The organism is Streptomyces sp. NPDC058637 (assembly GCF_042717325.1).
In the GTDB taxonomy this organism is placed as follows: domain Bacteria; phylum Actinomycetota; class Actinomycetes; order Streptomycetales; family Streptomycetaceae; genus Streptomyces.
In genome coordinates this window covers 1-40,838 of the sequence record NZ_JBHXRD010000010.1, presented here as the reverse complement: position 1 = coordinate 40,838, position 40,838 = coordinate 1, and the positions used below count along the sequence as shown (strand labels likewise).

General features: G+C 72.0%; 31 protein-coding genes, 2 tRNA genes, 4 pseudogenes and 1 riboswitch. Of the genes and pseudogenes, 17 read left to right on the top strand and 20 right to left on the bottom strand.

What is annotated here, in order from left to right; genetic code table 11:
• The 4 genes and pseudogenes from ACFWVP_RS12285 to ACFWVP_RS12270 all read left to right on the top strand — a co-directional run.
• A pseudogene (locus ACFWVP_RS12285) lies at nucleotides 1–244 on the top strand (RNA helicase); the annotation flags it as partial.
• Between the two features lie 261 nt (nucleotides 245–505).
• Nucleotides 506–2,098, top strand: coding sequence for an FG-GAP-like repeat-containing protein (locus ACFWVP_RS12280; RefSeq protein WP_384495931.1), 1,593 nt, complete (start codon nucleotides 506–508; stop codon nucleotides 2,096–2,098).
• A gap of 153 nt (nucleotides 2,099–2,251) precedes the next feature.
• Nucleotides 2,252–3,754 (top strand): amino acid permease, encoded by a 1,503-nt coding sequence (locus ACFWVP_RS12275; protein WP_384495930.1) that lies wholly within the window; start codon nucleotides 2,252–2,254, stop codon nucleotides 3,752–3,754.
• 91 nt (nucleotides 3,755–3,845) lie between these two features.
• Nucleotides 3,846–3,919, top strand: a tRNA-Lys gene (locus ACFWVP_RS12270).
• Between the two features lie 353 nt (nucleotides 3,920–4,272).
• Here the strand turns inward: ACFWVP_RS12270 and ACFWVP_RS12265 are convergent.
• The 4 genes and pseudogenes from ACFWVP_RS12265 to ACFWVP_RS12250 form a co-directional block, all read right to left on the bottom strand.
• Nucleotides 4,273–4,470: pseudogene (locus ACFWVP_RS12265) on the bottom strand (adenylyl cyclase); the annotation flags it as partial.
• 34 nt (nucleotides 4,471–4,504) lie between these two features.
• On the bottom strand, nucleotides 4,505–4,732 hold the full coding sequence (locus ACFWVP_RS12260; RefSeq protein ID WP_384495928.1) for a hypothetical protein: 228 nt from the start codon (nucleotides 4,730–4,732) through the stop codon (nucleotides 4,505–4,507).
• 665 nt (nucleotides 4,733–5,397) lie between these two features.
• The gene (locus tag ACFWVP_RS12255) at nucleotides 5,398–6,027 is read right to left on the bottom strand and encodes a response regulator (RefSeq protein WP_384495926.1); all 630 of its coding nucleotides are present in this window, start codon (nucleotides 6,025–6,027) and stop codon (nucleotides 5,398–5,400) included.
• Nucleotides 6,024–7,343 (bottom strand): histidine kinase, encoded by a 1,320-nt coding sequence (locus tag ACFWVP_RS12250; protein ID WP_384496201.1) that lies wholly within the window; start codon nucleotides 7,341–7,343, stop codon nucleotides 6,024–6,026. Before ACFWVP_RS12250 ends, ACFWVP_RS12255 begins: the two co-directional genes overlap by 4 nt.
• 316 nt (nucleotides 7,344–7,659) lie before the next feature.
• Between ACFWVP_RS12250 and ACFWVP_RS12245 the strand changes: the two genes are divergently transcribed.
• The 3 genes from ACFWVP_RS12245 to ACFWVP_RS12235 all read left to right on the top strand — a co-directional run bounded on the left by ACFWVP_RS12245 (nucleotide 7,660) and on the right by ACFWVP_RS12235 (nucleotide 9,978).
• Entirely contained in the window at nucleotides 7,660–8,211 is a 552-nt protein-coding gene (locus ACFWVP_RS12245) for a heme-binding protein (protein WP_384495924.1), read from the top strand.
• A 79-nt stretch (nucleotides 8,212–8,290) separates the two neighbouring features.
• Nucleotides 8,291–8,884 carry an ankyrin repeat domain-containing protein gene (locus tag ACFWVP_RS12240; RefSeq protein ID WP_384495922.1) on the top strand — a complete coding sequence of 198 codons (594 nt, stop codon included), beginning with the start codon at nucleotides 8,291–8,293 and terminating at the stop codon, nucleotides 8,882–8,884.
• Between the two features lie 35 nt (nucleotides 8,885–8,919).
• Nucleotides 8,920–9,978 carry a hypothetical protein gene (locus ACFWVP_RS12235; protein ID WP_384496199.1) on the top strand — a complete coding sequence of 353 codons (1,059 nt, stop codon included), beginning with the start codon at nucleotides 8,920–8,922 and terminating at the stop codon, nucleotides 9,976–9,978.
• A 58-nt stretch (nucleotides 9,979–10,036) separates the two neighbouring features.
• On the opposite strand, the gene ACFWVP_RS12230 is transcribed toward ACFWVP_RS12235, so the two are convergent.
• The 4 genes from ACFWVP_RS12230 to ACFWVP_RS12215 all read right to left on the bottom strand — a co-directional run bounded on the left by ACFWVP_RS12230 (nucleotide 10,037) and on the right by ACFWVP_RS12215 (nucleotide 12,753).
• A complete protein-coding gene (locus ACFWVP_RS12230; protein ID WP_384495920.1) occupies nucleotides 10,037–10,258 on the bottom strand; it encodes a hypothetical protein in 222 nt (73 codons plus the stop codon).
• A gap of 155 nt (nucleotides 10,259–10,413) precedes the next feature.
• Nucleotides 10,414–10,572 carry a hypothetical protein gene (locus ACFWVP_RS12225; RefSeq protein ID WP_384495918.1) on the bottom strand — a complete coding sequence of 53 codons (159 nt, stop codon included), beginning with the start codon at nucleotides 10,570–10,572 and terminating at the stop codon, nucleotides 10,414–10,416.
• A 205-nt stretch (nucleotides 10,573–10,777) separates the two neighbouring features.
• Nucleotides 10,778–12,163 (bottom strand): FAD-binding oxidoreductase, encoded by a 1,386-nt coding sequence (locus tag ACFWVP_RS12220; protein ID WP_384495916.1) that lies wholly within the window; start codon nucleotides 12,161–12,163, stop codon nucleotides 10,778–10,780.
• A 266-nt stretch (nucleotides 12,164–12,429) separates the two neighbouring features.
• A complete protein-coding gene (locus tag ACFWVP_RS12215; RefSeq protein WP_384495914.1) occupies nucleotides 12,430–12,753 on the bottom strand; it encodes a hypothetical protein in 324 nt (107 codons plus the stop codon).
• A 215-nt stretch (nucleotides 12,754–12,968) separates the two neighbouring features.
• Between ACFWVP_RS12215 and ACFWVP_RS12210 the strand changes: the two genes are divergently transcribed.
• The 5 genes from ACFWVP_RS12210 (at nucleotide 12,969) to ACFWVP_RS12190 (ending at nucleotide 17,788) form a co-directional block, all read left to right on the top strand.
• A tRNA-Met gene (locus ACFWVP_RS12210) sits at nucleotides 12,969–13,042 on the top strand.
• A 107-nt stretch (nucleotides 13,043–13,149) separates the two neighbouring features.
• Complete coding sequence (locus ACFWVP_RS12205) at nucleotides 13,150–13,896, top strand: MerR family transcriptional regulator (RefSeq protein WP_384495913.1); 747 nt, start codon at nucleotides 13,150–13,152, stop codon at nucleotides 13,894–13,896.
• A gap of 137 nt (nucleotides 13,897–14,033) precedes the next feature.
• A complete protein-coding gene (locus tag ACFWVP_RS12200; protein WP_384495911.1) occupies nucleotides 14,034–15,191 on the top strand; it encodes a PP2C family protein-serine/threonine phosphatase in 1,158 nt (385 codons plus the stop codon).
• A 231-nt stretch (nucleotides 15,192–15,422) separates the two neighbouring features.
• Nucleotides 15,423–15,575, top strand: a riboswitch (cyclic di-AMP (ydaO/yuaA leader).
• Nucleotides 15,576–15,586: 11 nt separating this feature from the next.
• Nucleotides 15,587–16,627, top strand: coding sequence for a M23 family metallopeptidase (locus ACFWVP_RS12195; protein WP_384495910.1), 1,041 nt, complete (start codon nucleotides 15,587–15,589; stop codon nucleotides 16,625–16,627).
• 216 nt (nucleotides 16,628–16,843) lie between these two features.
• A complete protein-coding gene (locus ACFWVP_RS12190) occupies nucleotides 16,844–17,788 on the top strand; it encodes an aldo/keto reductase (protein WP_384495908.1) in 945 nt (314 codons plus the stop codon).
• A 69-nt stretch (nucleotides 17,789–17,857) separates the two neighbouring features.
• On the opposite strand, the gene ACFWVP_RS12185 is transcribed toward ACFWVP_RS12190, so the two are convergent.
• The 5 genes and pseudogenes from ACFWVP_RS12185 to ACFWVP_RS12165 form a co-directional block, all read right to left on the bottom strand.
• Nucleotides 17,858–19,327, bottom strand: coding sequence for a PrsW family intramembrane metalloprotease (locus ACFWVP_RS12185; RefSeq protein ID WP_384495907.1), 1,470 nt, complete (start codon nucleotides 19,325–19,327; stop codon nucleotides 17,858–17,860).
• A gap of 124 nt (nucleotides 19,328–19,451) precedes the next feature.
• A pseudogene (locus tag ACFWVP_RS12180) lies at nucleotides 19,452–19,556 on the bottom strand (transposase); the annotation flags it as partial.
• A gap of 76 nt (nucleotides 19,557–19,632) precedes the next feature.
• Nucleotides 19,633–20,553: a phosphatase PAP2 family protein gene (locus ACFWVP_RS12175; protein WP_384495905.1), complete on the bottom strand. Its 921-nt coding sequence runs from the start codon at nucleotides 20,551–20,553 to the stop codon at nucleotides 19,633–19,635.
• A 95-nt stretch (nucleotides 20,554–20,648) separates the two neighbouring features.
• Nucleotides 20,649–21,605 carry a hypothetical protein gene (locus ACFWVP_RS12170; protein ID WP_384495903.1) on the bottom strand — a complete coding sequence of 319 codons (957 nt, stop codon included), beginning with the start codon at nucleotides 21,603–21,605 and terminating at the stop codon, nucleotides 20,649–20,651.
• Nucleotides 21,602–21,943 (bottom strand): PadR family transcriptional regulator, encoded by a 342-nt coding sequence (locus ACFWVP_RS12165; RefSeq protein ID WP_384495902.1) that lies wholly within the window; start codon nucleotides 21,941–21,943, stop codon nucleotides 21,602–21,604. The genes ACFWVP_RS12170 and ACFWVP_RS12165 overlap by 4 nt, the downstream gene beginning before the upstream one ends.
• Nucleotides 21,944–22,174: 231 nt before the next feature.
• Here ACFWVP_RS12165 and ACFWVP_RS12160 point away from each other — a divergent pair.
• A pseudogene (locus tag ACFWVP_RS12160) lies at nucleotides 22,175–22,714 on the top strand (IS630 family transposase); the annotation flags it as partial.
• Between the two features lie 109 nt (nucleotides 22,715–22,823).
• Here ACFWVP_RS12160 and ACFWVP_RS12155 read toward each other — a convergent pair.
• The 4 genes from ACFWVP_RS12155 to ACFWVP_RS12140 form a co-directional block, all read right to left on the bottom strand.
• The gene (locus ACFWVP_RS12155) at nucleotides 22,824–23,846 is read right to left on the bottom strand and encodes a hypothetical protein (protein ID WP_384495901.1); all 1,023 of its coding nucleotides are present in this window, start codon (nucleotides 23,844–23,846) and stop codon (nucleotides 22,824–22,826) included.
• 331 nt (nucleotides 23,847–24,177) lie between these two features.
• On the bottom strand, nucleotides 24,178–25,014 hold the full coding sequence (gene trmB, locus ACFWVP_RS12150) for a tRNA (guanosine(46)-N7)-methyltransferase TrmB (protein ID WP_384495899.1): 837 nt from the start codon (nucleotides 25,012–25,014) through the stop codon (nucleotides 24,178–24,180).
• Nucleotides 25,007–26,263, bottom strand: a complete 1,257-nt coding sequence (gene lhgO, locus ACFWVP_RS12145; RefSeq protein WP_384495897.1) for an L-2-hydroxyglutarate oxidase — start codon at nucleotides 26,261–26,263, stop codon at nucleotides 25,007–25,009. The genes trmB and lhgO overlap by 8 nt, the downstream gene beginning before the upstream one ends.
• 172 nt (nucleotides 26,264–26,435) lie before the next feature.
• On the bottom strand, nucleotides 26,436–27,950 hold the full coding sequence (locus ACFWVP_RS12140) for a sporulation protein (protein WP_384495896.1): 1,515 nt from the start codon (nucleotides 27,948–27,950) through the stop codon (nucleotides 26,436–26,438).
• Between the two features lie 1,091 nt (nucleotides 27,951–29,041).
• Here ACFWVP_RS12140 and ACFWVP_RS12135 point away from each other — a divergent pair.
• Nucleotides 29,042–31,153, top strand: coding sequence for an asparagine synthase-related protein (locus tag ACFWVP_RS12135; RefSeq protein WP_384495894.1), 2,112 nt, complete (start codon nucleotides 29,042–29,044; stop codon nucleotides 31,151–31,153).
• A gap of 194 nt (nucleotides 31,154–31,347) precedes the next feature.
• On the opposite strand, the gene ACFWVP_RS12130 is transcribed toward ACFWVP_RS12135, so the two are convergent.
• Entirely contained in the window at nucleotides 31,348–33,318 is a 1,971-nt protein-coding gene (locus ACFWVP_RS12130; protein ID WP_384495893.1) for a sigma-70 family RNA polymerase sigma factor, read from the bottom strand.
• A gap of 343 nt (nucleotides 33,319–33,661) precedes the next feature.
• Nucleotides 33,662–34,462 carry a TetR/AcrR family transcriptional regulator gene (locus tag ACFWVP_RS12125; protein ID WP_384495891.1) on the bottom strand — a complete coding sequence of 267 codons (801 nt, stop codon included), beginning with the start codon at nucleotides 34,460–34,462 and terminating at the stop codon, nucleotides 33,662–33,664.
• Nucleotides 34,463–34,801: 339 nt separating this feature from the next.
• On the opposite strand from ACFWVP_RS12125, the gene ACFWVP_RS12120 reads away from it, so the two are divergent.
• The gene (locus ACFWVP_RS12120; protein ID WP_384495889.1) at nucleotides 34,802–36,262 is read left to right on the top strand and encodes an NAD(P)/FAD-dependent oxidoreductase; all 1,461 of its coding nucleotides are present in this window, start codon (nucleotides 34,802–34,804) and stop codon (nucleotides 36,260–36,262) included.
• 425 nt (nucleotides 36,263–36,687) lie between these two features.
• Entirely contained in the window at nucleotides 36,688–38,358 is a 1,671-nt protein-coding gene (locus ACFWVP_RS12115) for a SpoIIE family protein phosphatase (protein WP_384495888.1), read from the top strand.
• 18 nt (nucleotides 38,359–38,376) lie between these two features.
• On the opposite strand, the gene ACFWVP_RS12110 is transcribed toward ACFWVP_RS12115, so the two are convergent.
• Nucleotides 38,377–39,699: an MFS transporter gene (locus ACFWVP_RS12110; RefSeq protein WP_384496198.1), complete on the bottom strand. Its 1,323-nt coding sequence runs from the start codon at nucleotides 39,697–39,699 to the stop codon at nucleotides 38,377–38,379.
• A gap of 142 nt (nucleotides 39,700–39,841) precedes the next feature.
• Here ACFWVP_RS12110 and ACFWVP_RS12105 point away from each other — a divergent pair, with 142 nt between their 5' ends.
• A complete protein-coding gene (locus ACFWVP_RS12105) occupies nucleotides 39,842–40,399 on the top strand; it encodes a MarR family winged helix-turn-helix transcriptional regulator (protein ID WP_384495886.1) in 558 nt (185 codons plus the stop codon).
• The last annotated feature ends 439 nt before the right edge of the window (nucleotides 40,400–40,838 follow it).

The window sequence follows — 40,838 nt, the reverse complement described above, 5'->3', positions numbered from 1 at the left end:
CGAGCGTCGTGACAACGACCGTCCCGCGTTCAACCGTGACCGTCGTGACGAGCGCCCCTCCGGCGGCTTCCGCTCCGGTGGCAGCGACCGTCCGACCGGTCGTCGTGACGAGCGTCCCGCGGGCGGCTTCCGCACCGGTGGCGGCGACCGTCCGACCACCCACCGCGGTGGCACCGGCACGGGTACCGGCACCGGCACCTTCGGCCGCCGTGACGACAAGCCGCGCTGGAAGCGCAACGGCTGACCGAGGCTGAACAGGCCTCCTGGAACGACCGGAAGGGCCCGTACGACACCGAATCGGTGGCGTGCGGGCCCTTCCGCCTTTCCGCTCCCGGACCTGGCTTGAACGGGTTCGAAAGTGCCTACCGGGGCGGGTGAGGCCGACGGTAGGATCCGCTGCAGGCACCGGGGGTACGGCCAGGGGGGCTGGTCCACTCGTTCTCGAGTCGGCGGCGCGGTGCGCCGCGGTCTCCCCCGGCTTCTCGGATCCTGGGGAGGGACTCTCGTGGCTCGCTTCACGCGCGGCCGTACCGCTCTGACGTCTTTGGCCGTTCTCGCCGCCACCGTGGGTGTGATCCCCGGCGCGCAGGCGGTGCCGGCACCGGCGGTGGCCGCCGCCCCCGTACCCGCGCCGGCGGGCGGGGCTCCGGCCGCCCGGGCGGCGACGCCGTCCGTACCGTCCTGGGTCATCCCGCTGTACTTCGACGACACCGCGAGCGGAGTCCACCGGGCCTGCACCGGAATCGTGCTGTCCCTGACGAAGACGCTCGCCACCCCGGACTGCGTCACAGGCATGGACGAGCCGGACTTCACCTGGGAGTACGACCTGAAGACGGGCGGGCTCAGCAGCGGTGGCAACTACACGCTGTACCGCAGCCATCCGCGGTACGACGCGTCGACCCGCCGCGCGGCCCTCACGGTCACCACCCGCCGGACCCCGTCCGGCAGCGGGAAGCCCGCTCTGGCCTCGGCGTCCGACGCGAAGCTCTGGGCGCCCGGGGCGACGGCCGTCTTCCACTCCTGGGCCGGGCTCGACGTCGACGACGCGCCGCGCGTACGCCACAGCGAGCGGGTCACGGTGAAATCCACGGCGCAGTGCGCCTCGCTGCTGGGCCGCTTCCTGCCGACCGGGACGCTGTGCACGGTGCCCGCCCCCGGCGCCCCCACGGTGGCCGAGGCGGACCAGTGCTTCGGTGACGCGGGCGGTGCGCTGGTGGCGGGCGGCAAGCTCATCGCCGTATCGGCGACCGGCACGACCGGCTGTGTCCGGGGCGGGGTGCGGCTCTACACCCGTATCGCCTCCTACCGGCAGCTCATCGACGAGTGGACCAGGGACACCGACAGCGACTACCGCTCCGGCGGCAGTGTGCTGGGCGGCCAGAAGAACGGCCTGATCGACTTCTGCACGACGCTGGTCAACCGCAAGCTCGCGTGCACCCCCGACAGCGTGGGCTCGTTCGACGGCTACGGGTACGAGTCGTTCCTCCAGGCCGGGGACATGAACGGCGACGGCTTCGGTGATCTGCTGGCGCGTACGTCGGGCGGCACCCTCTACCGGATCCCCAGCACCGAGATGGAGCCCGCCGACTTCGAGCGCCGGGTGAAGCTGGGCACCGGCTGGAACGGTTACAACCTGCTGGCCGCCGTGCGTGACTTCTCCGGCGACGGGCGCAACGACGTCGTCGGCCGGGACAAGGCGGGCGTGCTGTGGCTCTTCCGCGGCACGAGCGACGGCAAGCTCGCCGCGCGCACCCGGATCAGCAGCGGCTGGAACCAGTACACGGTGCTGACGGGCCGCGGCGACCTCACCGGCGACGGCCGCTCGGACCTGGTCGCCCGGGACAAGGCGGGCGTGCTGTGGATGTACCGCGGCGACCCGAGGCGGGCGTACCCCGTCCGTACGAGGATCAGCGGCGGCTGGAACCAGTTCGACGCCATCGTGGCGAGCGGTGACATGGACCACGACGGACGCCAGGACATCCTGGCCCGTACGCCCGCCGGGGCCGTGTACCTCCACAACGCCGACCACAACGGCGGATTCAAGGCGCCGAGGAAGCTGGCGTCGACGAGCTGGAAGAACTACGTCCGGATCAGCTGACCCGGGAGATTCCGAACGGCGGTTCTCTGTACGGGAGTTCATTGATCACCGGTAGCCGTGGACGGCCGCCGTACCGGCCGGCCCGATGGCGCATGTCATGCCCCCAGTAGGGGAATCGCTGGGGGCATGACAAAAGAATCACCCGCGCCGCGCATGGGTTCACCCACCTCCGACGAGGAGCGACTGGCCGAGCTGGGCTACACCCAGGTGCTCGCCCGCCGCATGTCGGCCTTCTCCAACTACGCGGTCTCGTTCACGATCATCTCGGTGCTCTCCGGCTGTCTGACGCTGTACCTGTTCGGTATGAACACCGGCGGCCCCGTCCTCATCACCTGGGGCTGGGTCGGCGTCGGGCTGATGACGCTGTTCGTCGGCCTGGCGATGGCGGAGATCTGTTCGGCGTACCCGACGTCCGCCGGCCTGTACTTCTGGGCCCACCGCCTCGCCCCGCCGCGCTCGGCGGCCGCGTGGGCGTGGTTCGCCGGCTGGTTCAACGTGCTCGGCCAGGTCGCCGTCACCGCCGGGATCGACTTCGGGGCGGCGTCCTTCCTCGGGGCGTACCTGAACCTCCAGTTCGGCTTCGAGGTCACCCCCGGCCGTACGATCCTGCTCTTCGCCGCGATCCTGATCCTGCACGGGCTGCTGAACACCTTCGGTGTCGGCATCGTCGCGGTCCTCAACAACGTGAGCGTCTGGTGGCACGTCGTCGGTGTCGCCGTCATCGTCGGCGCGCTCACCTTCGTGCCGGACTCGCACCGGTCGGCGTCGTTCGTCTTCACCGAGTTCGTCAACAACACCGGCTGGGACAGCAGCTTCTACGTCGTGATGATCGGCCTGCTGATGGCCCAGTACACCTTCACCGGCTACGACGCCTCGGCCCACATGACCGAGGAGACCCACGACGCGGCCGTCGCGGGCCCGCGCGGCATCGTGCAGTCCATCTGGACCTCCTGGATCGCCGGCTTCGTGCTGCTGCTCGGCTTCACCTTCGCCATCCAGTCGTACGACGGCGCCCTGGCCTCCCCGACCGGCGCGCCGCCCGCCCAGATCCTGCTGGACGCGCTCGGAGCCACCACGGGCAAGCTCCTGCTGCTCGTCGTCATCGGGGCCCAGCTGTTCTGCGGCATGGCCTCGGTCACCGCCAACAGCCGCATGATCTACGCCTTCTCGCGCGACGGGGCCCTGCCCTTCTCCCGCCTCTGGCACACGGTCAGCCCGCGCACCAGGACCCCCGTCGCGGCGGTCTGGCTGGCCGCGCTCGGCGCCCTGGCCCTCGGCCTCCCCTACCTCATCAACGTCACCGCGTACGCGGCTGTGACCTCCATCGCGGTCATCGGCCTCTACATCGCCTACGTCATCCCCACCCTGCTCCGCCTGCTGCGCGGCGACGACTTCACCCCGGGCCCCTGGCACCTGGGCCGCTGGTCCCGCCCGATCGGCATCGTGGCGGTGGCCTGGGTCATGGTGATCACGGTGCTGTTCATGCTGCCCCAGGTATCCCCCGTCACCTGGGAAACCTTCAACTACGCCCCCCTGGCCGTCCTGGTGGTGCTGGGCTTCGCGGCGACCTGGTGGCTGGCATCCGCCCGCCACTGGTTCCTGAAGCCGGCCACCCCGGATCACAAGCGCACGAGCCCGGCCGAAACCCCGGACTGACTTGGCGCCCCCGGCACGACAGGGCCCGGCACCCGATACCCGATCGGCTGCCGGGCCGGGGAGGGCTATGCTTCGTGGGGTGATCCAGCAGGGGCCGTTAGCTCAATTGGTCAGAGCAGCGGACTTTTAATCCGTTGGTTGTGGGTTCGAGTCCCACACGGCCTACCTGGTGCAGGGCAGGGGTACCCCTTCTGACCTGCTGCTTAGCGCCTCGACCGGCTTCGGCCGGTCGGGGCGCTTCGTCGTTGCGGGGCTCTTGCGTGAGCGGACGGCCCGACTGCGGGTGCTACTGGCGCGGTTCTGCGGGGACCTGGGCGCCGGCCACACCCACGGGGCCGATCCACATAGAACACGGGTTCACCGCCGGCCGCAGTAGAGCCGGCAGTCGGGCCGTCCGTCCACGTATTGCCGTCGTCACTGTCTGCTGCGGCGGGCAGACCGCCGCGCGCGAACTCGGCGATGCCGGTATGACCCGAGGTGTCACGGCCAGTTCTATGAACACGGCTCGGTCCTCAAGATCACTCGCTCGGGACAACTGCCCTGGCCGAAGCCTGCTTGTCAGCGTCGGCGAAGAGGAGAGTGGGTTCGGCCAGGATGTCCCTGCCGGACTCGCTCTTGTAGATCTCATCGACGCTGCCGAAACGTGCTTCGGAGTAGTCGAGGTCGAGCAGGGCGGCTGCCTGGCGGACCGATGCCTCGTCGGGGCCCTCGATCTGTGCCCCCGCACCAGCTGTGCGGGGGCACCGGTGATCAGGCGGTGGCGACGTCCTGCGCCGTGATCGACGCCGGGACCTGAAGTCCGGGCAGGGCAGCGCGGATACCCGCTATCGCGGCCTCCAACAGGGCCTGCCGGTCGGCCGCACTCAGATCGCCGTACACCGGCTGGCCGGGCTCGATGCCGATCGAGATCACGGCCTTGTGCCGGTCCGGGTCCGAGCCCGAGTAGGGACGAAGCTCAGCGCTGACGGGAATGGACATGAGGCTCCTTGAATCGCCTCGCCGCAATGGCGAGCAGGGTCGGACGAGTTGCAGTACGGGAACGTATCGGCGGACGACGAGGTGCCCGTGGCCCTCGTCCACGCGGACAACCGTCTCCCCGGGGAGCGGGTGGTGGAAACGCTGCGGTCCGGTAGAGGGGCGACAAGCTCATGCGGCACCTGGTGCGCGGCCTCGCCCCGCGCCACGGCTTCTTCGACCTCGACGTCCACACGCTCTGGGCTTCTGGCCGCCCGCCCGAACCTGCTGCGCCCGGGCACCCCGGTCGGCCGCGATCTACGGCAGAGCCTCGGAACGGGCCGAGGGCGAGCGGCGCGGGGGACGGGGCCTGTCCGACCGCGGTGGAGGCTCCCTTCCGACGACGGCTCCGGCGAGACGCACATCGCGGCTCCGGGAGGCGCAGGTCAGCACCCATCGAGGTCATCTGTCCCATTGGCGGAGCGCGATGGGTTCCTAGCCGCCGGCCGCCGGCCGCCGGCCGCCGGCCGCTCCGGACTCTCGGCAATCGGCAGTTCGGAAGGGAGCGCGTGCTGCTGTAGCGCGGTCCGGAGCCGGGCCGGGCCTGCTGGAGCCCGCAATTCTCCAGACCCCGGTCGATGAGGCGCCCCAGGGGCAGAGCCCCGGCCCGGCCGCCCTCACCCGGCCTTTCACCAGGACAGCAGCCGTCGTTCCTTGGCCACGGCCACGGCGCCCGAGCGGGTGTCCACGCCGAGCTTGGCGTAGATGCGGCCCAGGTGGGTCTTCACGGTCGCCTCGCTGATGAAGAGCGCGCGGGCGATCTCCCGGTTGCCGAGGCCGCGTGCGAGCTGGCCCAGGATGTCGCGTTCGCGGTCGGTGAGGGTGGGACCGGCGGCTCCGCGCATGCGGTCCATGACGCGGCTGGCGACCGGTGGGGAGAGCGTCGTGCGGCCCTGGGCCGCGGCGTGGATCGCGGCGAAGAGCTCCTCGGGGCGTTCCGCCTTGAGGAGGTAGCCGGTGGCGCCCGCCTCGATGGCCCGGGTGATGTCCGCGTCCGTGTCGTAGGTGGTGAGGACCAGGACGTGCACGTCCGGGCCGGCGATCCGGCGGGTCGCCTCCACCCCGTCGATGCCGGGGCCGAGCTGAAGGTCCATCAGGACGACGTCCGGTCGCAGCCGGGCGGTGAGGGCGATCGCTTCCTCGCCGCTGCCCGCCTCTCCGACGACCTCGATGTCCGGCTCGCTGCCGAGCAGGGCGAGGAGTCCGGCGCGTACGACGGTGTGGTCGTCGCAGAGCAGGATGCGTACGGGCGTGGTCATGGCACGGGCTCCAGTGGGATCGCGGCGGTGAGTACGGTGCCCTCGCCCGGGGCCGACTCGATGGTGAGGGTGCCGCCGAGCTGGCGTACGCGGGCGCGTATGGCGGGCAGACCATGGCCGCGCACGCCGTCCGGGGCCCGCACGCCGTCCCGGGTCCGCACGCCGTCCGGGGCCCGCACGCCGTCCCGGGTCCGCACGCCGTCCGGGGCCCGCACGCCGTCCCGGGTCCGCACCCCGTCCGGGGCCCGCACGCCGTCCCGGGTCCGCACCCCGTCCGGGGCCCGCACGCCGTCTCCGGTCCGTTCGGTGGGGACGAAGCCGCGGCCGTCGTCGGCGATGTCCAGGACCACCTGGTCGTCGAGGTGGGTGAGGGTGAGGGCCGCGGTGGTGGCGTCCGCGTGCTCGCGTACGTTCGCCAGGGCGCCCTGCGCGATCCGCAGCAGCGCGGACTGGATCCGGTCGGGGAGCGGGCCGGAGGGGTCGCTGTCCTGGTGGAAGCGGATCCGGAGGGTGTCGGTCGTCTCGCGTTCGGACAGGGCGCGCAGCGCGTCGCCGAGGCTGCCGCCCCCGGCCAGGTCGGCGGGGGTGAGGTCGTGGACGAAGCGCCGGGCCTCGGCGAGGTTGTGCTCGGCGATGGACGCCGCGGAACGGACGTGGCGGCGGGCCGTCTCCGGGTCGGTGGCCCACAGCCGGTCCGCGGCCTGGAACAGCATCTGCTGGCTGGACAGGCCCTGGGCGAGGGTGTCGTGGATCTCCATGGAGAGCCGCTGGCGTTCCGCGAGGGCGCCCTCGCGGCGCTCCGTGGCGGCCAGCTCACGGCGGGTGCGGACGAGGTCGGTGATGACGGCCCGCAGCCGGACGGTCTGGCGCTGGGAGTGGAGGAAGACGGCGGTGGCGACGGCGGCGACGGCCGGGGGCGCGAACAACAGGTTCGGGTCGAAGCCGAACCGCAGGCGCAGTTGCACCTGAGCGGCCACCACGAAGACCGTGATCAGGGCGACGAGGAGGATCGCGGACCAGGTCCGCAGCGAACGCAGAGCGGTGTAGAAGAGCGGCACGGCACACCAGCCGAAACTGGGAGCGAGGACCACGAGGGTGAGCCAGGTCCCGATGACGGCTGCCAGCCACAGCCTGTTCGCGGCCGTGGGGCTCCCGGGGGCCGGGTCCTCCTTGGGGCCGAGCACCGGACCGAGGACGTACAGCAGGGCCAGGGCGACGGCGAGGGCGATGACCCAGGGGGTGCCGGTCGCACTGGGGTGACGGATCAGGAAGCGGGTCAGCGACGAACACAGGAGCACGAAGAACGCCACGTGCATCACGGTCGCGAGCCTGCGGGCGTCGGCGTCCGCCGCCTCGGTGCCGATGGCCGACCGGGTGTTCCCTCGCACCGCACACTCCTCGCCGGCCAGCCGATCCGCCTGAAGCCGTCGGGCCTGACGCCGTTCCGCCTGAGCAAGGCTATCCGGAGGTGGGCCATCCGCATCGACCGATCGGCTGACCCCCGTGTCATCCGTCGGGGATGCCGGAGCGAGCCTGTGGGCCGACAGGGAAGGGCCGGACCCGGACCCAGGATGGATGCGGGAGCGGGAACGCAGACCTCCCGAGCCGTTCGTGTCCATCCGAGGAGCCACCATGAAGAAGCTGTCCTTGCGCACCCGTGTCCTGACCGGTACCGCTGTCGCCGCCACGCTGGTGGCCGGCACCGTCGGCGCCGTGACCGCCAACGCGGCCGACCCGGCCGTGGCCCCCGCGGCCAAGGCCGGTACGGCGGGGAAGAACGTCACGCAGTCGACCCACCTGACGGTCGAGGCCGCCACCGAGGCCGCGCAGGCGGCCCTGGACGCCGCGAAGAAGGAGAACCAGCGGGTCTCGGTTGCCGTCGTCGACCGCAACGGCAACACCGTCGTCACGCTCCGCGGCGACGGTGCGGGCCCGCAGTCGCCCGAGTCCGCGGTGAAGAAGGCGTACACCGCCGTCTCCTGGAACGCGACCACCTCCGACCTGGTCGAGCGCCTGGAGCAGACCCCGAACCTGAAGGACATCCCCGGCACCCTCTTCCTCGGCGGCGGTGCCCCGATCCAGGCGAAGGGCGCCCCGATCGCCGGCATCGGCGTGGCCGGTGCGCCGAGCGGCGACCTCGACGAGAAGTTCGCGCAGGCCGGCGTCGCCTCGCTCACCAAGTAGGGAACCCCCTGTGCCCGGCGGAACCCGCCCCCGTACGGGTTCCGCCGCATTTCCCTTACGCACGCAGTGGAGGAACGCGATGCACCACCGCAATCGGCGACTTCTGGACGCCGCACGCAGGGGCGACGCCGCCGGGGTACGCATCGCGCTGGACGCGGGCGCCCCGGTGGACACCCGCGACGAGGAACTGCGCTCCCCGCTGCTCCTCGCCTCGCTCGGCGGCCACGTGGAGACCGCCCGGGTCCTGGTGGCGGCCGGGGCGGACCCCGACGCGCAGGACGCACGCCAGGACAGCGCGTGGCTGGTCACCGGCGTGACCGGTGACGTCGCCATGATGCGTGTCCTGCTGCCGGCGGGACCGGACCTGACGCTGCGCAACCGGTTCGGCGGGACCGCGCTGATCCCGGCGTGCGAGCGCGGTCACGTCGCCTACGTACGGGCCGTGCTGGCGGACACCGGCATGGCTGTCGACCACGTCAACGACCTCGGCTGGACGGCCCTGTTGGAGGCCGTGATCCTCGGTGACGGGGGCCGCCCGCACCAGGAGGTCGTCGAGCTGCTGCTCGCGGCCGGCGCCCGCCCCGGTCTTCCGGACGCCGACGGTGTCACGGCCCTGCGTCATGCCGAACGCCGAGGCTTCGACGTGATCGCGGCGCTGCTGAGGGCCGCGTGAAGGCCCGCGCGCTCGGGGCGTTCGCCGGTGCCCTGCTGATCGCCGGATGCTCCGTCGCCGGGCCGGCCGATCCCGCTCCGGCCACACCCCGGACGGACGGTGCCGCGCCCTCCGCCCCCGCGCGCACCCCGGACGGAACCCTCCTCATCGCCGACTTCGGGAGCGACACCGTCACGTTCGTCGACCCCCGGACCGGGCCCTTCGACTCGGTGAAGGTGGGCACGGCCCCGTACGGACTCGTCGTCGGCGCCGACGGCCGGGCCTGGGTCGCGACCGCCGAGGGCGTGGCCGTCGTGGACACCGCGTCGCGCGAGAGCCTCGGCAGGATTCCGTACGTCACGAGGACCGGACCCGTCACGACGGGCGAGTACCGGGGCGGCGGCATGGGCATCGCCCTGGCGCCGGACGGCACCCGGGTGTACGTCGGCGTCAACGTCCCCGGCGCGAACGGGACGTTGGAGGTCCTCGACACGGCGACCCGTACGGTCACGGACACCGTCCCCGTGGGCCGCCGCCCCTTCGACGTGGACGTGGCCCGTGACGGCGGCGAGGTCTACGCCACCGGCCACGACTCCTACGACGTGACGGCCGTACGCGCCGACACCCTCACCCCGCGCCGCCTGGAGGTCGCCCCCTACGGCACCGAGGGCGGTCTCGGCTCCTGGCTGAAGCCGCACTACGCGGTCGTGCGTGCCGACGGGAAGCTCCTGCTGCCCTTCGAGGGCGAGAAGCTGGCCGTCCTCGATCCGAGCGACGGCGGGGTCGACGTGGAGCCGATGACCGCCGACACCCACCAGCACGGCGTCGCGCTCACCCCCGACGGCACCCTGCTCGTCGTCGGCACGGGCCCCGTCGACGGTTCCGGCGAGGGCCCGTCGCTGACGATCCGCGGCCCCGGGGGACAGGAGCGTGTCGTGCCCCTCGACGGCCCCCACGAGGACGTCGCCGTGTCCGAGGACGGCGGCACCGCCTACGTCGGCGGAGGCTTCACCCGGGAAGGCTCGTGGGACGGCGTCACCGTCGTCGACCTGGACAGCGGCGGGACCCGACGGCTGCCCGCGGGCGTACGCCCCCTGGGGATCGCGGTCCTCTGAAGCGGTCCCCGCGGCGGGGCTCCCCGGATCCCCGGCCCGGGATCCCGGAACGCGAGGCCTAGTCGAGACCTTCCGCCCGGAGCGCGTACATCAGGAGGAAGGTGCGGTAGGTCTCCGCGGACACGTCCATGCAGATGTCCGGCCGGACGGTGGCGGTCGACGTGTTGTCGAGGGCCCTCCGGCAGGCCGCTTCGGTCTCGGCCTCCGACGGGATGCTCGAGAGGAACGCGGCGATCAGCAGGACCACTGCGAGGACGACCACGCCGATACGGATGCGCATGGTCCCCCAACGACCGTGCGACCGGGAGGGTCACGACGCGGGGTCACGACGTGCCGATCACCACGGGCCGGGTCACGAGGTGCCGATCACGACGTGCCGCTTCACCACGGGCCGATCACCTCCGGGCCGGACGCCACGGGCGGCCGGCCCGGCCGTCACTCGGGTTCGTCGGTCAGCGGCGGCAGGTCGGGCTCGATGAACAGCCCGGCGTACTGCGGAGTCGGGAGCGGTGCCGCCGCACCCGTGTCCGCGGACGCGGCAGCGGCCGAGCTGTCGGAGTGCCGGTGCGTCGTGCGTGCGGGCATGTCGGTCATGGAGTGTCCTGTACGTAGGTGTGCGGTGAGAGCCCGTGACCGAGTCGTCGGCGCGAAGAGCCGGACTGGGTCCCGACCGGTACGGCGACGAGGTGCCGCTACCGGTGCCGCACCGCTCCGGGGGCGTCCGGATCATTGCGGTGCATGCAGACTGTAACCCTCGGAGCACAGCTTTCCCCCGGTATTGCGGCGCCCGGCGCCACGGTCAGTGCGGCGGGGCGGGCTCGATGTTCTGGTTTGCGTGGAAGAGGTTGTGCGGGTCGTAGGTCCGCTTGATCTCCGCGAGCCGGTCGTAATGGCCCCGGTAGGTGGCCCTGACCCGCTCCTGGGACTCCTCGGCGCCGATGAAGTTCACGTACGCGCCGCCCATCGAGTAGGGCTGCAGCGCGTCCCGGTAACTCACGGCCCACCGCCGGAGCGCCTGCGCGTTCGCCGGGTCGGGGTCGATGCCCGCGATGACTCCGGACCAGACGGCGTCACGGTACGCCCAGGCGGTGTCGTCCGGCCCGACGCGGCCCGCCGCGCCGTCGACCGGGTACAGGTGCATGGTCGACAGATCGCTGGGGAGGTTCTCCGCGTACGAGGCGTGCACGTCGACGGCCTCGTCGGTGACCCGGTCGAAGAACGCGCCGCGCCAGTACCACTGCAGCCCGGTGGGGATCAGCTCGTCGAACATGGTCTGCAGGGCCGGGTAGGGCATCGGTGCCGTGAAGTGGAAGGCGGGCGGACCCGGTTCGGCCACCGCGGCGAGGGTGTCGCCCAGGGCCTCCGGGCCGGCCGTCGAGGACCAGACGACGCCGCACACCTTGCGGCCGTGGAGCTCCTCGGGGAACGGCGGGGCGGGCGGCACGGTCATCGAGGCGAAGAAGCCGTACAGGTCGTCCGGAGCCTGCGGCAGGAAGTCGCGGTACCAGCGCAGTACGTCCTGGAAGAGGTCCAGCGGCCACACGGTGATGCCGGCACCGACGGTGTCCACGGGGTGCAGCTCGAAGTCGAAGGAGGTGACGACGCCGAAGTTGCCGCCGCCGCCGCGCAGCGCCCAGAACAGGTCGGCGTTCTCGCTCGCGTTCGTCGTGACGAAACCGCCGTCGGCCAGCACCACGTCCGCGGACACCAGGTTGTCGATGGTGAGGCCGTACTTGCGGGTGAGGTAGCCGTGCCCGCCGCCGAGCGTGAGACCGCCGACGCCGGTCGTGGACATGATTCCCGCCGGGGTGGCGAGACCGAAGGCGTGGGAGGCGTGGTCGAGGTCGCCCAGCTTCGCACCCCCGTCGACCTGGGCGGTCTGGGTGGCCGGGTCGACGCGTACGCCGCGCATCGGCGAGAGGTCGATCGTCACGGCGTCGTCGGCGAGGCAGAGGCCGGGCCCGCTGTGCCCCCCGCCCATGACCGCGGCCTCCAGGCCGTGCTCACGGACGAAGTCCACGGCGGCCATGACGTCCGCGGTGTCGTGGCAGCGGACCACGGCGGCAGGCCTCTTGTCGATCATGGCGTTGTAGATCGTGCGGGCCTGTGCGTACTCCGGGTCCTGGGGGCCGATGACCGGGCCCCGCAGCTCGGTCCGCATCGTTTCGAGTGTGGTGCCGTCCATGACGGTCTCCTTGCCGAAGCGCGTGCCGCAGCGCGCCCGGACTCCTCTGCCCCCATGGCGTCGGGTGGAACGGTTGCTTGCGCCGATGACCGGCACCGGTGGGTGCCGCAGACGGGACCGGACACCGAAGGGCTGGGTACTCCAAGCGTCCCGCCGCTCCGGGAGCCTCGCAAGAGATGCGGTGGGCGGGACGGGAAGGGTGCCCCGGGGTGGGGCCGCCCGCGCGGCGACTGCCGCGACCGGGGCGGGCCCGGGGCGGGCCGCGGTCAGGCCTTCTGCGCGGCCTCGGGCCCGGTGTTCTCCGCGGGAGCGGGGGCCTCGGGTGCCGCCGTGGCCGACGAGGCGTCCGACCGCGTCCTGCGCAGGTGGATCATCAGCCCGACGAACCCGGCCATGAAACCGCTGAACAGGCCGGACAGGCCGTGGTTCAGCGCGTTGACCGAGGTGCTGTCCGGCATCCCGACGGCCAGGTAGTTGATGACGCCGCTGATCACCGCCCCCACCAGCCCGCCGAAGAGGCCACTGACGAGGGAGGCGCGTACCGGCGACTGCGCGGGCGGGGCGGGGGTGGGTCTGAGCGGTGTGGTCATCTTCGAGGGCCCTCCAGACAGGCTTCATGCAAGATCGGGGGGATGCGGCAACATCTTTGGGTAAAGCACCACCCATGGCAACTGTCCCTTCCATGCGCGGTGTTGATGGCTTCGATCCATGGGGTGGATGCCGGTCCGCAACGGGTGCGGGAGTGCCCTCGGCGGTAATTGGTCGAGGCGGCCTCCGTGATGCCGTAGAGTTGCAATCACAACGACGCGGGGTGGAGCAGCTCGGTAGCTCGCTGGGCTCATAACCCAGAGGTCGCAGGTTCAAATCCTGTCCCCGCTACTGAAAGACAGAGGCCCGGATCCTTCCAAGGATCCGGGCCTCAGTCGTATGCCCGCGACCCGCCACCGCTTGACCTTGACGCAGCGTAAACATCTAGCGTTTCCGGCATGGAGTGGTCCATCCAGGAAATCGCCAGGCAAGCCGGTACGACGAGCCGAACGCTCAGGCACTACGGAGATCTCGGTCTCCTCGTGCCGAGCCGTACGGGCGCCAACGGCTACCGCTACTACGGCCAGGACGCCCTCGTCCGGCTGCAGCGCATCCTGCTGCTGCGGGAACTGGGGCTGTCGCTGCCCGCCATCAAGGACGTACTGGAGGGGCAGCGGGACACGTCCGCGGCGTTGCGGACCCATCTGCGCCTGCTGGAGCGGGAGCAGGAGCGCATCGGGCGGCAGATCGCGTCGGTGCGGACCACTCTCCACAGGACCGGGAAGGGAGAGGGACTCATGGCCCAGGAAGTGTTCGACGGCTTCGACCACACGGCGTACGAGCAGGAGGTCACCGAGCGCTGGGGCCGGGACGCCTACGAGAAGGGCGACCGGTGGTGGCGCGGGCTGAGCGCCGGGGAGCGCGCCGATTTCCAGGGCGTGCACGAGGCGATCGCGCGGGACTTCGGGGCTGCCAGGGAGGCCGGTCTGGACGCGGGCGGCGAGGAGGCACAGGACATCGCGCGGCGCCACTGCGCGTGGCTCTCGGGCACCACGACGGTCACCCGGTCGTACGTAACCGGCCTCGCCGAGATGTATGTCGCCGATCCGCGCTTCGGGAAGAACTACGATCGGTACGGAGACGGCACCGCCGTCTTCGTACGGGATGCACTGACGATCTACGCGCAGCACCGGCTCTCCAGCTGACCTCCGGGGGACGGACGGTGCGCCGGCGCGCTCCTCCCTTCGGCCGATGACGAGCCGCCGCACGGCGCGGCTCCGCGCGGTCCGGGTGGATCGCGGTACCGTCCGCAGCCGTGGGCGGACCGGGCAGGGGTGCACAGGTGGGGAAGTGGGACAGCCGACGGGCCGGAGCCGGTGGGGGTATCGGTGCCCGGCGGTTCGTGCGTGCGCTGCCGGCTCTGATGATCGCGGGCGGGATCGTCTTCGACCTGGTGACTCCGTCCGCCGTGACCGCCGTTCCGCTCTTCGCGGCGGCCCCGCTGATCGCCGCACCGTTCTTCTCGCTGGCCAGCACGGTCCGTACCGGTGTGGCCGCGGTCCTCGCCGTTCTCGTGATCCGGCTCTCGGCCGGTGTGATCACCGACGTCGTGCCGATCACCGATCTGCTCACGGTGATCACGGTCTCCGTGCTCGCCCTGGCCATCAACGGCGTCGTACGGCGCAGCAACGAGCAGCTCGCCTCGGCCCGGGTCATCGCGGAGACCGCGATGCGCGCGGTGCTGCCCACCCCGGACGACCGGATCGGCGGGCTGCTGGTCGCTGCGCGGTACGAGGCGGCGCAGGCGGACGAGTTCGTCGGCGGCGACCTGTACGCCGTCGCGGACACCCCGTACGGGGTGCGGCTGGTCGTCGGCGACGTCCGGGGCAAGGGGCTGGACGCGGTGGAGGCGGTGGCCGTGATGATCGGGGCCTTCCGCGAGGCGGCCGAGCAGGAGCTGTCCCTGGAGGGTGTCGCGCAGCGGCTGGAGCGGGCACTGGCGCGGGAAGGGAGCCGTCGGGGCGGGCTCGACTCCATGGAGGGGTTCGTCACCGCTGTGCTCGCCGAGATCCCGGCAGGTTCCGGCACGGTGCGGATCGTCAACCGCGGTCATCCCGAGCCGATCCTGCTGCACGCGGACGGGGCGCTCGAGGTGCTGGCGCCGACCGTGCCCGCGCTGCCCATCGGGATGGACCTGGGGGCGTGGCCGGACCGCTCGGACGAGTGGGAGCTGCCGGCCGGGTCGACGCTCCTGGCGTTCACGGACGGCCTCTCGGAGGCGCGGGACGCGGACGGGGCCTTCTACGACCCGGCCGCGCGGCTGCGCGGCCGGATCTTCCCCGGGCCCGACGAACTGCTCTCCGCGCTCACCGACGACGTACGCCTGCACACCGGCGGCCACTCGACCGACGACCTGGCGCTGCTCGCCGTCGGCCGGCCGGCGCGGGGGCAGCCGGAGCGGCGGACGACGGTGAAGATCGTGGGGCGGGCCGATGGATGACCTGTAGCGACCGTCCGTAGTCGAAGCGTGTCACTCCGCATAACATTTGACACACCGTCAGAAACGGATGGCCGAAACAGGAATACCCAACTCGTCCGTTTAGGGCCGTTTTCTGCACTGAAGTCCAGGCCGGAGTGACGAATGATCAGTAGGAACAGCTTGGAATCGGGCCCCCGAGTCTATTAACGTTCGATAACGCAGCGCGGTCCCAGTCGTCGCAAGAGGCGGCACCGTGCGCGAGCGCCGAATTCCGCAAGGGAACCGGGGAACCACCTACATGGGGTGAATCGGGCACCTGTGTCTCGTGAGAGACGAAGGAGCCCGTAGGAGACCTTCCTGCTCCGAACCCGTCAGCTAACCCGGTAGGCGATAAGGAAGGAAAGGAGTGCGCCCACGTGGCGTCCAATCAGCCTGCCCCCGAGGCCCCGTCACCCTTCAGGTCCGACACCGTCGGTGGCGAGGAGAGGACTTGGGAGGAATGGAATCCCACCGAGGAGTCCATCCGTCCCGTGCGAGGCAGGCACCGCGTAGCCAAGCAGCGTGGTCTCGCCCGTAGCTCCACCGTCCTCGGCGTCGGCGTCATCGCGGCCGTCGGTGCGGGTGGCATGGCCACGGCGCAGAGCAAGCCGCCGGTCTCCATCTCCCTTCCCGATTCCATCGCGGACAATCTCCCCGACGCCAAGTCCCTTCCCGGTATGAGCGCTTTCATGTCGGACGACTCCGACGCGGGCACCGGGCCGGCCACCGACGCCTCCCCGCTCACCACCGCCGGGATCACGGCCGCCGAGGCGGAGCAGGGCGCCACCGACGCCGGTGAGGCGCTGCGCGCCCGCATCCTCCAGCAGGCCGAGCAGCAGCAGGCCGGCGCCGCCGCCGAGGCGAAGGCCGCGGAGGAGAAGGCCGCCGCCGAGCAGGCCGCGGCCCAGGCCGCGAAGCAGCAGAGCAAGGCCGAGGCCGACGCCGCAGCCGAGAAGAAGGCGGCGGAAGAGGCGGCGAAGAAGAAGGCGGAGGCCGAGCGCCTCGCCAAGCTCGCCGCCAGCTACGCCGTCCCGACGTCCTCGTACACGATCACCACGGCCTACGGCCAGGCCGGTTCGATGTGGTCCTCCGGCTACCACACGGGCCTGGACTTCGCGGCTCCGACCGGTACGCCGGTCAAGGCCGTGCACAGCGGCACGGTGAAGTCGGCCGGCTGGTCGGGCTCGTACGGCTACCACACGGTCCTGGTGCTCGACGACGGCACCGAGGTCTCGTACTCCCACCAGTCCTCGATGGACGTCACCGCCGGCCAGAAGGTCAGCACGGGCGAGACCATCGGCCGTGTGGGCTCCACCGGGAACTCGACCGGTCCCCACCTCCACCTGGAGGTCCACACCGCGGGCGGTTCGGCCGTCGACCCGATGAGCTGGCTGCGCGGCAAGGGCCTGACGGTCTGAGCCCCGCACCCGTACGACGGATCCGGTCCTCGTACGTGGCGCGTCCGTGCGGCGCACCCGAACCCCGGCAGCCCTGACGCACACCCCCCGACGTCAGGGCTGCCGGTCCGCGTCGGGGGCCCGAGGGTGCCGCGGGACCGGCATGAGGTGGCGCCCGTCCCGGCACGACGTGGCGTCCGCGGAATAGTTGCCTCGGCTGACCGGTTGGTGCCGGTCATGACGACTCTGCGCCCGCTCGGTTCCTCGAGCCTCCAGGTATTCCCGCTCGCCCTCGGCGGCAACGTCTTCGGCTGGACGGCGGACGAGGACCGGTCCTTCGCCGTCCTCGACGCGTACACCGCGGCGGGCGGCAACTTCGTCGACACCGCCGACTCCTACTCCGCCTGGGTCCCGGGCAACGAGGGCGGTGAGTCGGAGACGATCCTCGGCAGGTGGCTGGCCGCCCGGGCCAACCGCGACGACGTCGTCGTCGCCACCAAGGTCGGCGCCCACCCCGCGTACAAGGGACTGTCCGCGGCCACGATCAAGGGCGCGGCCGAGGCGTCGCTGCGCCGGCTCGGCACCGACCACATCGACCTCTACTACACGCACTTCGACGACGAGACCGTCCCCGTCGAGGAGATCATCACCGCCCTCGACCAGCTGGTGAAGGCGGGAACGGTGCGGGAGATCGCCGCCTCCAACATCAGCCCCGAGCGGCTCCGGGCCTCCCTGGACTTCTCCGAGCGTGAGGGCCTGGCCCGGTACGTCGCGCTGCAGCCCCACTACAACCTCGTGTCGCGCGGCACCTACGAGGGCGCGCTCCTCGACACGGCCGCCGAGGCCGGGCTCGCCGCCGTCCCCTACTTCGCGCTCGCCTCCGGCTTCCTCACCGGGAAGTACCGGCCCGGCACGGAGGTCGACAGCGCACGGGCGGGAAGCGCGGGACAGCACCTGGAATCGGAGCGCGGACGCAAGGTGCTCGCGGCGCTGGACAAGGTCGCGCAGGAGCACGACGCGGAGATCGCCACGGTCGCACTGGCCTGGCTGGCCGCCCGGCCGACCGTCGCCGCGCCGATCGCCTCCGCCCGTACGGTCGAGCAGCTGCCCGCGCTCGTGGCGGTGGCCGACCTGCGGCTGACCGGGCAGCAGCTGGCGGAGCTGACGGAGGCGTCCGCCTGACAGCCGCCGCGCGTGGCTGCCGAGGGCACCGGCGGTTCCCCGGCCCCGCGGTCGACGACCGCCCGGCCGTCAACCGGGCGGTACGGGCCCGTCGCCGGTGCCCGGCTGCCGCGTACCAGGCTGGAGATACGGGTTGTAGCCGCCGTAGTGCCGGTGCGGCGCCGGCACCCGCTGCCGCGGATACGGCGCGCCGTGGGCGACCTGCCGGGGGAACGGGGGCGGCGGCACACGGTGCGCGCGGAGGCGGCCCGTCGCGTGGGCCGCGTACGTCAGTGCCGGGCCGGCGATGTCCCGGCGCTGCCACAGGTGGTGCAGCAGCTCCTGCTCCCGTACGGCGAAGTCCCGGCCCGCCCCGTCGCGGCGGGCCCGGTGACGCAGCACGGCCAATGAGGTCGCGAACGACTCGTACTCCGCGACCGCGCGGGCCGCGGCCCTGCCCCGGGCCCGGTCCGGGTGGCTGTTCCAGTGCCTGGCCATGTCGCGGGCCAGGCCCCGCGCCCGCATGGAGGCCAGTGCGAGCGGCTCGGCCGGAGTCAGCCAGCCGGCCGACGCGTAGACGGGGAGCTCGGCGGAGAGCGTACGCAGCTCCCGCTGGCGCGACCAGACGGCCAGCCAGGTGACCAGGCCGAAGGAGGGCACCATGAACGCCCCGTACACCGCGTAGAAGCCGTACGGTCCGAAGGCCGAAGAGCCGTTCCACAGGGCGTGCATCCCCATGGCGAGGACGAGCCCGAGCAGCGGCAGCACGATCCGGCGCACCCGGTGGCGCTGTCCGCCGAGCGCGGCGATACCGAAACCGATGCCGGTGAGCACCGTGAACAACGGGTGCGCGAACGGGGACATCACCACCCGTACGAAGAACGTCCCGGCCGTCACCGAGGCGAGGCCCGTGGTCCCCAACTGCTGGTCCTCACCGAAGGCGTTGCCCAGATAGAGGATGTTCTCGGTGAAGGCGAAGCCCGTCGCGGTGAACCCGGCGACCACGATGCCGTCGACGACACCGCCGAACTCCCGTCTGCGGAACAGGAAGATCAGCAGCACGGCGACGGCCTTGGCGGTCTCCTCGACGACGGGGGCGATGACCGTGGCCCCCAGGGTGTCGGCACTCGCCGGGTCGGCCGTGGCCGTGGCTATCCAGCGGGTCGCGAAGGAGTTGGCGATGATCGCCACCAGAGCCGCGGCACACGCGCCCCAGGCGAAGGCGAAGAGCAGATTCCGCCACGGGCCCGGCTCGACCCGGTCGAGCCAGCGGAACGCCGCCATCAGCATCGGCACGGGCAGCACGGCCAGGCCCAGGCCGACGAGAAAACCCTCCGTGCCCGTCTGGTCGCGCACCAGGGACACGATCACCAGACCGCAGAGGGCGAGCACGGCGATCACCGCCCCCGCGCGGAACGCCTTGCTGCGCCAGACCATGCCGACACGGCGGGGCCGGTAACGCCACTGGCCACGCCCGGGAACGGCGCCCGGGAACTCGTCGAGCCGCTGCTCCTCGAGAACCGGGACGACCGGCTGCTGCTGCACGGACCTCTCGGACACCTCATGACCCTAACCAGGGGGACCGACAGCTGGCCACGGTGCGAGGATCCGGGCACCCGGCGGTGGCTGATCAACGCCGGTCGCCGCCTCGCGGGACGCGCCCTGCGACGCGGCTAGTGCCGCATCAGGCAACGTCCGCCCTGTCGACGACGGCGCGCAGGTGCCGGTCGTCGGCATGGCGGTTTCGCCAGATGATGTAGCGGCGGATCATGCTGCCCTGCTCTTTGTGGGTACGACTGGGCGGTGGCGTCGGACAGCCGCTCTGCCAGGATGCAACCGGTTCCCGCCCGGAGCCGGCCGGGTGGTCAGTCCAGTGCGGGACGTGTGCGGCGTGCGGTGCGTGCGGGCCGCCCGACTGTGGCGTACCAGACCAGGGCCGCACATATGAAGGCCGTCGCCGCGGAGACCAGTGACCTTGTGAGGGTGTCGGGCCGTGCGCCGGAAACGAGGGCGACGATCAGTGCCAGCACCAGGGCGATGACATGCAGCGCACGAGGGCTCCGCGTGGCGCCTGGCGCGGCGGCCGGCGGCAGCAGCCAGGTTGCGAGGCCGTAACAGGCACAGGCGAGCAAGGTGGCTCCCAGCACTTCGCTGGGCCGGTGGCCGCCCATGGTCGCGGTGGCGGCGGCGATGCAGGCGAGCCACAGCACACCGGCCGTGGCGACGTAGGGGCGGATGCGGGGGGAAACCACGAGGACGGCGGCGAGGGTCAGCGCGGCGGGGATGACCGTGTGCCCGCTGGGAAAACCCTGATCAAGGAGATTCTCGGGCGCGCCCACCAGATCGGGGCGGGGCACGGTCGATTTGAACACCTCCTTGGCTCCGATCGCGAGAATGGCGACCCCCAGCGCCGCGAACCCCTGTCGCCAGCACCGTCGCACCAGGGTGAGGAGCACGATGACGGCCAGGCCCGCCATCACGGTGGGCTCGGCGCTCAGTTCCAGCGGCGGCAGGGGCGTCGAGCCGTAGACCGATCCTGACAGGGGGTAGATCCATGCTGCTTCGCCACCCTGTATGCCGAGGTAGAACCACGGGTTCTCAGCTCGTTGCCCCCACGGGGTGCAGATGGCGAGCAGGTAGACCGTCAGGAACCCCAGGGTGTACAGCAGGGCCGGCATCCACGGCCGCGTCGTACACGACGGGCTGGTGTCGTCGGGGGCCTCGGGGGCCTGCCTTGAGGCCCCCGGACGGTGCGCGGGCAGGGACGGAGAATCGTGCTGAGCCATCGCTCTGTTTCTTCCGTTGGGGGGAGTTCGGTCACGCACGTGTTGCGGCACGACGTGGGCCTCCGGGCTCGGTCGGCCCACCGGGGGGTCCGCTCCTATTCGGCGAGTGCCTGCCCCTGTCGGCGCTGGGCGGCGATCGCCAGGGCGGGGAGGGGTGCGATCAGCAGGATGAGGACGACCAGGTCCGGAAAGGACTGCATGAACGCGTCCGGACGGACGACGATCGCCTGCGTGCGGACGATCGCGACCGCCGCGACGGGGATCAGCCACCGGCGGTCGCCGGTGGCGGCCGTCGCCGCCCACGCGGCGATCAGCGCGGCGACTTCGAGGGCGAACAGACCGCGCTGGAAGGTCGGACTGACGGAGATGATGTGCAGGCCCCCGGCCACGAACATGGCGAGCACGACAGGGACCAGCCAGCGGTGTGAGCGGCGTCGCAGACGGCTGGGACGGCAGAGCGCCAGCACGGCGCACGCGGCGCACAGCGTCCCCGAGAGCACCAGATCACGGGCCGTTATCGGGGCGCCAAGACCGTAGTAGCTCAGGCCCGCCTTGCCCTCGTCGCCGAAGAGGATGCGGCCGTGGGACGTGGCGCCGGCCCAGATCATGGCTGCCGCGGCCGGCAGCGCGATCCACGCTCTGCCGCGCAGCAGGGCGATCAGGCAGCCCAGCGGGAGCAGCCCGTAGGGCAGCAGCCGTATCCGCGTGGGACCTTCGGCCCACGGGTACCAGCCGGAGAAGTGGAAGGCGATGGCGTGCTGTCCGGGGTCGATGTGCAGTGCCCAGTGCCACACATCCTGCAAGTACGGAACCAGCGCTAGCGCGGCGAGGGCCAGGGCGGCCAGATGGATGCCGTCCAGCCACCACGGCCGGGCCGTGTCGTCGACGACGGCACGGGCGCGGGCCTGCACCCCGGCGCGCACCAGGGCGGCAACTTCCCGCGGCGGGGGCCAGGAGCGGCCGGTGTACGCCTCGGACAGGCAGGCCAGCACCTCCTCTCCATGCCGGGAACGGTAGGGCTCGGGATAGGCCGCAAGCAGCAGACGGTTCATGCCGGGGCCGCTCCGGCATCCCGCGAGTGTCCGATGACGACGGCCGCCGCCTGCTGCATCCGCAGCGCATCCCGGCCGAGCGCCTCGGTGCCGTCCTCGGTGAGCCGGTAGTAGCGCCGCGCCCGCCCGTCCACGATCTCCTCATGGCCGGCGGCCACCAGCCCGGCCCGCTCCATCCGCTCCAGCGCGCCGTAGAGAGTGCCGACAGCGATCCGGAGCCGCCCGTCGGTGGCCTGCTCGGCAGCCTTGATGATGCCGTAACCGTGCAACGGACCATCCATGAGTGCAGCAAGGATGAAGTACTGCGGTTCCGTCAAGGGAGGATTCTGTCTGCGCATGCATCGAGCATATATCGAGCTACGAAGTATATCTGCCAGCCCTGGGTGATCAACGGCAGCACCTCCACGCCCGCGGCGAGCGTCACCCTCTCCCGGCCGGCGGGCGCGACGGCGATCTCCTCGACGCACCCGCGCGGCGTTGGCGGATGCTCACCGCGACCTGGTCCGGGCCGAGCGGAATGTGCTTCCCACCGTGTCCGCCGGACCCGTCCCGCCTCTGTTGAATCTTCCATGGACCAGACCCTGTTCGCCGGGACCGGCCGGGAGATCAAGAAGATCGCCAAGTCCAAGCCAGCCGAGCACGGCTTGCCGTTCTCGACCTGGAGTCCAGCCAGGCTGGCCGACTTCCTGGTAGCCGAGGGGGCGTTCGACGACATCAGCCACGAGGGCCTTCGGGCCCTGCTCCGCGAGGAAGGCGTCTGATTTCAATGCATAAAGACCTGGAAGACCTCACACGACCACGCGGCCAAGAAGGCCCAGGTCGAACACCTCTACGCGATCGCCGACGGTGAGGTCATACCCGAGGAAGGCGAGCCGAAGTCGTCTTCTGCATCGACGAGTTCGGGCCGCTCAATTTCCAGCCCCACCCCGGGCGGCAGTGGACCGAGCGCGGCGGCAGCCACAAGGACCCGCCCGGGAACCGAGGCCCCGCCGGCGGGCGCCCTACACCCGCCCGCACGGGGTCCGGCACCTGTTCGCTGCCTACGACCTGGCCAAGGGCAGGCTCTACGGTGTCACATCAAACCGAAGAAGAAGCGGACCATGGCTTTGTTCACGAGTTATGAAGTCAGTTGTTCACGGGTTGGGGAGGCACCTGCGCGGTGTCCTGTCCGATGTTCACGGCAGGTGACAGCGCCCGGTCCGAGAAGTTCTGTCCGGCCTATTGGAGGCTCCATCGGTGCGGGTGTCCGGGCTCGGTGGGGCAGGCGAAGATGTTCAGCAGGCCGTCTCGGCCGATCGTGAGCTGCGTGGGGCAGCGGTCCCGTAGGCGCTCGGCGGCGGCCCATTCCTCTTGGGGCATCCAGCTGCCGTTGGCGCCGCTCCACTCCCAGCTGTCGAGGGTCAACAGCAGGATCATCGGGGCGGCGCAGGCTTCGCAGTTCATCGGGTGGGGGTCGGTCGTGTGCCAGGAGGGGAATCCACCCACGCGGCAGCCCTGGGGAATCGACAGGTCATGGTGGTAGGTGACCGGCTCGTCGTCCAGGCCGCGTCGTTCCGCTCTGCGCTCCTCCGCGTCCTCCCAGGAGTTGATCTTTCGCCACAGCCTGGCCGGCAGTGAGTCGGCGTACGGGTAGGTGACGACCTGTTCCGGGTGCAGCACGCATGGCTCGGCGACCGCGCCGTCGAAGCCGACCAGCGCCGGCTGCGGCGGCGGAGTGTCCAGCGGCACGGCGACCTGGTCGGAGTGGCGCCAGCGCACGTGCGGGGCCAAGCCGTAGCGGCTGGGACCATGGGCCTCGAACGGACACCAGAAGACCTGGAGCAGGTCACATGTGTCCGGGCCGGGCGGGAGATCTGGTACGTCCCGCCGGTACAGCTGGACCAGGCCGATCAGCGGCATCGGATCGGTGTCGGCGATCTCCCGCTCGCGGTGCCTGCGGCCGAGCTCCTCGAGAAGGACCCGTTCCTCGTCGGTGGGCCGACCACGGGCCCGGACATCCGCGAGCACCTGGCGCTCACGCCGAATGTCCGCGATGCGGTACCCGCTACTGCGCTTGTGCGGCTCGGTGCAGACCGGCCAGGGTTCGTCGGCCGGCCACAGCAAAGGGCCGCCGACCGAGCTGACCGACACGTCCGGATGCCCCGGCCGCGGGTGCAACCGGGTCGTCGTACCGCGCAACGCGCCCAGCTTTGGGAAGAGCGCCTCGACGTTCACCGGACGGGGCGGCGTAGTTCGACTCATGGATGGAGACGTCAGGTCACCCCACCGGTCACGCTTACAGGTGCCCGTGCTGTCCGGACCCGTGAGTATTCCGTTCGGGAGAGTTGGCCAGGTGCCTCCCGATCCGGTGAATAAATGCTGTCCGATCTCGCGAACAGAGCCACGGACAAGGTTCCTGGAGGTCTGCCGTTACCTGCGCAGTCTCTACCCGCCCGAGATCCGCATCGCGATCGTGCTCGACAACTTGAGCAGGGCAGCATGATCCGTCGCTCCAGCATCTGGGGAAACAAGCACGCCGCCGACGAACGCCTCCGCGAGGTCGTGAACAGGGCGAACGTTGCCTGATGCGGCACTAGCGGTCCGCGGTCCGGGTGAACAGGATGTCGTGCACGACATGGCCCTTGTCCAGGCCCTGCCCCTCGAAGCGGGTCAGCGGCCGGAACGCCGGACGGGGCGCGTAGCCGCCGTCGGCGGCGGTGTTCTCGAACAGGGGGTGCGCCGTGAGCACCTCCAGCATCTGCTCCGCGTACGGCTCCCAGTCCGTCGCGCAGTGCACGACAGCGCCGGGCTTCAGCCGCCGCGCCACCAGGTCGAGGAACTCCGGCTGGATCAGTCGCCGCTTGTGGTGCCGCTTCTTCGGCCAGGGGTCGGGGAAGTACACCCGGAGCCCGTCCAGCGCCGCCGGCTCCAGCATCTCGCGGAGCAGGATGATCGCGTCACCGTTGGCGACCCGGACGTTGGTCACGCCCGCCCGGTCCGCGAGACCGAGGAGGTTGCCCTGGCCCGGGGTGTGCACGTCGACGGCCAGGATTCCGGTGCCCGGGTCGTCGGCGGCCATCTGCGCGGTGGCCTCGCCCATGCCGAAACCGATCTCCAGGACCACCGGGAGACCGTCGAACAGCGTCGGCAGGTCGAGGACGCGGAGGCCGTCGATGTCCAGGCCCCACTTCGGCCACAGCCGCTTGAGGGCGTCCTCCTGGCCGACGGTCACGCGGCTGCGGCGCGGCTGGAAGCTGCGGATCCGGCGCTCGTGGTGCGAGCCCGCCGGGTCGGCGGCGGGTCCGCCGGGGAAGCGGGGCTCCTGGCGCAGCCTGCGCTGCCGCTCGAAGGAGGCGGCGCGCAGTGCCTCGGCGTCCGCGTCCGCGGTGGCGCCGGGCGTCTCTGGGGTGGGGTTCACAGGCTCAGACACAATGACCCGATTCTACGGCGGGCGGCTTCCATCCCGTCGCGCGAGCCCGCAGCAGAGCCCGCCGCGCCACCTCCCTCCCGATGGGCAGCGAAGCGGTGGCCGCGGGCGACGGGGCGTTCAGCACGTGCACGGTGTGCGGGGCCTCCCGGATCAGGAAGTCGTCCACCAGCGTGCCGTCGCGCAGCACCGCCTGGGCCCTGACCCCGGCCGGGGACGGCCGCAGGTCGTCCTCCGTCACCTCGGGCAGGAGCCGCTGGACGGCCCGGGTGAACGCACGCTTCGACAGGGATCTGTGCACCTCGCCGACCCCGTACCGCCAGTGCCGCCGGGCGATCCGCCAGGAGCCCGGCCAGCTCAGGGTCGCGGCCAGCTCACCCGGACGCACGACCGGCCAGCCGTACCCCTCACGGGCCAGGGCCGGCACCGCGTTCGGCCCGACGTGGACCGTGCCGTCGACACCGCGGGTCAGATGCACCCCGAGGAAGGGGAACGCCGGGTCCGGCACCGGATAGACCAGCCCGCGCACCAGCTCCGGCCTGGCCAGCTCGTAGTACTCCCCGCGGAACGGCACGATCCGCACACCAGGTTCGTCGCCCGCGAGCCGGGCCATCCGGTCGCTGTGCAGCCCCGCGCAGTTGACCAGCACCCGGGCCCGGACAACCTGGCCGTCGGCCGTCCGCACGGCGACGCCCCAGGGGCGCCGGTCGACGGCGACGACCTCCGCGCCGTACCGGACCTGTCCGCCGGACGCGCCGACCTCGGCGGCGAACCGGGCGGCCACCGCGGCGAAGTCGCACACCCCGGTCGTCCCGACCCGGATCGCCGCGAGCCCGCGCACCTCCGGCTCGTACTCCGCGATCTGGGCGGGGCCGAGCTCCCGGACCGGCAGGCCGTGCTCACGGCCCCGCTGGACCAGTCCGTGCAGCCTCGGCAGCTCGTCGCTGGCGGTCGCCACGATCAGCTTGCCCGTCACCGCGTGCGCGATGCCGTGCTCGGCGCAGAAGTCGACCAGCTCGGCGGCGCCCCGCACCGCGTAGCGCGCCTTGAGTGAACCCGGGGCGTAGTAGATACCGCTGTGGATCACCCCGCTGTTACGCCCGGTCTGGTGTCTCGCGGGGCCCCACTCCTTCTCCAGCACCGTCACCCGGGTGCCGGGCGCGGTGCGCGCGAGCGCGTACGCGGTCGACAGACCGACGATCCCGCCGCCGATCACCAGCACATCGCAGTCGTACGCCGCGTGCGTCATCATCACGCCACCTCCCACCCCGATAGTGCACTGACCCACTGACAACGGGCTCAAACCAGGGGCGGCAGGGGCGTGGCGCCGATCCGGGGGCCCGGACCGGGCATAACGGGATGATCCGGTGTTCCGCCCCACCGGGCCGCTGCGAGGGTCGCTGCGAGGGTCGCTGCGCGGGCCACTACACCGGGGCGACCAGAAGCGGACGGGCCCGCTCCCGCAGCTCGGCGACACGCGGCTCGTCCCCGTACGGTTCGAGGCGGTGCAGCAGATCGCGGACGTACTCCGTGGTGCGCGCCGAGGAGATGCGCCCGGCCACCTCCACCGCGCGTGTCCCCGCCGCGCAGGCCGCGTCCAGATTGCCGGACTCCAGCTCGGCGACCGCCGACACGACGAGCCGCAGCCCGTGCGAGCGGACGAACTCCTCGGTGGGCCTGGACAGGGCCTGTTCCGTGAAGCGCCGCACCTGCCGGGGCGCCTTCAGGTCGCGGTAGCACTCGGCGGCGTCGGCGGCGAACCTGTCGTACGAGTAGAAGCCGAGCCAGGACGGGTCCATGTCACCGGCCCGGGCACGCTCCAGCCAGCTCTCGGCCGCCCTGAGAGCGGCCCCCGCGGCCGGTGCGTCGCCCGCCTTCGCGTGGGCACGCGCCTCCACGAGCCGGAAGAAACTCATGGTCCGTGCGGTGGCGAGGCCGCGATTGCGCTCGACCGCCGCCTGCGCGAGATCCACGCCCTCGTCGGCGAAGCCCCGGTAGGTCGCCTGGAGCGACATCGACGCCAGTACGTATCCGCCGAGCGGCACGTCGGCGGCGGCCCGGGCCAGACGCAGCGCCTGGATGTAGTAGCGCTGCGCGGCCTCCTGCTGGCCGGTGTCGAACGCCATCCACCCGGCGAGCCGGGTCAGCTCCGCCGAGGCGCCGAAGAGTGCCCGGCCCACCTCGTCGCTGTACGAGCCCAGGAGCAGGGGTGCGGCGTCGACGCGTAAGCACTCCGGAACCATGGAGGAACGCCAGTCGCCCCCGCCGTACTTGGAGTCCCAGCGGCGCGCGTCCTGGGCGGCCTCGCGGAGCTTGGCCACATCGCTGTGGCCGACCCGGAGGGGGGAGGCGTCGGACACGGTGTCGGGCCCCGGCTGGACGGGCACCCCGATCTGCGCCCCCGGTGCGCCCCGGCCGCCGACTGCGCCCCGGGTGCCCAGGATCGCGGCCTGGGCGGCCGTCGAGTCCCGGGCGACCGACGGATCAACGGGTGTTATGAGCCATCGGGACGCGGGGGTCGCATACGCGCTCACGGCGAAGGAACCGGCGAGCGACTGCCAGATTCCGCCGCCGCCGCGCCGGCCCGCCAGGTCCAGCCGGTAGAGATCCGTCGCCGAGCGCACCGCCTCGCCCACGTCGCGCGGGAACGCCAGGCCGACCTCCGGCGCGGGGTCGGCGTCGGCGAGCCCGATCTCGTGCAGCGGCACCGGACGGCCGAGTTTGGCCCCTATCGCCGCCGCGATGAGATGGGGCGCCGCACCCTGCGGCACCATGCCTTTGGCGACCCAGCGGGCCACCGAGGTCTTGTCGTAGCGAAGTGTCAGACCGCGCTGCGCTCCGAGGTCGTTGACCCGCCGGGCGAGCCCGGCGTTACTGATTCCCGCGAGGGCGAGAACCGTGCCGAGCTTCTCGTTCGGCCCGCGTTGCTCCCTGGACATGCGCCACCCCTCGACACACAGACGGCCGCCGCGACACCGTGAGGCGCGCGGCATTCGTACCGTGTTCTCCCCAGGTACGGTCCCGGGCACTCCGGCCGCACACGCATTTGGCTGAGCCCCGTGGAATATGCCGCCCTGCTGAGAACATCGGTAAACCCAGGGTAGTTCGCCGCATCCCTACCGTTAAGGGGCAGCCGTCCGGATGGCGGGAATGTTGTCCGCCCCGACGCCGCCCCGGCGCCCCACCGCCGTGGTCCGCGACGCCGGCCGCCGGTGCGCCGCCCCGTTCACCGGCCGCGTACCGGGTGCGTCCACGGATACGGGTGCGGCACCGCGCGCGGAGTCACACGGCGGTCATCGGGCGGCCCGGAGCAAGAGCGTCGTGCCCCCGGTGTGTGGCCGTGCGCCTGGCCGTGCGCTCTGCCCTGGCCTGCAAGGGAGCGCTTCCATGGGTACCGCGTGGGTCGGCCCGCTGCACTGGACTCAGTGGGCTGGGGGAGACCGCCGCCCCAATCCCCGCGGGCGGCGAACCGGTCCGGGAGGTGACGAACACCTCCCGGACTGTGCGCCGAAGGGCACGGTTCCAGGGGGACGAGGCGGGTGGGCCGGCGCACCGGGGGGATGCGCCGGCCGACGCGTCACCGGGGCCGGGGTGAGCCTTCCCGGGATCCGGTCCGGCGCCCCGCCGGGCGCGGCCGGGGTGTCGTCCGAGCCTGTGGAAGCCCTTCCGGCGGCCCTTCGGAAGCTCCTCCGGAGTGAAACGCGCGAGCGGATCGCGATCTGAGAATGGCTGGATCCAGACGGTCGGATGGCGTCTCCGGGAACGGTCCGGCTATGGCCGGTTTACGTCTGTTCCTCGGCCTGGCCGAGGCGGGGACCGTGTTCAGGGGCCGTGCGGGGCAACTCCCGGGAGCAGCCGTTCCGTTGTGGTGGGATCCGGTGAGGTGGCGCCAGGCCCTTGCCAGGGGCGCATGCGCATCCTGTGTGCGCCGCCCGTACCCCCTCCCAGGTGCCTCTGTCGTGGCAGCATGTCCGCAGCGGCGTTCCCGGGTCCTGGCACGCCGGTTCGTCCACAGCCTGTGGAGGCGGCGATGCGTTGGTTGGTGGGGTGGAGCAGTATCGCCGCGAGCTTCGGCACGGTGGGCGCGGTCGGCGACCACGGGGAGGGGCGCACGGTCCACCCCGTGGGTTCCCAACTCCTGTGGGGGGACCCTGATCCGCTCTGGGCCGTGGGTGACTGGCGCCCCGACGAGATCCGCGTGATCACGGTCGCCACCCCCGAGGGCGCGCCCACCACCCGCCTCGCGGTCCTCGGCTGCTGCGGGGCCACCGACGAACAGCTCCGGGTCGGGCTGCTGGCAGCCCGCGGAGGGGCACTGCGCCATCTCACCGCCTGGCCGGGCAGTTACACGGCCGTCGCGCAGATCGGCCGCCGTATCACCGTCGCCGGGGACCTCGCCGGAGCGCGCCCCGTCTTCCACACCCCGTGGGCCAACGGCACCGCGTACGCCACAGCCGCCCTCCCGCTCGCCGATCTCATCGAGGCCCAGCTGGACATCGGCCACCTGGCCGCGCTGCTCGCCTGCCCCGAGAGCCCGGAAGCGCTGGGCGACGGCACACCGTACGCGGGCGTGAAGCGGATCCCCCCGGGGCACGCGCTGATCCTCCGGGAGGGCTCGCGCGAGATCACCGGGTACGAGGCGGTGGCCTCACTCGCCGTCGCGGCCCCCCAGACCGACCCCGTGAGCGCCGTCGAGGGCGTACGGGACGCGCTGGTCGAAGCCGTACGGGCCCGGCTCACGGCTCCGCGCCACGCCCCGGAGACCCTGCCGCCGGATCCGGGTCCCGTACCGGGCATGGGGCCCGCCGAGCGCCGCGCGGCCCGTGGGGCACCCGTACCCGGCATCGGCTCCGACCTCTCCGGAGGCAGCGCCTCCGCCACCCTGGCCCTGCTGGCCGCCGGGCTGCCCGGACTCCCCGGCACCGTCCTCGGGCACGGCACGGGAGCGGGTGAGCGACTGCTCGCCGTGACCTTCAACGACCTGTCCACACAGGGCCGCGAGGACGAGCTGGAGCGTGCCCGCGTCATCGCGGCCAACCCCCGCCTGCACCACGTGGTCGTCGCGGCCGGCGAGGAGGCCCTGCCCTACGCGTCGCTGGAGAGCGGCCCGCTCACCGACGAACCCGCCCCTTCGCTCGTCGTAGCCGAACGCCACCGCCGCCGGCTTACCGCGGGAAGCGCCGACCACTTCGTCGGCCACGGAGCCCGGCAGGTCCTCGACGCGCACCCCGCACGGCTCGCCGACCTCCTCATGGACCGGCGCAGACGCCACATCCTGCGTCCCGTCGCCGCGCTCGCCCGGGCCGAAAGGCCCTCGGCGCACTCCCTGTTCGTCCCGGTGGCCGTCTACCGCGCCGCCCGACGGCTGGCCCGCACGTCGTACCGCACCGGACTCGAATCGGCTGCCGGCCTGCTGCCGGACGCCAACCGCTACGCCCCCGACCTCGACACCCCGGCCGCCGCCTCGCTCGCCGCCCTGACCTGGTCCCGGCCCGGCCCGGCCGCGCGCTGGCTCACCGGTGAGGCACTCGCCGAAGTGGCGGTCCGGCTCCAGGAGGCGGCGATCCGGCCGGCGTCGGTCCAGCGCCCGGGGGAGGCCCGCGCCCGGGCGGCGCTCGCCCGGCACGCGGCCGACCAGCGGATCCTGGAGCAGGCCGCGGAGGTCCGCAGCCAGCGCCTGCACGCCCCGTTCCTCGACAACCAGGTCGTACGGGCGGCCAGGGCCCTCCCCGAGTCGCTGCGCGTCCAGCCCGGCGCGCGGGCCGCGATCCTGCGCCGGGTCCTCGCGGGTGCGGGAATCCATGAACTGCCGCCCGGCTGGGGCACCCCGTCCCAGGCCACCTCGGACGCGGCGGGCCGCATCGGCCTGCGCACGGCACTCCCGGAGCTGATCGCCCTCTTCGACGCCCCGCTGCTCGCCGACGCGGGCCTGATCGAGGCCCGCGTCGTACGGAAGGCGCTGCGCGCGGCCTCCGAGGGCGAACCTCTGCCCCTGGACGGCCTGGCCGCCCTCGCCTCCACGGAGCTCTGGCTCCGCCGCCTGATCACCCGCCGGGGCACCTGCTGGACGGGCACGGCGGCCCCGCGGCAGCGGGCGGTGGCGGGCGGCGTGGTCCCGGCCCGCCGGACGCTTCAGCCGTAGCCGTACCTGTAGCCGAATCCATACGGGAGACCCCGGCCCGCGTGCCCGCGCCCGTGGACCGGGGCCCGGGTTCCGCCGTCGGCAGACGGCCGGGCCGGGTGCGGCCCGGGCGGCCGAGGCGTACGAAGCGGAGTGCGCGGCGGGACGCGCCCTCACCGGGGACGACGTCCTGGGCCGCCTCCTCCTCGGGGAGCTCAGCGACAGCTGATCCGTGATTCCGCCCAGTCGGCCAGCGTCAGCCCGCCGAGCGGACCCGCGGGCTCCACCTCGAGCCGGATCGTCCCCTGCCCCTCGACGCCGACGCTCGCCGCCACCGCCGGGTCTCCGCCCCGCATCACTGGCGACTCCCACAGCCGTGCCCCGTCACCACCGACCACGGAGAAGCGCACCGGGCCGAGCGTCTCCGTCAGGTCGTCCACGCCGACCATCGCCTGGTAGCGGGTGCATGGGCGGTTGAGCCGGATCGCGACCGACGAGCGGGCGTGGACGGTGACGCCATGGGCGTACGTCGTCGAGCCGATCGACAGCTCGGTGCGCTGCCACACCACCCCCCGGGTCTCACCCAGGACGATCTCCGGCTCCGTGTGATCCCCTGCCACGGAGTACGCCAGTTCGTTGACCTGGTAGACCTCGGGCGGCGGCGGTGGGGTGCTCGGAGCGGGTGGCTCCGGGCTGGGTTCCGGCGGTGCCGGTGCGGGCGGTTCCGGCCTCGTGGGCTCGGGGGCCGGCTCCGGCGCGGGCGGTGCCTGCGTGGGGGAAGGTGTCGGATCGGGCTCGGGTGTCGGCTCGGGCGCGGGGGGCGGCGCGGGGGCCGGCGGAGTCGGTGGAGCCGGCCGGGGAGCGCGTGTCGGCACGGCGGGGGCCGCCGCCGGCGGCTTGGCCGCCGGTTTCGGCTCGGAGGCCGACCGGTCGTCGCCGACCAGGGCCCACACCAGCCCGGCCGCGGCCGCCACGGCCACCGTGGCCACGATGCCCACCTTCACCGGCGCACCGAGTCCCTCGGCCGCTGCGGCTCCACCTGCCGTGCTCCCGGAGGAGGTACCGCCCGTCGCGGCGGCGGCTGCCCCGGCACCTGCCGCGCCGATCGTCCCGCCCGCCACGACTCCCGCCGCCTTGACCGCGTAACCCGCGGCGAACCAGCCGATGACGGCGACCGGAAGCAGCGCCGGGATCCCGGCGTTCACGTGCTTCAACTCACCGGCGGCGATCCGGCACTTCGCGCACTCGTCCAGATGCTTGCGCAGCCCGCGCTCGGCCCGGCTCCGCAGTCCGCCCCGGGCATGGGCGCCCAGCCGGTCGGCGTACCGGGCGCAGTCTCCGCCCGCTGTCAGCGCCTGGCTCACATGGGCCTGGAGGTAGGCCTGCTTGAGCCCTTCGCGGGCCCGGACGGCCAGCACCGCCGTGGCGTTGGCGGTCAGGCCGAACAGCGGGGCGACCTCGCTCGGCGACTCCTCCTCCACGGTGGTGTGCCACAACACGGCCTGCCAGCGCTCCGGCAGACTGCGGAACGCCTCCATGGCCATGGAACGGTCCGCCTCGTGCATGGCCAGCACATCGGCGCCGAGATCGAGCGTGTCGGCCTCCGCGAGCTCGGAGGTACGCGTGGCCTGCGCGGCGAACACCGCGAAATCGTCGATGAGCTGTTCCCGTTTCGCGCTCTTCGTCCACGCGGCGGCGACATGCCGGACAGCGGTCATCAGGTAGGCCCGAACGGCTTCCTCCGGCCCCTTCCCGCCCCGTACCGCCTGGAGGGTCCGTGCGAACACCTCGGCCGTCAGGTCGTCGGCGGTGTGGGCGTCGCGGCAACAACTGCGGGCGTAGCGGCGCACCGCCCCGGAGTGGCGCCGGAACAACTCCTCGTACGCCCGGTCGTCGCCGGTCCGCATGCCCTGGATCAACTGGGCGTCGGAGGGCCCGGGATCGGCGGAACCCGCGCGCCCCTCACGCTGGAGGGGCACGGCGTACGTGGCACCCGCCTCGGCCCCCGCGTCGGCGGCGGGCGCCGTCCATGGGCCGGGCAGCACGGTGCCGCCCTCCGCCCGGCCACCTCCCGATCGTCCGGAGCCGGCCTGGCTCGGCACCTGGCCGGTGAACGGCTCGCCGGTCCCCGTGCCGCCACCCGTGATGCCGTCGGCCGGTTCTTCCTGCTGCGCGTCACCGCTCATCGCGGAAGCCCCCGTATGCACCTTCGGACCCGTAATACCGGGGCCAGAGTGCCACAGAGCCCTACCGCGGCGAGCCCTCAGCCCGGGCAACCACTCGTCCGAGGTGTCTTCCCACGCATGAGGCGCGCGGCATCACCCCATCGAGGGAGTACCCGCACCCCGCAGCCGTACGGATGTCCGCCCCGCCCGTGAGTTCCGCGCGGCACGCCGGCCCCGCGGGGACCGCCCTGCGGGGGGACGGACGACCGCCTCGTGAGCGACGGACGACCGCCCCGCAGGGCCGGACACCGGCCCTGCGAAGGACGGACACCTGCCGGACCCGCCCGGAAGGCGGGGCGCACGCCTACACGGGCCGGGAACGCAGGCCCTCCAGCAGGATGTCCAGCAGTCGCGCGGACGCGGCGGCCTGATGAGCGGGATCCGGCAGTGCCGGTGCCGCGGTGGCGATGACCAGCAGCACGTCCGCCACCGTCACATCGCCCCGGAGCTCCCCCGACTCCCGTGCGCGGTCGACCAGTCGGCCCACGACTTCCAGCAACTCGCCCGCGCCGGAGTCGTCGTCGATGCCCTCCTCGGCGGCGGAGCGCGGTGCGACCACCCGGAGATCGGGCTGCGCCACCTGCCGCTGATGCGGGACCCGCTTCTCGCCGTCGGCCGAACCCGGCACGGCGGCCGCATCCTCCGGATCCGCCCCCACCCGCAGCACCTGCGGCGGCAGCAGCCGGCCCGCTCCCGAGGCCACCGACGTCCGCAGGAAACGGGACAGCGCCGACCACGGCTCGTCCTCCTGCCCCAGGGCGGACCGCGCCTGGTCGGTGAGCCGCGAGGTCTCCTCCTCGGCTATCCGGCGCACCAGCACGTCCTTGCTCGGGAAGCGCCGGTAGACCGTACCGACACCGACCCGGGCGCGGCGTGCCACGTCCTCCATCGGCGCGCCGTACCCCAGCTCGCCGAACACCTCACGTGCGGCGCGCAGGACGTGTTCCAGATTGCGCTGCGCGTCCACGCGGAGCGGCGCCGAGCGGACCGCGTTGCCCAGTCCGCCCCCGGCGACCGTCGCGACCGCTCCCACCGGGCTCAGCCGTCCGTGGCCCTCCGAAGCAGAGGTGACAGCGCTGTGCCCATGCAAATCCTGAATGTGCATAACTTCCCCCGGTTATGACGTCTCCCCCCGGAGACTTCCCCGCCGTGTCAGCCGGTGTGCGGATCATCGTCCGAATCAGACACCCCGACGGGGTACGAACATAGTTGAGCCCGGCTCAATTCAGAAGAGGGTAGTTCCGCACGGAGCGCCCCCCGATCGGAGCAAGGACCGGTTGAACCCTGATTCGCCCCATGCCCACGCCCCCTCCCGCCATGCCTGACCTGCACCGCTGCCGGGATACGCGGTGACTGTCACCCGCCGGGGGACCGAAGCGCTCCGGTCACACAATTTGCCGGGCCTGTGGACAAACTCCGGACTCCGGTGCGTCATGGGATGGTGATGGCTCCAGATTCCCGGGGGACGACCCCCGGCACCAGGCCGCGTGTACGCATTCTCGTCGTCGGCGGCGGTTACGTCGGGATGTACACCGCACTGCGTCTCCAGCGGAAGCTGAGACAGAGACTGAAGAGCGGTGAGGCCGAGATCGTGGTGGTCACGCCGGAGCCCTATATGACGTACCAGCCGTTCCTTCCCGAGGCCGCGGCCGGTTCGATCTCGCCGCGCCATGTCGTCGTACCGCTGCGCCGGGTCCTGAAGTACTGCACGATCGTCATCGGCGAGGCGGAGCGCGTCGACCACGCCAAACGCACCGCGACCGTCACGACGCTCGCGACCGCCGAGGACGGCACCGGTGCCGTCGAGATCCCCTACGACGAGATCGTCATCGCACCCGGATCCGTCTCGCGCACCCTCCCGGTCCCCGGCCTCGCCGACTTCGGCATCGGCTTCAAGACCGTCGAGGAGGCCATCGGGCTCCGCAACCACGTCATCGAACAGATGGACATCGCCTCCGCGACCCGGGACCCGTCGATCCGCGACGCGGCCCTCACCTTCGTCTTCGTCGGCGGCGGGTACGCGGGTGTCGAGGCGCTCGCCGAGCTGGAGGACATGGCCCGCTACACCGCGCGGTACTACCACAACATCAAGCCCACGGACCTGCGCTGGATCCTGGTCGAGGCGACCGGCCGCATCCTGCCCGAGGTCGGCGAGGCGATGGGCAGGTACGCCGTCCGGGAACTGCGGGGCCGCAACATCGACGTACGGCTCGACACCCGTCTCGACAGCTGCGAGGGCCGGATCGCGGTCCTCAGCGACGGCTCCCGCTTCCCGACCCGCACCCTGGTGTGGACCGCGGGCGTCAAACCCGCGCCGCTGCTCGCCGCGACCGACCTGCCCCTCACCGAGCGCGGCCGGCTCCGCTGTACCGCTGCCCTCCGCGTCGACGGCGTCGAGCACGCCTGGGCGGCCGGGGACGCTGCGGCCGTTCCCGACCTCACCTCCTCGGAGCCCGGCAGGGAGACCGCGCCGAACGCCCAGCACGCGGTCCGTCAGGCCAAGGTCCTCGCGGAGAACATCCTCGCCACCCTCGCCGGACAACCCGTCAAGGACTACCGGCACTCCTACGCCGGATCCGTCGCCTCGCTGGGCCTCCACAAGGGCGTCGCCCATGTCTACGGCCGCAAGCTCAAGGGGTACCCCGCGTGGCTGATGCACCGCGTGTACCACCTCAGCCGGGTGCCCACCTTCAACCGGAAGGCACGCGTCCTTGCCGAGTGGACCCTGGCCGGACTCTTCAAGCGCGAGATCGTCTCCCTCGGCTCCCTCGAACATCCGCGCGCCGAATTCGCACTCGCGGCCGGCGGCCACCCACACCCCGGACCTCCCGGGAGGGAAGGGAACGCCGAGCGCCCCGGCGACAAACCGCAGAAGGACGACGGCCCGCCGCAGACATCCGGCTGAACCCCTGGTCCGCGGCCCTGGCCCACGGCCCACGGAACGGGCGCACGCCGCCCCGGGGCCGTCGCCGACCAGCACCGTCGACCGCCTCCGACCGCCTCCGACCACCGCCGACGGTCGGAGAGCGGCCGCGGTTCGGCCGCCGTACCCGCAGTCGTACGACAACTGTCAGTACGGTCGGTCAGACTGGGCGTGTGACCATAGGTGGGCCCACACCTGCACAGAGTGACCCGTTCCGCAGTCACCTACAGTGACCGGCAGCGACGACCACCAGCAAGAAGAGACCCGGCTGCGCCTTCCCGGGGGACCACCGCGGTGCCCCGACAGGCAGACGTACCGGCAGACGTACGGCAACGACCGGCACAGGTACCGGCCGACGAAGCAGCTCGCCCGAGCGGACCAGACCGACACACGAGGCCAGAAATTCCGTGAACTTCACGCGCTGGAGCGCCCGCCTTCCCGGAACGCAGCGTCGAGCCGCCGCGCGGGACGACCACAATTCCGTACCCGCCGCCCGCGCCGAATCCGTACGCCCCAGGACCGCACCCACACCATCGGACGCCGCCCCCGAACCCTCTACGGCCGGCCCCTCCCTGGAACACCTCTCAGCCCCCGAGATCCTCGGCCGGCTCCCCGCCCCCGTCGCGCTGCTCCACGGCCCCGAGCACCGCATCACCTACGTCAACGACGCGTACACGGCCGCCTTCGGCCCACGGAACCGCGGTGAACCCGCCGCCGAGGCCATGCCGGAGCTGTCCGAGCTCAGCCTGCTGCCCCTCATGGACCAGGTCCTGCGCAGTGGCACGCCCCGTACGGTCAAGTCCCGCAAGGTCCTCGCGGGCGGTTCGTACACCGTGACCTGCACCCCGGTGGCCGCCGGTGGTCCGCAGAGCGGGGACGGCACGGGTGAGGCGGGCGTGCTCGTCTACGCGACCGACGTCACCGACCACGCCGAGGCGGCGGAGCGTCTCCGGGCCAGCGAGCGCCGCCACCGTGAAACGGCCGTCACCCTCCAGCGCTCCCTTCTCCCGCAGGAGCTCGAACAGCCCGACGACCTGCGGATCGCGGCCACCTACCAGCCGGGCGGCACGGACGCGGCGGTCGGCGGCGACTGGTACGACGTCATCACCCTCGGGGCGGGCCGTACGGCGCTCGTCATCGGTGACGTGATGGGGCGCGGGGTCAGGGCCGCCGCCGTCATGGGCCAGCTGCGCACCGCGGTTCGCGCCTACGCCCGTCTCGATCTGCCGCCGCACGAGGTGCTGCAGCTCCTCGATGTCCTCGCGGCCGAGATCGACGCCAGCCAGATCGCCACCTGCGTCTACGCGGTCCACGATCCGAACGAGGGCCACCTCGTCTACTCCTCCGCCGGCCATCTCCCGATCCTCGTGTGCGACGAGGACGGCACCGTCCACCGCGCCGAGGACCCGACCGGACCGCCGCTCGGCACCGGCGGCTGGGTCCACACCTCGGGGACGATCGCGCTGCCGCCCGGTTCCACGGCCGTCCTCTACACGGACGGTCTCGTCGAACGCCGCAGCGAGGACATCGACGAGGGCCTCGCGTCCCTGGAGCGGGCGCTGTCCGGTGCCAAGGGGTCGCCCCAGGTGGTCTGCGACCGGCTCATCCGTTCCATGGGGGTGACCGCGGAGCACGACGACGACGTGGCGGTGCTCGTCGTCCAGCATCCCGCCCGCACGGGTGCGAGCGCGGAGCTCTTCCACAACGCCTCGCTCGAACTGCTCGGCGGCATCGAGGCCGCGCCCCGGGCCCGCGCCTTCGCCACCGGGGTCCTCACCTCGTGGCGCTTCCCCATGGAACTCTGCGACCTGGGCGTCCTCGCCGCGAGCGAGCTCGTGGCGAACTCACTCCAGCACGGCACCCCGCCCATGCGGCTCGGCCTGCGCCGTACCGACCGCCGCCTGATCATCGAGGTGACGGACGGGGACGACCACCTGCCGCGCCGACGCCGCGCAGAACCGGCGGACGAGGCGGGCCGCGGTATCTCCATCGTCGCGACGATCGCCTCGTCCTGGGGCAGCCGTCGCACTCCGGGCGGCGGCAAGGCGGTGTGGTGCGAATTCGCCCTCCCGGGTTGAGCCGGGGAGGGCACCGGCTCAGCGGGCGGCAGCGGGAGCGGTGACCGGCACGCCGCCCGGCTCGCTCGCCGGCTCGCTCTCCGGAAGTGACACGGCCACCACCCGTGAGGGCACCGCCACGAGCGACGGCTTGTCCTGTACGGGGGTGAGCTGACGGCCCAGCTTCAGCGCCACCACGGTGATGCCCAGCGAGAACAGCACGAAGGTCACGATGTACGGCCCGTGCAACGACGCCCCCATGGGCCCGCCCACGGCCGGCCCGACCGCCAGGGCCAGCTGCTTCACCAGGGCGAACGCCGAGTTGTACTGACCGACCATGGCTTCCGGCGCCAGATCGGCGACGAGCGGCGCGACCGTCGGCGACAGCATCGCCTCACCGAGCCCGAACAGCGCGTACGTGGAGATCATCGCGGCCGTCGCCATGGTCTGGCTGCCGTGCCCGAGGCCCGCGTATCCCGCCACGATCCAGGCGAACGCCCAGACAAGACCGACGCACGCGATGACCCGGCTGCGCCGCCGGTGCTCCACGAGCCGCAGCACGACGAACTGGGCGGCGACGATGACCGCGGTGTTGGCGGCCAGCGCGATGCCGAGGGTCGACGGCTCGATCCCGGCGGCCTCGGTCCCGTAGGCCGCGAGGCCGGACTCGAACTGTCCGTAGCAGGCGAAGAAGATCACGAAGCCCAGGACACACAGCTGCACCATCGCCTTGTGCGAGAGCAACACCCGCAGTCCGCCCTTGGGCGCGGAGCCGTCGGTGGGCCTTGCGCCGGGCACGGAAGCCGTACGCGGCATACGCACGGTGGCGGCCACCACCCCGAGCACGACGAACATCGCCGCTTCGATCAGGAACAGGAGGGTGAAGCTCGACGGCCGGCCGACGTCGACCAGCTGACCGCCGGCCAGCCCGCCGATACCGAGACCGAGGTTCTGCAGGAAGAACTGTGTGGCGAAGGCGCGCGTACGGGTGGAGGCGCTCGTGCACCACACCAGCATCGTGGCGAGCGCCGGCTGCATGACCGCCGTACCCGCTCCGAGGACGGCGGCCGAGAGGACCGCGGTCGTCACGCTGCTCGACACACCCAGCGCGGCGGCGCCCACGGCAGCCGTGCCCGCGGCGACGATCAGCACGGGCAGCGGCCCGCGCCGGTCGACGGTCCGCCCGGTGAACGGCAGGACGGCCAGCGCCGCCATGGCGAAGACAGCCAGTACGACACCTGCCGTACCGGCACCAAGATCCCGCACCTGTGCCACATAGACGTACAGATACGGGACGGTGAAACCGAGGCCGAACGCGCTCAGCGCGCTCCCCACCTGGATCCGCCGCAGCGCTGCACCCATCTCCCTGGTCACACTCACCTACCTCAGGACTTGAAGAACATTGAAGAACAAAGACCGGTAGACTTTAGCATTAAAATTAGATCCTCAACACTACAGGTCGAAGGACTTCGAAGGCGATGGGCGGCGTGCCATACTGCCCGCCATGTCTGACACCCCCGAGCAGCCCGAGCTCCAGGAGCCGAGCCTCGACGAGCAGATCGCGGCCTACCAGCGCGAGTACCGCGACCTCGACCCCCAGGTCGAACAGGTCGTCTCCGCCCTGGGCCGGCTGAACCGCCGGATGAACGTCGCGTACGGCAGACAGCTGGCGGCCCTGGGCATCAGCAATGCCGAATGGGAGGTCCTCAAGACTCTGGTCCTGGCAGGTGCCCCGTACCGGCTGGGTCCGGGCGAACTCGCGAAGCGGCTTGGGCTCACGCCGGCCGCCATGACCCACCGCATCGACCGCATGGCCGGCGAAGGCCTGGTCACGCGGGACAGGGACGAGAACAACAGGGTCCGCGTCATCGTCGAGCTGACCGACGAAGGTCGCACGAAGTGGCTCGAGGCGATGCGTATGGCCACGGACTTCGAGGAGGACCTCCTCCAGGATCTGGCGGCTGACGAGCGTGGGGCCCTGGGTGAGATCCTGATCCGGCTCCTGCGCCGCGTGGAACACGCCCAGCCGGATGCCGGTGGTCGGCTCACCGACCTGGACTGATGGGGCCGGGAGCCTCCCGGGGAGGGGTTGACACACCCCTCCCCGATCCGTAAAGTTCTCCGAGTTGTCACGGAGCCGGTACGGCGCCGCGGCAACCGATCCGCCGCGAATGCGGCAACCAAAACTCAGTACGACCTCCCATCGGGGAGAATTTCGGCATGCCGGAATTCAAATCGAAGGCTTGATTATGAGTCGCCGGGAGATTCCGCTAGAGTTTGAGACGTCGGAACGGCCCAACGGCCGGGAAGACAAACCCCCGCTGACTGGGAATCAGGCCCGAAAGGATCTGATAGAGTCGGACTCGCCGGAAAGGGAAACGCGAAAGCGATGAACTGGAAGGCGGCCCCGCTTCGACCGGGAATCGGACACGAAAGAGTCTGATAGAGTCGGAAACGCAAGAACGAAGGGAAGCGCCCGGAGGGCCCCGGTGAAACGGGAC

Bases quoted from the DNA above. Each gene is read 5' to 3' on its own strand.
- ACFWVP_RS12275 (WP_384495930.1), top strand. From the start codon at position 2,252: ATGGGTTCACCCACCTCCGACGAGGAGCGACTGGCCGAGCTGGGCTAC.
- ACFWVP_RS12260 (WP_384495928.1), bottom strand. From the start codon at position 4,732: ATGTCCATTCCCGTCAGCGCTGAGCTTCGTCCCTACTCGGGCTCGGAC.
- ACFWVP_RS12255 (WP_384495926.1), bottom strand. From the start codon at position 6,027: ATGACCACGCCCGTACGCATCCTGCTCTGCGACGACCACACCGTCGTA.
- ACFWVP_RS12250 (WP_384496201.1), bottom strand. From the start codon at position 7,343: ATGCACGTGGCGTTCTTCGTGCTCCTGTGTTCGTCGCTGACCCGCTTC.
- ACFWVP_RS12245 (WP_384495924.1), top strand. From the start codon at position 7,660: ATGAAGAAGCTGTCCTTGCGCACCCGTGTCCTGACCGGTACCGCTGTC.
- ACFWVP_RS12240 (WP_384495922.1), top strand. From the start codon at position 8,291: ATGCACCACCGCAATCGGCGACTTCTGGACGCCGCACGCAGGGGCGAC.
- ACFWVP_RS12230 (WP_384495920.1), bottom strand. From the start codon at position 10,258: ATGCGCATCCGTATCGGCGTGGTCGTCCTCGCAGTGGTCCTGCTGATC.
- ACFWVP_RS12225 (WP_384495918.1), bottom strand. From the start codon at position 10,572: ATGACCGACATGCCCGCACGCACGACGCACCGGCACTCCGACAGCTCG.
- ACFWVP_RS12220 (WP_384495916.1), bottom strand. From the start codon at position 12,163: ATGGACGGCACCACACTCGAAACGATGCGGACCGAGCTGCGGGGCCCG.
- ACFWVP_RS12215 (WP_384495914.1), bottom strand. From the start codon at position 12,753: ATGACCACACCGCTCAGACCCACCCCCGCCCCGCCCGCGCAGTCGCCG.
- ACFWVP_RS12205 (WP_384495913.1), top strand. From the start codon at position 13,150: ATGGAGTGGTCCATCCAGGAAATCGCCAGGCAAGCCGGTACGACGAGC.
- ACFWVP_RS12190 (WP_384495908.1), top strand. From the start codon at position 16,844: ATGACGACTCTGCGCCCGCTCGGTTCCTCGAGCCTCCAGGTATTCCCG.
- ACFWVP_RS12175 (WP_384495905.1), bottom strand. From the start codon at position 20,553: ATGGCTCAGCACGATTCTCCGTCCCTGCCCGCGCACCGTCCGGGGGCC.
- ACFWVP_RS12170 (WP_384495903.1), bottom strand. From the start codon at position 21,605: ATGAACCGTCTGCTGCTTGCGGCCTATCCCGAGCCCTACCGTTCCCGG.
- ACFWVP_RS12165 (WP_384495902.1), bottom strand. From the start codon at position 21,943: ATGCGCAGACAGAATCCTCCCTTGACGGAACCGCAGTACTTCATCCTT.
- ACFWVP_RS12155 (WP_384495901.1), bottom strand. From the start codon at position 23,846: ATGAGTCGAACTACGCCGCCCCGTCCGGTGAACGTCGAGGCGCTCTTC.
- lhgO (WP_384495897.1), bottom strand. From the start codon at position 26,263: ATGATGACGCACGCGGCGTACGACTGCGATGTGCTGGTGATCGGCGGC.
- ACFWVP_RS12140 (WP_384495896.1), bottom strand. From the start codon at position 27,950: ATGTCCAGGGAGCAACGCGGGCCGAACGAGAAGCTCGGCACGGTTCTC.
- ACFWVP_RS12135 (WP_384495894.1), top strand. From the start codon at position 29,042: ATGCGTTGGTTGGTGGGGTGGAGCAGTATCGCCGCGAGCTTCGGCACG.
- ACFWVP_RS12130 (WP_384495893.1), bottom strand. From the start codon at position 33,318: ATGAGCGGTGACGCGCAGCAGGAAGAACCGGCCGACGGCATCACGGGT.
- ACFWVP_RS12125 (WP_384495891.1), bottom strand. From the start codon at position 34,462: ATGCACATTCAGGATTTGCATGGGCACAGCGCTGTCACCTCTGCTTCG.
- ACFWVP_RS12120 (WP_384495889.1), top strand. From the start codon at position 34,802: ATGGCTCCAGATTCCCGGGGGACGACCCCCGGCACCAGGCCGCGTGTA.
- ACFWVP_RS12110 (WP_384496198.1), bottom strand. From the start codon at position 39,699: ATGGGTGCAGCGCTGCGGCGGATCCAGGTGGGGAGCGCGCTGAGCGCG.
- ACFWVP_RS12105 (WP_384495886.1), top strand. From the start codon at position 39,842: ATGTCTGACACCCCCGAGCAGCCCGAGCTCCAGGAGCCGAGCCTCGAC.